Below are 56794 nucleotides of genomic sequence, written 5' to 3'. Positions count from 1 at the left end.
GCTCACCGACGGCAGCGGCCTCAACCGCAAGGACAAGGTCACGGCGGGCCTGCTGACCTCGCTGCTGACACGCGACGGCGACCCGGACCACCCGGAGCTGCGCCCCGTCCTGACCGGGCTGCCCGTCGCGGGGTTCACCGGCACGCTCGTCGACCGCTACACCGGCCCGGGGCAGGCCCCGGCCGAGGGCCTGATCCGTGCCAAGACGGGCACCCTGACGGGCGTCAACACGCTGGCGGGCACGGTGGTCGACGCCAACGGCAGGCTGCTCGCCTTTGCCTTCATGGCCGACGCGACCGCCTCGCCCACCGAGGCGGAGCAGGCCCTCGACCAGGCGTCGGCCGCGCTCCTCCCGTGAGGGCGGGCGCGGCGGTACCGGCCCCCTACGGGAGGGCCCCGACGGCGCGGCCCGCGCTCCCCGGGGCGGATGCCAGGGACGAATCCGGGCACCCGAACCCCGCCGCACGCGGCCGTCACCCCGTACGGTTGACGACATGACGAGCATCGGTGGTGCCGAGATGGTCGACTGGAATCTCGCGGTGGCGACCGCGAACCGGCTCATGCGCCCGGGTCCCGAGGTCACCAGGGACGAGGCGCGGGAGATCGTCGCCGAGCTGCGCCGGCACGCGAAGGCGGCCGAGGAGCACGTGCGCGGCTACACGCGGATGGTCCAGGACGGGCACGAGCCCGCGGACACGCCCGTGCTCGTGGTGGACAGGCCCGGCTGGGTGAAGGCCAATGTGGAGGGCTTCCGCGAGCTGCTGAAGCCCCTCTTCGAGAAGGTGCGCGAGCGCAGGTCGGGCACGCCGGGCGGCGCCGTGTTCGGCGCGGTGGGCGGCAAGGTCACGGGCGTCGAGCTGGGCATGCTGCTGTCCTTCATGGCCTCCCGCGTCCTCGGCCAGTACGAGACGTTCGCGACGGCCGGGCGCGAGCTGCCCGCGGGCGAGGACGGCGGCGGCCGGCTGCTGCTCGTCGCGCCCAACATCGTGCACGTCGAGCGCGAACTCGACGTCGAGCCGCACGACTTCAGGCTCTGGGTGACGCTCCACGAGGAGACCCACCGCACCCAGTTCACCGGCGTACCGTGGCTGAAGGACCATCTGAAGGGCGAGATCCAGTCCTTCCTCGGCGAGACCGACGTCGACCCCGCGACGATGCTGGAGCGGCTCACCAAGGCGGCCCAGTCCGTGGTGGGCAACCGCCAGGAGGAGACCGAAGGAGCCGAGGAGGAGGCGCCCAGCATCGTGGAGCTGGTGCAGACGCCGCGCCAGCGCGAGGTGCTCGGCCGCCTCACGGCCGTGATGTCGCTGCTCGAAGGCCACGCCGACTATGTGATGGACGGCGTGGGTCCGCAGGTCGTGCCGAGCGTCGCCGAGATCAGGGAGAAGTTCCAGCAGCGCAGGGCGCGCGGCGCGAGCCGCCTCGACCAGGCGCTGCGCAGGCTCCTCGGCCTCGACGCGAAGCTGCGGCAGTACCGCGACGGCGAGCGGTTCGTGCGCGCCGTGGTGGACGAGGTCGGCATGGACGGCTTCAACCGCGTCTGGACCTCGCCGAACACGCTGCCCACCAAGGCCGAGATCGCCGCACCCGCCGAGTGGGTCGCGCGGGTGCACAGGGCGCAGTAGGGCGCGCCCCGCCCGGGGGGAGGCCGGGCCCTCGCGGCCGTCGGCCCGGCAGCGGCGGGGGCGCGTGCGGGCGCACGCGTGGCAGATGCACGCCTCGGGTATCACCCGTCCGAGGGAGCGTAAGCACTGGCTGGGCGTGCGATGCTCGGGTATTGCCTCGGTTCTGTCACCATCGACGCACTCTCAGTGACGAACCCGCCCCGGCCCCGCCGGGGACACGACCGAGTCACCCCCCCCGTAGACACATTTCATCACGACCGAGTCACCCCCCCGTAGACACATTTCATGAAGGGCACCGGACATGGGTCCCCATCCTGCGGTCGCGGCGATACGCCTGGCGGTCCGCCGCGTTCTCCACGACATCCTCACCGAACATCCCGCGCACTCCGCACGCGCCGCGCACGCCGCGCACTCCGGGGGTGCCGTGCCCGCCGCCTCCCGCAGGACCGGCCCCGGCGACCGTCGCGCCCCCCTCGTGCTGGTCGCCTGCTCGGGCGGCGCCGACTCCATGGGCCTCGCCTCCGCCCTCGCCTTCGAAGCGCCCAAGCTCGGCGTCAGGGCCGGCGGCGTCACCGTCGACCACGGCCTCCAGGCCGGTTCCGACATCCGCGCGGCCGAGGTCGTCGCCCGCCTCACCGCCCTCGGCCTCGACCCCGTCGAGTCCGTCGCCGTCTCCGTCGGCCGCGACGGCGGCCCCGAGGCCGCCGCCCGCGACGCGCGCTACGGCGCCCTCGACTCCGCGGCCGAGCGCCATGGCGCCGCCGCCGTCCTCCTCGCCCACACCCGCGACGACCAGGCCGAGACCGTCCTGCTCGGCCTCGCGCGCGGCTCCGGCATCCGCTCCCTTTCGGGCATGGCCGCCGTCTCAGGCGCCGGGCGCCGCTACCGCCGCCCCTTCCTCCAGCTCGACCGCCAGACCGTCCGTACGGCCTGCCTCGCCCAGTCCATCCCCGTCTGGGACGACCCGCACAACGCGGACCCCGCCTACACCCGTTCGCGGCTGCGCCAGGAGGGCCTGCCGGCCCTGGAGAAGGCCCTCGGCAAGGGGGTCGTCGAAGCCCTCGCCCGTACGGCGCAGCTCTCCAGGGACGACGCCGACGCGCTGGACGCGTGGGCGGCCGACGCGGAGTCCACCGTCCGCGACGACGCGGGGCAGTTGGAGGTCGAGAAGCTGTTCGCGCTGCCGCCCGCCGTGCGCCGCAGGGTGCTGCGCAAGGCGGCCATCACCGCGGGCGCGCCCGCGGGTTCGCTGTTCGCGCGGCACATCGAGGAGGTGGACCGCCTGATCACGGGCTGGCGCGGGCAGTCGGGCATCAACCTCCCCGGGCGCGTCGAGGCGCTGAGGCAGGGTGGCAGACTGGTCATCCGGCAGGGCTGATCAGGCCGGCCAGCGGACGCCGGACGACGAAAGTGATTGTGGTGGATCAGACGGACCTGGGCACCGACCTCCAGTCGGTGCTCATCACCAAGGAAGAGATCGACGCGAAGCTCGCCGAGCTGGCCGCGAAGATCGACGCGGAGTACGCGGGCAAGGACCTTCTCCTGGTCGGAGTGCTCAAGGGCGCCGTGATGGTGATGGCGGACCTGGCCCGCGCGCTGTCCACCCCGGTCACGATGGACTGGATGGCCGTCTCCTCCTACGGCGCGGGCACCCAGTCCTCGGGTGTGGTGCGCATCCTCAAGGACCTGGACACCGACATCAAGGGCAAGCACGTCCTGATCGTCGAGGACATCATCGACTCGGGCCTGACCCTGTCCTGGCTGCTGTCGAACCTCGGCTCGCGCGAGCCCGCCTCGCTTGAGGTCTGCACCCTGCTGCGTAAGCCGGATGCCGCAAAGGTCGCCATCGACGTGAAGTGGATCGGGTTCGACATTCCGAACGCCTTCGTCGTCGGATACGGGCTCGACTACGCTGAGAAGTACCGCAACATGCCCTTCGTGGGGACGCTCGCGCCGCATGTCTACGGCGGCTGACCAGGGGCGGAGCATTCCGTCCCGGTCGCGTCGGCTCCCCGGGGGCAGTGATGCGGACACATCATTGTTGAGCCGGGAACCACTCCAGCCGTCCCCGCGTTGGAGCAGGGGAGGACGGGTTCGCCACCAGCACCGTGCGGCCGCTGGCGCCGACGCTGGGGTACCGTCCGAAGAACAGTCTTTTCTCACAGCAGCATTTACCTACGGGCAGGAGGGACGGGGCGTCACCGCCTCGTATGGATGGACGTGAAGCGATACTTCCGTGGGCCGGTCATGTGGATCGTGCTGGCCGTCCTCGCCGTGGTCGTGTTGATGAATGTCGTCTCCACGGGAGGCGGCTACAAGACGGTGGACACCGGCCAGGTCGTCCAGGCGATCGACAAGAACCAGGCCGATCAGGTCAAGCTGACCACTGGCGACGATCAAGTCATCAAGGTCGATCTCAAGAACGGCCAGAAGGTCGCGGGCAGCGACAAGATCCAGGCCAGCTACATCGGGAGCCAGGGCTCCACGCTGGCCAAGGAGCTCCAGCAGAAGTTCAACGCCGGCCAGATCGACAAGGGGTACACGGTCTCGCCGTCGAAGCAGAGCCCGTTCCTCTCGGTGGTGCTCTCGCTGCTGCCGTTCGTGCTGCTGGTCGTGGTGTTCCTCTTCCTGATGAACCAGATGCAGGGCGGCGGCTCGCGCGTCATGCAGTTCGGGAAGTCCAAGGCGAAGCTCATCACCAAGGACACCCCGAAGACGACGTTCTCCGACGTCGCCGGTTCCGACGAGGCCGTCGAGGAGCTCCAGGAGATCAAGGAGTTCCTCCAGGAGCCGTCGAAGTTCCAGGCCGTGGGCGCCAAGATCCCCAAGGGCGTGCTGCTGTACGGCCCGCCGGGCACGGGCAAGACGCTCCTCGCGCGCGCCGTCGCGGGCGAGGCGGGCGTGCCGTTCTACTCGATCTCGGGCTCCGACTTCGTGGAGATGTTCGTCGGTGTCGGTGCCTCCCGGGTGCGCGACCTGTTCGAGCAGGCCAAGGCGAACGCCCCGGCGATCGTCTTCGTCGACGAGATCGACGCCGTGGGCCGCCACCGCGGCGCGGGCCTCGGCGGCGGGCACGACGAGCGCGAGCAGACGCTGAACCAGCTGCTCGTGGAGATGGACGGCTTCGACGTGAAGGGCGGCGTCATCCTGATCGCCGCCACCAACAGGCCCGACATCCTCGACCCCGCGCTGCTGCGCCCCGGCCGCTTCGACCGGCAGATCGCCGTCGACCGGCCCGACATGCAGGGCCGTCTGGAGATCCTCAAGGTCCACCAGAAGGGCAAGCCGGTCACGCCCGACGTCGACCTCGGCGCCGTCGCCCGCCGCACGCCCGGCTTCACCGGCGCCGACCTGGCGAACGTGCTGAACGAGGCGGCGCTGCTGACGGCGCGCTCGGACAAGAAGCTGATCGACAACCACTTCCTGGACGAGGCGATCGACCGCGTCGTGGCGGGCCCGCAGAAGCGGACCCGGATCATGTCCGAGAAGGAGAAGAAGATCACCGCGTACCACGAGGGCGGACACGCCCTGGTCGCGGCGGCCTCCCCGAACTCCGACCCGGTCCACAAGATCACGATCCTCTCCAGAGGCCGGGCTCTCGGCTACACGATGGTCCTGCCCGACGAGGACAAGTACTCCACCACGCGCAACGAGATGCTCGACCAGCTCGCGTACATGCTGGGCGGGCGCGCCGCGGAGGAGCTGGTCTTCCACGACCCGACCACCGGCGCGGCCAACGACATCGAGAAGGCCACCTCCACGGCCAAGGCGATGGTCACGCAGTACGGCATGACGGAGCGGCTCGGCGCCATCAAGTTCGGCGGCGACAACAGCGAGCCCTTCCTCGGCCGTGAGATGGGTCACCAGCGCGACTACTCGGAAGAGGTCGCGGCGCTCGTCGACGAAGAGGTCAAGAAGCTCATCGAGACGGCGCACAACGAGGCGTGGGAGATCCTGGTGGAGAACCGGGACGTCCTCGACAACCTCGTGCTCGCGCTGCTGGAGAAGGAGACCCTCGGCAAGGAGGAGATCGCGCAGATCTTCTCCACCGTCGTCAAGCGGCCCATGCGGCCCGCGTGGACGGGCTCGGCGCGGCGCACGCCGTCGACGAGGCCGCCGGTGCTCTCGCCGAAGGAGCTCGCGCTCACCAACGGCGCCTCGGGCGCCAACGGCAACGGGGCCGCCTCGCTGACAAAGGGCACCGACGCCCCGGCGGAGCAGGTCCCCGAGGAGCGCCCCGACAACGGGTGACGCCCGCAGGCGGGTGAGGGATGTGGGACCGGACACGTCCGGTCCGGAATGTCTGCCGCGCCCCCCAGGTTTCAGGTCATGCGGCCTAGCCTGAGGGGCGCGGCATTCTTCATGTGCGGAAAACCCAGAAGCGCGCATGTGAACCACGTGAACCACGTGCAAGAGGATCGAGGCAACACATGACGGACCCGGTGACGCTGGACGGCGAGGGCCCGGTCGGCGAGTTCGACGAGAAGCGCGCCGAGAACGCGGTGCGGGAGCTGCTCGTCGCGATAGGCGAGGACCCGGACCGCGAGGGGCTGCGGGCCACGCCGGGACGGGTCGCGCGCGCGTACAAGGAGATCCTCGCGGGCCTGTGGCAGGAGCCCGAGGATGTCCTGACGACGACGTTCGACCTCGGCCACGACGAGATGGTGCTGGTCAAGGACATCGAGATCGTCTCGCTGTGCGAGCACCACCTGCTGCCGTTCCACGGCGTCGCGCACGTCGGCTACATCCCCGCGGTCAGCGGCAAGATCACGGGCCTGTCGAAGCTGGCCCGTCTCGTGGACGTCTACGCCCGCCGGCCGCAGGTCCAGGAGCGCCTCACCACGCAGGTCGCGGACTCCCTGGTGCGCATCCTGGAGGCGCGCGGCGCGATCGTGGTGATCGAGGCCGAGCACATGTGCATGTCGGTGCGCGGCATCCGCAAGCCCGGCTCGAAGACCATCACGTCGGCCGTGCGCGGCCAGCTGCGGGACGCCACGACGCGGGCCGAGGCCATGAGCCTGATCCTGTCGCACTGAGCCCGCAGCGCCACCGTACGGAACCGCGCCGCCGTGCGTACGGGCCCCCGGGGGCGCGCCCCCGGCGCGCCGGGTCAGGCGCGGCTGCCGGTGGAGCGGTCGCCGTCGCCGCCGGTGCCTTCGGGGTCGTCAGGCAGCTTGCAGACCCGTTCGAGGAAGACGGCGGCGGCGATGACCCCGATGCCCGCAAGCAGCGAGAAGCCGGCGTAGATCGCCTGGTCGCGCCGGGCGGGGATGGACAGCTGGGTCAGCAGGAAGACGCCCGTGCCCCCGTACATCCCCGCGACCAGCGCGGCGACCAGCGCCGCCGCCTGGCCGAAGACGACCGCGCGGGCGGCGACCAGCGGGTCGACGCCCTTCGCCTCGGGGCGCCGCTCACGCTGGGCGCGCAGCCGCGCCCTGATCGACAGGGCGGTCGCCAGCAGGATCACCGCGATCGCCGCCAGCACGATGGGCGCGCCCGCGGGGACGCTCGGCAGCGTGCCGAACGAGTCCCACAGGCGCGCCCCGCCCCACGCGAGTACGCCGACCGCCACCAGGAGCCCGGCGAGGACGCCGATCCGCAACTGCCTCACCCGGAGAGCCGCCCTTCAGAAATGTGCCGCCAGGTCCCTGCCGAGCCTAACGACTATTCCGGCAGACGGAGTTCCAGGTCGACACGGGCCATGACGCCGTCCTGCCCGACGCCCGTCAGCAGCTCCGTCACGGCGCCCTGCCCCGGCACGACGGCCTCCGGGTCCACGTCGCGCCACGGCGCGAGGACGAAGGCCCGCTGGTGGGCCCGCGGGTGCGGCAGCGTCAGCACCGGGTCGTCCGAGACGACGTCCCCGTACGAGAGGATGTCGACGTCGATCGTGCGCGGCCCCCAGCGCTCCTCGCGCACCCGGTCGAAGGCCTCCTCGATGGCCTGGCCGCGCTCCAGCAGCGACGCCGGCGGCAGGGTGGTCTTCACCACCACCACCGCGTTGAAGTACGAGGGCTGGGTGCCGGGCTCCACGCCCCACGGCTCTGTCTCGTAGACGGGGGAGACCGCCTTGACCCGGACGCCGGGGGTGTCCTCGAGGGCGTCCACCGCGCCTTGCAGGGTCTCCAGGCGGTTGCCCAGGTTGGAGCCGAGCGCGATCACCGCGCGCTTCGGGTTGGAGAGGGTCATGTCGGCCGCGTCGACCTGCGCGATGACCGCGGCGGGCACCGGCTGCACGGTCGGGTCGCTGGCCGCAGGACCCGTGCCCTGCGTGTCGTGCGTGCTCATACTCGGCTCCGGGTGATGGTGATGGTCACGTCGTCGAAGGGCACGGTGATGGGCGCGTCCGGCTTGTGGACCGTCACCTCCACCTCGTGCACGCCGTCGTGCTTCAGGCACTGCTGCGCGATGCGCTCGGCCAGCGTCTCGACGAGGTCGACCGGGTCGCCCGTGACGACGGCGACGACCTCCTCGGCGACGATGCCGTAGTGCACGGTCTTCGCCAGATCGTCCTCCGCCGCGGCAGGGCGGGTGTCGAGACCGAGCACCACGTCCACGATGAAGGTCTGGCCCTCCTCCCGCTCACGGGGGAAGACACCGTGGTGCCCGCGGGCCCTGAGGCCGCGCAGCGCGACACGATCCACGCGAATCACTCCTGCTGTCGTCGGTCGGCGGGGACCGGCCGCGTGCGGGCGGGCCGGGCACCCACGTTCGAATCTACCGTCGGGCACGGACAGCTCCCGCTCGCGGGGCCCGCGGTAGCCGGGGGTAGCGGCGCCCCTACCCCGTGCTCAGTGCGGCCAATCCCTTTGGGGCGGCCGCCCACTCAGGAGGATGGTTCCTCCTCGGGCCCCTCGTCGTCCTCGTCGCTCTCCGCCAGGACGGGTGACGCGTGGTGCGACCACAGCTTCCAGCCGCCGTCCGCGCGGCGGAACACATTGGTCGCGACGACCAGCTGGCCCACCAGCGGGCCGAGCTCCGAGCCCTCCTCCGCGGGGGCGCCGCTGAGGATGTTCTCCGTGCACGTGACCAGGGCCGTACGGCCCGCCACCGCGATCGTGACGTCGGTCAGGAAGAACTGGATGTACTCGGTGTTCGCCATGATCAGCGCGTACGAGCGGAGCACCTCGCCGCGGCCGGTCAGCAGCGGCCAGCCCGGGTGGACGCAGGACGGCGTCACGTCCTCTGCGCCGTCGGCCCCGTCGTCGCCCTCGCCGAGCCACAGCGCGGACAGCGCCTCCAGGTCGCCGCGCTCCATCGCCTCGTAGAAGTCGGTGTTGGCGCGCTCCACCTGCTCGCGGTCGGTGGGCGGCGCCCCGCGGCCCTCGCTCACCTGGTGCCTCTCGCCGTGGTGCGCGCGGGGGGCGGGCCCGCGCCCTCGATGGCGCGGGCGACCCGCACGGCGTCGGCCGTGGCCCGTACGGCGTGCACCCGGACCGCCCAGGCGCCGCGTGCCGCGGCGATCGCGGAGACCGCGGCGGTGGCCGCGTCGCGCTCGCGCGCGGGCGGCGGCGCGCCCTCGTCGCCGGCGAGCACCCGGCCGAGGAACCGCTTGCGGGACGCGGCGACCAGCAGCGGCCTGCCGAGCGCCCGCAGCTCGTCCTGGCGGGCCATGAGTTCGAGGTCGTGCTCGGCGCGCTTGGCGAAGCCGAGCCCGGGGTCGACGACGAGGAGCTCGGGGCTGATCCCCCCCTCGACCACCGCGTCCATCCGCCGGCGCAGCTCGGCGACGACCTCCGCTGCCACGTCCCCGTACACGGCGCGTGCGTTCATGTCGGCGCTGAAGCCCCGCCAGTGCATGACGACGAACGGGACGGCGGCCGCCGCGACCACGGGCACCATCGCCGGGTCGGCGAGGCCGCCGCTCACGTCGTTGACGAGGACGGCCCCCGCCTCCACGGCGCGCTCGGCGACGCCCGCCCGCATGGTGTCGACGGAGACGACGACGCCCTCGGAGACCAGGCCCCGCACGACGGGCAGCACCCGCCGCAGCTCCTCGTCCTCGTCCACCCTGCTGGCGCCGGGACGGGTCGACTCGCCGCCGACATCCACCAGGTCGGCGCCCTGCGCGACCAGGTCGAGCCCGTGCTTGACGGCGGCGGTGGTGTCGAAGAACCGCCCGCCGTCCGAGAAGGAGTCGGGCGTCACGTTGACGACACCCATGACCGCGCACCGGTCCCATTCGGGCAGCCCCCGGACCGTGCCACGTCCCCGCGTCGTCGTGGTGCTCATGAACCCACCCTAGGGCCTCTCGTCCGGGTCACGCCGGGCTCGCGCGCCCCGGCACCGCGCAGCTCCCGCGGGCGGGTGCGGCTCAGGGGCGGGGGGCGCCGCCGGTGCGGGCGGGCGTCCGGGGGGCCGGGGGCCGCGGGGTGTCGTCGTCGGGCGGGGCCGGATGGGCGCACGGCCCGGCTGCCGCGGCGCGCAGCGGCAGGGTGAGGAAGCCCTCGGCCTGCATCGCGGCGAAGCCGATCCTCGGCAGGTCGCGGCCGCGGCGGAAGATCAGGAAGCGCGGCTCCCAGCGCGGCTGGAACTTCGCGTTGAAGCGGTACAGCGACTCGATCTGGAACCACCGGGACAGGAACACCAGGGTGGCGCGCCAGCCGCGCAGCACCGGGCCCGCGCCGAGCCGCTCGCCCCGGGCGAGCACGGACCTGAACATCGCGAAGTTCAGCGAGGCGCGCCGCACCCCGAGCGCCTCCGCCGCGCCGAGGGTCGCCACGATCAGCAGCTCGTTGAGGCCCGGGTCCGCGGCCCGGTCGCGGCGCATCAGGTCGAGGGAGATCCCGTCCGCACCCCACGGGACGAAGTGCAGGACGCCCTTGAGGTCGCCGTGCGGGCCGTCGGCTCCACCGTCCGGGCGACCCGGCTCGGCCCGGTGCGCGGTGGCGAGCACCGCCTCGCCGTCCGCCGGGTCGCCGATCCGGCCGAGCGCCATGGAGAAGCCGCGCTCGGTGCCGCCGCCGCGCCAGTCGGCGGCCGCGCGCCTGATCCGTTCGAGCTCGGCCTCCGGCACGTCCCGTACGCGGCGCACCCGGGTCTCGTACCCGGCGCGCTCCACGCGCTTGACCATCTGCCGTACGTTGCGCATCGCGCGCCCGCCCAGGGAGAAGCCGGCCACCTCGACCACGGCCTCGTCGCCGAGCTCCAGCGCGTCGAGGCCGGTCTCGCGGGTCCACACCTCGCCGCCTGTCTCGCTGCACCCCATCACGGCGGGGATCCACGAGTGCGCCTCCGCGGTCTCCATGAACCGCTCGATCGCGCCGGGCCACGCCTCCACGTCCCCGATCGGGTCGCCGCTCGCGAGCATCACGGCGGAGACGACGCGGTAGCAGACGGCGGCCTTGCCGCTGGGCGAGAAGACGACGCCCTTGTCCCGCCTGAGCGCGAAGTGGCCGAGCGAGTCGCGCCCGCCGTGCCGGGCGAGCAGCTCCCGCAGCCGCCGCTCGTCCTCCTGGTCGAGCCGCGCCGCGGGCCGCTCGGGCCGCAGCGCCAGATAGACCGTGCTCAGGGCGGTGACGAGGCCGAGCGAGCCGAGGGTGTACGCGACGACACTGTCGGCCGGGCCGCGGTAGGCGACCGGGCCCTCGACGCCGACCAGGCCGGACAGCACGTGGGCGAGGCGGGCGGTGAAGCCGGGGCTGCCGACCGTGCGGTGCGGGTGCGCGCTGACCACGATCAGCCCGATGCCGACCGAGGCCGCGCCCATCAGCAGGAAGTTGGTCAGGGGCGTCCATCTGCCGCGCGGGTCGGGCAGCGCGGCGAACTGCGCGCGGTGCGCGATCAGCGGCGCGAGCAGCAGCAGCGAGAGCAGCGCGCCGAGCGGGGAGTGCCGGTAGACCAGCTCGCCCGCGGCGCCCGCGGGCAGCAGCACCACGGCGGCGCGCCAGGCCCGCCGCTTGCGCCGCTTGAGGCCGTGCGCCAGGAAGAGGAGCAGCACACCGACGCTGACCGCGAGCGCCGCGGCGAATGGCCCGAGCGCGCCGGGCAGGACCTCGGCGAGCGCGTGCATCCGGCTGTGCCGGAACCGGGGGAAGACCCCGGACGCGATGTTGACCAGCGCGATCAGGGTGCAGGCCGTGCCGATGAGCGACGGCACCGTACGGGGCGCGGGCCACGGCGCCCAGCGGTGCGTGGCTCCGCCGCCCGAGGCCCGCAGAGCGGTGCCTGCGCGGCCGGCCGGCCCGGCGGCGTCGGCCGCCTTCCGTGGAACCGATCCTGATGTGTCCCCATCTACCGGCACAGCCATCGCTTCCCAAGGTTCGTCCGGTGGTCGTGCTGCTCGGTCCTGGGCCGCAAAGCGGCGGACGGACCGGCCTGCGCTTCCTATGACGGGGCTTTGAGCGGGCGGGTTCAGTCGCCGGGGAAGTTCACCGAGGAGGAGAGCCGAGACCATGGGTCTGACCAGCCACAAAGTTCTGGCCGTCGCGGTCGCCGCGGCCGCCGCCCTGTTCGTGCTCACGGTGTGGCGCTGGCCGCGCCTCGCGCGCCCCGGCGTGCGCCAGGTCGCGGGGCGTGCGGGGCTGCTCCTCGCCACGCAGGTCGCGGTGTTCGCCGCCGTCGCCCTCGTCGTGAACCGGTCCTTCCTGTTCTACGCGTCGTGGGACGACCTGCTCGGGCGCGAGACCGGGACGGGCACCGTGCTGGTGCACGACACCGACCCCACGGGCGCCGTCACCGACTCGCAGCGGCCCGTCGACGCCGGGCTGCCGCACGGCTCGGACGCGGCGCGCGTCGGCCTGGTGCGGCAGACCGCGATCGCGGGGCCGCGCAGCCACCTCGTCAGCTCCGCGTACGTGTACCTGCCGCCGCAGTACTTCCAGCCGGCGTACCGGCACCGGCTGTTCCCCGCCGCGATCGTGCTGACGGGCTACCCGGGCGCGGCGCAGGCGCTGGTCTCCCGGCTCGACTACCCGGCGATCGCCAGGGCCCAGGCAGCGGCGCACCGCATGGAGCCGATGGTGCTGGTGATGCTGCGGCCGACCGTGGCGCCGCCGCGCGACACCGAGTGCGTCGACGTGCCGCGCGGGCCGCGCACCGAGACGTATCTCGCGAAGGACGTCCCCGACGTCGTCACGCACTCCTACCGGGTGGGTCCAGGGCTGACGCACTGGGGGATCATCGGGGACTCCACCGGCGGCTACTGCGCGCTGAAGATCGCGATGCACCACCCGGAGGACTTCGGCGCCGCCGTCGGGCTCGCCGCGTACTACCGCGCGGCCGAGGACCCCACCACGGGCGACCTGTTCCACGGCGACGAGGCGCTGCGCCACGACGCCGACCTGATGTGGCTGCTGCGCCACCGCACACCGCCCGCCACCTCGATGCTGGTGACGAGCACCCTGCACGGCGAGACGAACCTCCCCGCGACCCGGGAGTTCATCAGGGCGGTGAAGGCGCCTGCGCGGGTGTCCTCGATCGTCCTGCCGAGCGGCGGCCACAACTACCACACCTGGAAGCGGGAGATCCCGCCCGCCCTGGTGTGGCTGGGGCAGCGGATCGGCTGAGTGCGCGGGCGCGGGTACGGGCCTGGGTACGGGCCCCGCGCGGCGCGCGCGCCCGTACGGGTTCGACAGGGCCCCGGTGAAGGTCCCGAAAACGCCGGGGCAAACTTGCCGTCCGTGCCACCCGTTCGGCCCATCGGCGCGGTAAATTTCGCGCCATGCCGCATGGACGCCACCGCCACTCCCCGCCCCTCCACAAACTCCTGCCGCCTGCCGCCGTCGCCGTGCTCGCCGTCGCGTGCGCGGGCGGCGTCTGGGCCGTCGCCGATCCGCTCGTGCTGCGGGGCGTCACCGCACTCGCCGGCGCGGCCGCCGTCACCGCGGCCTGCATGATGCGGAGTTGGGACCGGGAGGCGGGCCGCAGGGTCGCCGGTCTGACGCGGGCGCGCGAGAGCGACCAGTGGAAGACCGATGAGCGCGTCGCCGAGCTGGAGTCCGACGTCGACGAGGCGCGGGAGATCCGCAGCCGCCTGGAGAACAAGCTGCGCTCCAAGCGGGTCGAACTGGCCAGGCTGCGCGGCGAGCACGCGGCCCTGCTGCGGCGGTACGCGACGGCGGAGACGGAGCGCGCCAGCGCGCTCGAAGGGCGCCGCAGGCTGGCGATCGGGGCGTCGGCCGAGCCGAGGGCGCTCGCCGCGGGCGGCGCGCCGAGCCCCTCGGCGTATCTGATGGCGAGCAAGGCCCTGGACGAACTGGCCGCCAACGGCGCCCGGCAGGCCGCGCTGCCCGCGCCCCGCGCGCGGCGCGCGGTGGAGGCGGCCCCGCGCCCCGCGGACGACGGCGCCCGGCAGGAGGCGCCGCGTGGCGCGTCCGAGGGGCCCGCCGGCCCGGGTGAGCAGCCGGCGGCGGCAGCGGCGACACGGGAGCCGGCGCAGGACATGCAGCCGCAGGACGCCCAGCCGCAGGACGCGGCCGGTGGGCCGCGCCCCGCGCTGCCCGCGCGCAGGGCGGCGACGCCGTCGGCGATCGTGCCGTACGCGCGGCGCACCGGGCACCGGCCGGAACAGCGACCTGGCGGCAGCGGATTCGACTTCTTCGGCACCCAGCACGGCGGCAGGACCGCCGAGGCCGACCGGGACGGCGGCCGCGACCACCCGGGGTCGGCGGAGGCGGGCTCGCGCGACGGCGGCCGTGCGGCGCGCGGCGCCGATGCCGCGGAGGGCGCCGACGGCGCCGACGGCGGGCCCGCGGACCCGGCGGACGGCAGCGAGGTCATCGACCTGACCGAGCACGACGACACCGAGCAGCTCGAAATGGGCGGCCTGCGCAGCGCGCTGGGATCCTGACCGCCCCCGCCCCCGCTCTGCCAGGCCCTCTTGCGGCCTTGCGCGGTCCTACTTGTCGATGTCTCCGACCACGAAGAAGAGGGACCCCAGGATCGCCACCATGTCGGCGACCTGGGTGCCGGGCAGCAGCTCGGTGAGCGCCTGGATGTTGTTGAAGGACGCCGAGCGCAGCTTCAGCCGGTAGGGCGTCTTCTCGCCCTTGGACACCAGGTAGTAGCCGTTGACGCCGAGCGGGTTCTCCGTCCAGGCGTACGTGTGGCCCTCTGGCGCCTTGAGCACCTTCGGAAGCCGCTGGTTGACGGGCCCCTGCGGCAGGTCGTCGAGCCGGTCGAGGCAGGCGTCGGCGAGGGCGAGCGCGTTGTGGGTCTGTTCGAGCAGGCACTCGAAGCGGGCGAGACAGTCGCCCTCCTGCCGGGTCACCACCCTGAGCACGTCGGCGAGTTCGCCGTACGCGAGGTACGGCTCGTCGCGGCGCAGGTCGAAGTCGACGCCGGAGGCGCGGGCGATGGGCCCGGTGACGCCGTAGGCGTGCACGGTGTCCTGCGTGAGGACGCCGACGCCCCGGGTGCGGCCGCGGAAGATCTCGTTGCCGAGCACGAGCCGGTCGAAGACGTCCATCCGCGACCGCACGGCCCCGACCGCGTGCCGCGCCCGGCGCGTCCACCCCGCGGGCAGGTCCTCCTTGAGGCCGCCGACGCGGTTGAACATGTAGTGCATGCGGCCGCCCGAGACCTCCTCCATCACGTTCTGGAGCTCCTCGCGCTCCCTGAAGGCGTGGAAGACGGGCGTGATGCCGCCGAGCTCCAGCGGATAGGAGCCGAGGAACATCAGGTGGTTGAGCACCCTGTTCAGCTCCGCGAGCAGGGTGCGCGCCCACACCGCGCGCTCGGGCACCTCCATGCCGAGCATCCGCTCGACCGCTGCCACGACGCCGAGCTCGTTGGAGAAGGCGGACAGCCAGTCGTGCCGGTTGGCGAGCATCACGATCTGCCGGTAGTCGCGCGCCTCGAAGAGTTTCTCCGCGCCGCGGTGCATGTAGCCGATGACCGGCTCAGCCGCCCTGATCACCTCGCCGTCGAGGACGAGCCGCAGCCGCAGCACCCCGTGCGTGGAGGGGTGCTGGGGCCCGATGTTGAGCACCATGTCGGTGCTCTCGGCCGCCCCGCCGATCCCGACGGTCGTCGTGGTGGCGCCGGTGCTTTCCGTCATGGGCCCAGTCTCGCAGAGGCGCCGGGCGGCCCCGGCGGCCCCCGGGCCCCGGGCAGCCGGGCTCAGCCCCGCCCGGTCAGGCCGGGCACCAGCGCGTCGAGCGCGGCGAGGTCGAGGCCGACGGGCTGGAGCACCCAGGTGAAGCCGCCGAGGCCGCCGTCCGCCGTCAGCTCGGCCGCCTCGCCCGCGCGCGCCAGCGCCCGTACGTACCCGGCCGGGTCGGTGCCCGCGAGGGCGAGCGGCGGCCGGGCGCCGGTGACGCCGAGCGCGCGCAGCGCGGTCCGCTGCGGCACGCGGACCGCGCGGGGCGCGAGCGAGTCGAGCGCGACGTGCGCGGTCAGGTCGCAGCTCCCGTCGGGTACGGGGCGCACCTCGCGGCCCTCCCTGAAGCCGGTCAGGGTGCCGAAGGGCGGGCGGGCCGCCCGCGTGTGCCCGTAGTCGACGGCGACCGCGAGGCCGCGGGCGAGCGAGCCGGCCGCCTCCCGCCAGGCCGCGTCCCTCGGCCCGCCGATCTCCGCGCGGGTGCCGGGCTCCGCGCCCGCGAGCGGCCACCACCTGGCGAGCCAGGCGGCGTCCTCGCCCGTGACCGGGTCGCCGGGCTCCTCGGCGCCGTCCTGGCGCACCCGCACGTACCGCGGCACGCCGTCCTCGCCGACCTCCGCCACGTCCACGGGCACGTTGTCCAGCCACTCGTTGGCGAACAGCAGCCCCGTCGCGCCTGACGGCGGCCGCGGGCACCAGGCGACCCGCGGATCGAGTCCCGGCGGCGGGGCCGCGCGCTCCACGGCGTACGCCCGCACGGCGGGACCCGTCTCCCCGCACGCCCCCGCGACGGCGGCCGCCAGCTCCCCGCGCCCGGCCGCCATGTCCACGAAGTCCACCGCGCCGGCGCCGAGCGCCTCGGCCGTCGCGGCGAGCAGCCGCGCCACCGCGCCCGCGAACAGCGGCGAGGCGTGCACCGAGGTGCGGAAGTGCGCGGCGGGCCGTGAGCGCAGGTAGAAGCCGTCCCTGCCGTACAGCGCGGATTCCGCTGCGGCCCGCCAGCCCCGCGCTTCGCCGCCCGCCGTCTCGTTCGCCACGGGCCAAGTGTCCACCTTGGGGAGTACGCTTCCGCCGACCGGATCGCCCCTCCGGTTGACCCCCTCGCCTTGTCCGCCTCCCTACGCTGGGTCACGTGCAGCGCCTCTACGACTTCCTCCGCAGACACCCCACGGGCGTCGACAGCTTCTGGGCTGCCGCGCTCCTCGGGGTCTCGCTGCTGTGGGCGGTCGAAGTGGGGCACGGGGTGGCGGGGCGGCTCGTCGCGATCGCGCTCTCCGTGCTGTTCGGTGTGGTGGTCGCGCTGCGCAGGGTCGTTCCCGACGCGATGCTGGTGCTCGCCGCCGTGCTCGGCCTCTCCCAGACGGCCCTCGACGTGCGGCCGAGCGTCCCGGACTTCGCGCTGCTCGTCGCGATCTACACGGTGGCCGCGCAGGGCGGCAGGCGCTGGGCCTCCGTGCTCGCGCTCGTCGGCGGGGTGCTGGCCGCGCCCGTCGCGCAGGTGCGCTGGCCGATGGCGGACGTCAGCACGGCGGGCCGGTTCTTCTTCACACTGGTGCTGACCGTGCCGTTCGTGCTCGCCTGGGTGCTCGGCGACTCGATACGCACCCGCCGCGCCTACTTCGACCAGCTCGTCGAGCGCGCGACCCGGCTGGAGAAGGAGCGGGAGGCGCAGGCGAAGGTCGCCGTGGCGGCCGAGCGCGCCAGGATCGCGCGGGAGCTGCACGACGTCGTCGCACACAACGTCTCCGTGATGGTGGTCCAGGCGGACGGCGCGGCCTACGTCCTCGACGGGGCCCCGGACCAGGCCAAGCAGGCGCTGGAGACCATCTCGGGCACGGGCAGGCAGGCGCTCGCCGAGATGCGCCGCCTGCTGGGTGTGCTGCGCACCGGCGACGGCCAGGAGAACAGCGAATACGTGCCGCAGCCCGACGTCGAGCAGATCGAGGTGCTGGTCGAGCAGGTCAGGAAGGCCGGCATCGCCGTGGACTTCACGGTCGAGGGAACACCGCGCCCGCTGCCGAGCGGCGTCGAGCTCACCGCGTACCGGATCGTGCAGGAGGCGCTGACCAACAGCCGCAAGCACGGCGGGCCCGACGTCGGCGCCAGCGTGCGGCTCGTCTACTTCGACGACGGGCTCGGGCTGCTCGTCGAGGACGACGGCAAGGGCGCCCCCGCCGAGCTCCAGGAGGACAGGGGCGCGGACGGGCACGGGCAGGGCCTGATCGGCATGCGCGAGCGCGTCGGCATGGTCGGCGGCACCCTGGACGCCGGTCCGCGCCCGGGCGGCGGGTTCCGCATCAGCGCCCTGCTGCCGCTGAGACCGGCGGGCTGACCGGTGCGGCACGTACCGGCAGGGACCGCAGAACGCACCGACCGCACCGACCGCACCGAGAAGATGGGGACACCGCAGATGCCGAACGCACCGATCCGCGTGATGCTCGTGGACGACCAGGCGCTGCTGCGCACGGGCTTCCGCATGGTGCTCGCGGCGCAGCCCGACATGGAGGTCGTCGCGGAGGCGGGGGACGGCGCGGAGGCGCTCGAACTCCTGCGCACCACCGAGGCGGACGTGGTGCTGATGGACGTGCGCATGCCGCGGCTCGACGGCGTGGAGGCCACCCGCCGCATCCGCGCCGGAGGGCCCGAGGCGCCGAAGGTGCTGATCCTCACCACCTTCGACCTGGACGAGTACGCGTTCTCCGGGCTCAAGGCGGGCGCGAGCGGCTTCATGCTGAAGGACGTGCCGCCCGCCGAGCTGCTGAGCGCGATCAGGTCCGTGCACAGCGGCGACGCGGTCGTGGCGCCCTCCACCACGCGCCGGCTGCTCGACCGGTTCTCGCCGATGCTGCCGAGCGGCGCCCCCGAGCCCCGGCACAAGGACCTGGAGCGGCTCACGGAGCGGGAGCGCGAGGTGCTGCTGCTGGTCGCGCAGGGCCTGTCGAACGGCGAGATCGCGGGCCGCCTCTTCGTCTCCGAGGCGACGGTCAAGACCCACGTGGGCCGCATCCTCACCAAGCTCGGCCTGCGCGACCGCGTCCAGGTCGTCGTCCTCGCGTACGAGACGGGCCTGGTGCGCGCGGGCGGCGGCGCGGCCTGACCTGGCCCGGTCCGTGGGGCCGGGAGACCGCGCGGCCTGACCTACGCGCCCGCCGCCAGTGCGACCGCCCTGCGGGCGAACTCCGCGGCGGCCTCGCGCACCTCGTCCGCCGACCAGGCGAGGGCGGGCTCGCCGAGGGAGACCTCCGTGCACGCGAGGCCGGGCACGGCCCCGGCCTGCCACGACTGGGTGAACAGCACCGCCCCGGTCTCCTCGGCCTGCGCGACCGCGGCCTCGGCGAGCACCTCGGGCGCGAACGGCAGCCACACCTGGAACTCCTGGGTGTGCGGCGGGTCGGGGTGCACCCGGAAGAAGGGGAAGCCGGGCGCCGCAGCGAACGCCTCGGCCACCGCTGCGGCCACCACGCGCGCGTGCGCGACGTGCAGCGGCAGCCGCGGCAGCACGTCCGCGAGGCCGGCCAGCGCGGACAGGGCGGCGGGGAACTGCTCGTAGAGGTTGCCGCCGTAGCGGTGCCGCCAGGAGACCGCCTCGGCGATCAGGTCGTCGGGGCCGGCGAGCGCCGCGCCCGAGAGCCCGCCGAGTGACTTGTAGAACGACACGTAGACGCTGTCCGCGAGGCCCGCGACCTCGGCGAGCGGCCTGCCCATGCGGGTGGTGGCCTCCCACAGGCGCGCGCCGTCGAAGTGCACCACGGCGTCCCGCTCGCGCGCCGCGGCGACGACGGCCGTCAGCTCGTCCCAGGTCGGCAGTACGAACCCGGCTTCGCGCAGCGGGAGTTCCAGCATCAGCGTGCCGAAGGGCTCCCCGAGGTCCCGCACCTCGTCCGCGGTCGGCAGCCGGGGCTCGCGCGTCGGGTGCGCGGTCCGCAGCCCGCTCACCGCGCCGAGCGCGCCCTCCTCGTGCATTTCAGGGTGGGCGAGCGGGTGCAGCGCCACGACGGGGTTGCCGGTGCGCTCGGCCCAGCAGCGCAGCGCGACCTGCTGCGCCATGGTGCCGGTGGGGAAGAACGCGGCGGCGGGGAAGCCGAGCAGGTCGGCGACGCGCCGTTCGAGCGCGGCCACGACGCCGTTCCCGTAGCGGTCGACCGGCTCGTCGAGGTCGTGGACGGCGGCCGCGTCGGCCGCGAGCCGCCCGAGGCGGTCGCGCAGCGTCGCGCCGTGCCCGTCGCGCAGCGTACGCCCGGCACCGCGGAAGGCGGCGCGCCTGCGCGCTGCGAACGCCTCCCCGTCACCGGGACCTGCCGGTCCCGCCTGCTCGTTCGCGTGTTCCATGGGGCGCATCATCGCCCGGCTGCCGTGACCCGGCCAAGGGTTTTCCACAGGCAGGGGGCGGCGGGGCGCGCTGGCGTAGCATGGCGGAAAACGTCCGGTACCCACCGAGGACTGGAACGGAAGGCCCCGCCGCGTGAATCCCACACCACCCAAGGAACCCCTCGATCCCAGGGACCGGCCTGCCCGGCTGACGGTCGGTGTCGTCGGCGCAGGGCGGGTGGGCCCCGCGCTCGCCGCGTCCCTCGCCCTCGCGGGACACCGCCCGGTCGCCGTGTCCGGGGTCTCCGACGCCTCGCGGCGGCGCGCAGCCGAGCTGCTGCCCGGCGTGCCGCTCGTCACCCCGGACGAGGTCCTGGCCCGCGCCGAGCTGGTCCTGCTGACGGTGCCGGACGACGCGCTGCCGCGCCTCGTCGAGGGCCTCGCCGAGACCGGGGCCGTGCGGCCGGGGCAGCTGCTCGTGCACACCTCGGGGCGGTACGGGGCCCGGGTGCTCGACCCGGCGCTGCGCGCGGGCGCGCTGCCGCTCGCGCTGCATCCGGCGATGACGTTCACCGGCACGTCGGTGGACGTGCAGCGGCTCGCGGGCTGCTCGTTCGGCGTGACGGCGCCCGAGGAGCTGCGGCTCGCGGCCCAGGCGCTCGTCATCGAGATGGGCGCCGAGCCCGAGTGGATCGCGGAAGAGGCCAGGCCGCTGTACCACGCGGCGCTCGCCATCGGCTCGAACTACCTGGTCACACTGGTCGCCCAGTCGATGGACCTGCTGCGCACCGCGGGCGTCGCCGCGCCCGACAAGATGCTGGGTCCGCTGCTCGGCGCCGCCCTCGACAACGCCCTGCGCTCCGGTGACGCCGCGCTGACAGGACCGGTCGCCCGCGGCGACGCGGGCACGGTCGCCGCGCACGTCGCGCAGCTGCGGGAGCACGCGCCCGGCGCGGTCGCCGGCTATCTGGCCCTGGCCCGTACGACGGCGGACCGCGCCCTCGCCAACGGCCTGCTCAAGGCCGAGCTGGCCGAGGACCTGCTCGGCGTCCTCTCCGGCAGCGGCGGGAGCGGCACGGGCGGCGGCGGCACGGGCAACGGCGGCACGGGCGGCGGCGGTACGGGCAACGGCGGTACGGGCGGCGGCAGTGGCACCGGGGACGGGGGCGCGTCGTGAGCGGCGAGGGGACGGCGCGCGGCGCCTCCGGCGGGATACCCGGGACGGCCGGTACACCCGGGACGCCCAGGACGCCAGGAACATCCGGGACGCCAGGGGCATCCGCGACATCCGCGACGCCGCAAGCGGGCGACGGCGCCTTCGAGCCCGCGTTCAGCGGCGACGACCTCGACCGGCTGCTGAAGCGCCGCGGCCCGGGGGCCCGCGTCGCGGCCGTCATGACGATGGGCGCCCTGCACGAGGGGCACGCGAGCCTGATCCGCGCGGCCCGCGCCCATGTGGGGCGGGCCGGCTTCGTGGTGGCGACGGTCTTCGTCAACCCGCTCCAGTTCGGCGCGGGCGAGGACCTCGACCGCTATCCGCGCACCCTCGAAGCCGACCTGCGCACGGCGCGCGACGCGGGCGCCGACACGGTGTTCGCGCCCGCGGTCGACGAGGTGTACCCGGGCGGCGACCCGCAGGTCACCATCGCGGCGGGCCCCATGGGCGGCCGCCTCGAAGGCGCAAGCCGCCCCGGCCACTTCGACGGGATGCTCACCGTCGTCGCCAAGCTGCTCCACCTGACCGCGCCCGACGCCGCGTTCTTCGGCCAGAAGGACGCCCAGCAGCTCGCGCTGATCCGCCGCATGGTCCGCGACCTGAACTTCCCCGTCGAGATCGTCGGCGTGCCGACCGTACGGGAGGACGACGGCCTCGCGCTCTCCAGCCGCAACCGCTACCTCACCCCGGCCGACCGGCGCACCGCGCTGCTGCTGTCCAGGGCGCTGTTCGCGGCGCGCGACCGGCTCGCGGCGCAGCACGCGCTGCGGGCGCGCGCCGCGTCCGCGCCCGGCTCGGACGCCCGCGCCGCCGGGCTCTCCGCGCTCGGCGAGGCGCGCCTCGCGGCGGACGCGCACGCCGTCGCCCGCGCCGCGGGGTCCGGCGGGGCCGCCGCCTCCACCGGTGCCGACGCCGTACGGGCCGCCGCGCTCGCCGTGCTCGACGTGGGCGAGCGCGCCGACCCGCCGCTGTACCTCGACTACCTGGCGCTGGTCGACCCCGCCGACTTCACCGAGGTGCCCGACGACTTCACGGGCGAGGCGGTGCTCGCCGTCGCGGCGCGGGTCGGCTCGACCCGGCTGATCGACAACATCCCCCTGACCTTCGGAGCGACCGGCAGATGAACACCGCATCCGGAGGGCTCGGACTCGCTGCCCCCGCGCCCGGCTGGTCGATCGGCGCCGACGTCGTCGTGGTGGGTTCCGGCGTCGCCGGTCTCACGGCCGCGCTGCGCTGCACCGCAGCCGGGCTGCGCACGGTCGTCGTGACGAAGGCGCGCCTCGACGACGGCTCCACGCGCTGGGCGCAGGGCGGCATCGCCGCCGCGCTCGGCGAGGGCGACACCCCGGGGCAGCACCTCGACGACACGCTCGTCGCGGGCGCGGGACTGTGCGACGAGGAGGCCGTGCGGGCGCTGGTCACCGAGGGTGCGCCGGCCGTGCGGCGGCTGATCGAGGCGGGCGCCGAGTTCGACAGGACGGCGGACGGCGCGCTCCAGCTCACCCGCGAGGGCGGCCACCACAGGCGCCGTATCGCGCACGCGGGCGGTGACGCGACGGGCGTGGAGGTGGCCCGCGCGCTCGGCGCAGCGGTGCGGGAGGCCGCGGTGCGCACGGTCGAGAACGCGCTCGTGCTCGACCTCCTCAAGGACGCCGCGGGCCGCACCGCAGGCGTCACCCTGCACGTCATGGGCGAGGGCCTGCACGACGGGGTGGGCGCGGTCCTCGCGCCCGCCGTCGTCCTGGCGACCGGCGGCATGGGCCAGGTGTTCGCCGCGACGACCAACCCGGCCGTGTCGACGGGTGACGGCGTCGCGCTCGCGCTGCGTGCGGGCGCCGAGGTGTCCGACATCGAGTTCGTCCAGTTCCACCCGACGGTGCTGTTCCTCGGCGCCGGCGCCGAGGGTCGCCAGCCGCTGGTCTCCGAGGCGGTACGGGGCGAGGGCGCGCACCTCGTCGACGCCGCGGGCGTCCGCTTCATGCTGGGGCAGCACGAGCTGGCCGAGCTGGCGCCGCGCGACATCGTCGCCAAGGCGATCATGCGCAGGATGCGGGAGCGGGGCGCCGAGCACATGTACCTGGACGCGCGCCACTTCGGCCGCGCCATGTGGGAGACCCGCTTCCCGACGATCCTCGCGGCCTGCCGGGCGCACGGCATCGACCCGGTGTCCGAGCCGGTCCCGGTGGCGCCCGCCGCGCACTACGCCTCCGGCGGCGTACGCACCGACCTGCGCGGGCGCACCGGCGTCCCCGGCCTGTACGCGTGCGGCGAGGTCGCCTGCACGGGCGTGCACGGCGCGAACCGCCTCGCGTCGAACTCGCTGCTCGAAGGGCTGGTCTTCGCCGAGCGGATCGCCGACGACGTGGCGGCCGCGCACCGCGCAGGGGCCGCGCCCGCCCACGCCCCGCAGGGCGAGGGCTCCGCCGCTGTGGTCCCGCTCGTCGACCCCGCGGCCCGTGTCCGCATCCAGCGGATCATGTCGGCGGGCGCAGGGGTCCTCAGGTCCGCCGAGGGCCTGCGCGGGGCGGCCGAGGCGCTCGACGCGGTGCAGCCGGGCCCCGTACGGCCGGATCCCGTACGGCCCGACGCGGTACGGCCCGACCTCGTACGGCCCGACGCGGCGCGGCCCGCGAAGGCGGCGGAGCCTGGGGTGGAGGCGTGGGAGACCACCAACCTCCTCGCCGTCGCCCGCGCGCTGGTCGCCGCCGCGCGGCTGCGCGAGGAGACGCGCGGCTGCCACTGGCGGGAGGACTTCCCCGACCGCGACGACGACCGCTGGCGCCGCCACCTCGTTCTCGGCCTCGGCCCTGACGCGTCGCTCACGGTCGCCGCCACCGACACCGAGGCCCTCGACCGGGGGCCCGGCAGCACACCACGCCCCGAGCAGGACCGTTCCCAGGGAGCAGCCACGTGAGCACGCCAGAAGACACCCCGCGTCCCGAGCCGGTGGCCGTGCCGCTGATCCACATCGGGGCGCCCGCGGCCGACAGCTGCGGCCCCGACGGCTGCGCCTGCGCGGAGCCCGAGGACCTGGAGTGCGGGCTCGACCCCGCGCTCGCCGCGCTCCTCGCCGACCTGGGGCTCGACCCCGTACAGGTCGAGGACGTGGCGCACGTCGCGGTCCAGGAGGACCTGGACGGCGGGGTCGACGTGACAACGGTCGCGACCGTGCCGGAGAAGGCCGTGGCCACCGGCGACTTCACCGCACGCGAGGACGGCGTGGTGGCGGGCCTGCACGTGGCCGAGGCCGTGCTCTGCGTGGTCTGCGCCGACGACTTCGAGGTCGAGCGGCATGTGGCGGACGGCGACCGGGTGGCGGCCGGGCAGAAGCTGCTCAGCGTCACCGGCCGCGCCCGCGACCTGCTGACCGCCGAGCGCAGCGCGCTCAACATCCTGTGCAGGCTCTCCGGCATCGCGACCGCGACCCGCCGCTGGGCCGACGCGCTCGAAGGCACCGGGGCGAAGGTCCGCGACACCCGCAAGACCACGCCGGGGCTGCGGGCGCTGGAGAAGTACGCGGTGCGCTGCGGCGGCGGCGTCAACCACCGCATGTCCCTCTCGGACGCGGCGCTGGTCAAGGACAACCACGTGGTGGCGGCCGGCGGGGTGGCGGAGGCGTTCGCCGCCGTGCGGGGGCAGTTCCCCGACCTCGCCATCGAGGTGGAGGTCGACACGCTGCACCAGCTGCGCGACGTGCTCGACGCGGGCGCCGACCTGATCCTGCTCGACAATTTCACCCCCGAGGAGACCTCGGAGGCCGTCGGCATCGTGGGCGGCCGCGCGCTCCTGGAGTCGTCGGGCCGCCTCGCCCTCGACAACGCGCGGGCGTACGCGGAGACCGGCGTCGACTTCCTCGCGGTGGGCGCGCTCACGCACTCCTCGCGCATCCTCGACATCGGCCTCGACCTGCGCGAGGCCGACGAGACCGGCGAGGCCGACGAGACCGGCGCGACCGACCACGCCGACGCGGCCGACCACGCCGACGAGAAAGAGACGGGCGCCTGATGCTGCTGACCATCGACGTCGGCAACACCCACACGGTGCTCGGCCTCTTCGACGGCGAGGAGATCGTCGAGCACTGGCGTATCTCCACGGACGCGCGCCGCACGGCGGACGAGCTCGCGGTGCTGCTCCAGGGCCTGATGGGCATGCACCCGCTGCTCGGCGTCGAGCTGGGGGAGGGCATCGAGGGCATCGCGATCTGCTCGACGGTGCCCTCGGTCCTGCACGAGTTGCGCGAGGTGACGCGCCGCTACTACGGGGACGTGCCCGCGGTGCTGGTCGAGCCCGGCATCAAGACGGGCGTGCCGATCCTGATGGACAACCCCAAGGAGGTCGGCGCCGACCGCATCATCAACGCGGTCGCCGCCGTCGACCTCTACGGCGGCCCGGCGATCGTGGTCGACTTCGGCACGGCGACGACGTTCGACGCGGTCAGCGCGCGCGGCGAGTACGCGGGCGGGGTGATCGCGCCCGGCATCGAGATCTCGGTCGAGGCGCTGGGCGTCAAGGGCGCGCAGCTGCGCAAGATCGAGCTGGCGAGGCCGCGCAGCGTGATCGGCAAGAACACCGTGGAGGCCATGCAGGCGGGCATCGTCTACGGCTTCGCGGGCCAGGTCGACGGCGTCGTCGCCCGCATGGCGCGCGAGCTGGCGGAGGACCCGGACGACGTCACGGTCATCGCCACCGGCGGCCTCGCCCCGATGGTCCTCGGCGAAGCCGCCGCCATCGACGAGCACGAGCCCTGGCTCACCCTGATCGGCCTGCGCCTCGTCTACGAGCGCAACGTCTCCCGCAGGTAGCTCCCGCAGGTGGCTCCGGCCGGGCCGCGCCCCGGGACGCCATTCCCGACGCGTGGCTATTTCGCGTGATTTGTCCGGCTTGGCGCGTAAGGTCGGTCCATGCCCACGCCATACGGACCCCGAGGCGGCATGGCGTTCGGTGCGGACGAGCTGCGAGTGCTCCGAAGCGCCCTGGCCGCCGTCCTGCACCCCGCCCAGATCTCGGACGAGGACGTCCGGGCCTGCCTCTCGCTGGCCGAGTCCGTGGACGAGGCCGCCAGGGAGGCAGGCCGGCTGCGCGCGTTCCTCCTCGCCGACCTGGCCCGCTACCGGGCCGCGCTGCCCGGCTCGGCCGCCGGCTACCTGGAGCTCCTCCAGGACGCCCTCGCGGCCGCCTACGTGCCCGTCCCCGACGACCTCGCGGCGCTGCGCGCCCTGCGCGGCAACGCCGTCGCCGCCGCGCTGCTCGAACGCTGCGGGCGGGTCGCCGAGCGCTCCGTACGGGAGCGGCTCGCCGGCCGCCCCGCCGCTGCCGCCGCGCCCCCCGCGCAGCGCACCCGCCTGCTGACGCTGGTCGGCGCGGCGCCGGGCGACGGCAAGGACAAGCCGGGCCCGCGCAAGCCCGCGCCCGCCAAGTCGCCCGGCGGGCGGCCGGTGCCGAAGCCCTCCGAGGTCTTCCCGCCGCGCAGGAAGCCGGCGCCGTCCACCCCGCCGCCCCCGCCGAGGGAGCGCGCCGCCGGGTAGCTAGTCTGGACGGCATGGACTACGTATCCGCGCTCGTGCCCCCCGTGGTGATGGCGGCCTTCTTCGTCTTCCTCGTACGGCTGATCATCAAGACCCAGGGCGGGCCGAACAAGGGCAAGGAGGACGCGGCCGTCGACGCCGCCATCGCGCGCGCCGAGGCCGCTGCCGCCGCCCGCGCCGCCGACCCGGAGGCGCGCGGCGCCTGACGCGCCGCTGCCGCGCCCGGCGGCCCAGGCCGCCGCACCCCGCGTCGAAGGGCGCACGGCACCCGTGGCCGTGCGCCCTTTTCGCTGCCCAAATATGCGACCTTTCGGGCATTGCGGACTAGGGTAGGGCGCGTGCCCCGTCAATTGGGAGACCTCGAAGACGCCGTGATGACGCGCGTCTGGCAATGGAACCGCCCGGTCACCGTCAGGGAAGTACTCGAAGACCTCCAGCGTGAACGCTCCATCGCGTACACGACCGTGATGACGGTAATGGACAATCTCCATCAGAAGGGCTGGGTGCGCAGGGAAGTCGAGGGCCGCGCCTATCGATATAGGGCGGTGTCGACGCGCGCCGCCTACGCGGCGGCCCTCATGAACGAAGCGTGGTCCAAGAGCGACAACCGGGCCGCGGCGCTCGTCGCCTTCTTCGGCATGATGTCGCCCGAGCAACGGCAGTCGCTCGAAGACGCCGTCCGTATCGTTCAGGGCGGCGGGGACGAGTCGGCGCGGAACGCCGAAGGGGCCGCGGGCGCTCCCGGAGAACCGCCGCCTTCCGCACCGCCTTCCGCGCGGTCTTCCGCACCGGCTTCCGCGCCGCCGCGCTCCGACGACTGACGGGGTGCCGGTGCCGCTTAGGGGCAGGGGCGATAGCGTCCCGTTCATGTCTTCCCCGCGGCACCTCCTCCAGGACGATCCCGACCCCGATCCCGAGAGCCGTAATGGCGTCACCGTGCGGCGCGCCAGGACGCGCGACGTCGCGGCGCTGCGCCGTCTCGTGGGCCGTTACGCGGGCGCCGGCATCCTCCTCGACAAAGCCCCTGTGACGCTTTACGAGGACATCCAGGAGTTCTGGGTCGCACAACGCGCGGCCGACGGCGAGGTCATCGGCTGCGGCGCCCTCCACCCCCTGTGGGAAGACCTCGCGGAAGTGCGCACTCTCGCCGTGGACCCTTCGGCGAAGGGCGCGGGAGTAGGGCACACCTTGCTGGCGAAGCTGCTGGAAGCGGCGCGCGAGCTCGGCGTCAGCCGGGTTTTCTGCCTGACCTTCGAAGTCGACTTCTTCACCAGGCACGGGTTCGTGGAGATCGATGGGACACCTGTCGACGGAGATGTGTACAGAGAGCTGCTGCGTTCCTATGACGAGGGCGTGGCCGAGTTCCTCGGTCTCGAACGGGTGAAGCCGAACACCCTGGGCAACAGCCGCATGCTTCTGCACCTGTGACGCACCGGAAGGCACCCGCGAAGATGTCCGGCGGAGCGTGGGAAGATGTCCGAATCGCGTGCGTTTCCCGTTTGCCGGGCCACTGAACCTCTCCCGGGGGTTTGTGTTTTCCAGAGAAAAGGGGTTTCCTTTCCGCGTACCGCATTTTCGAGGAAAGGAAAACCGGTGGCACAGAAGGTTCAGGTCCTTCTTGTCGACGACCTCGACGGGGGCGAGGCGGACGAGACCGTCACGTTCGCGCTCGACGGCAAGACGTACGAGATCGACCTCACGACCGCCAATGCCGAGAAGCTGCGCGGCCTCCTCGACCCGTACACCAAGAGCGGGCGCCGCACCGGCGGCCGCGGCGCGGCGGGACGCGGCAAGGGGCGCGCCGTCACCGGCGGCAACAAGGACACCGCGGAAATCCGCAAGTGGGCCAAGGACAACGGCTACAGCGTGAACGACAGGGGCCGCGTTCCCGCGGAGATCCGCGAGGCCTACGAGAAGGCCAACGGCTGACGATTCGCACCCGCGCCCGCGGCAATTCCGCGTGCGAGTCCGCGAGCGAGACGGACCCGGTGGCACTCCGCTGCCGCCGCGTCCAGGAGCCGTACGAGATCGGGGGCATCCCCACCGCTGCCCCCGGTGCCGGTCTCCACTGCGCCGGTGCCACCGCACAACCGCAGCGTCGGCAGTCCGGACGGCGTACACCGCGCCGGTCCTGGGGGCCGCAGCCACACGGCGGCCCCCTGCGCGGCGCGTACGGGCCACCGCGGAGGCAGGGGCGCGGGAAGGCTCCGCCCCGCACCGAGGGCGTCGAGATCCAGGTCGATACCGCCCCACTCCAGCCAGTCGAGCAGCCCCGGCACCTCGTCCGCGCTGCCGGGCGCGAGCAGCAGCCACATCCTGGCCCGGTCGGCGCTGATCGCCACCGGTCCCGACACGGGGCGCGCAGGGGCGTCGGACCCCGGGCCGCGCAGCCGGTCCAGCCGGTCGACCACCGTGCGCCCCGCCTGCGCCGGCAGTTCGAGCGCGTCGAACGCGACGCCCGTCGCCAGCGCCACCCCGCCTCGGTGCCCGCCGCGCACCACGGGCCAGCCGAGCACCTCCGCGTAGTACGCGGCGATCCGCTCGGGGGTGGCGGCCGCGTCCGCCCCAGGACCCCGCGCCGGGTCCTGGGCGCGCCCCTGCGCGGGGCCGTGGGGGAGGGGGCCGCGGGGGCCGGGCAGGATGGTCGCCATGAACGGCCAACGGCCGGGCAGTCGTACCGGTTACGGCGGGTTCGCCCGCACTCACCCTGTGTGGCACGGCGTTCGAGCGCCGGCCGCGCCGGTGTTCGCCCGTAGCTGAGGGGAGGGGGCTCTCCGGCATGGACTGTCGGTACGGGCGGGTAAGACTTCCCTTGTGGGGAGGGGCGCCACGCGGGCCCGGCATCTCCCGTTCGCCATGGGCGTACTGATGGCGGCGGTATCTGCTTGGCCTGGGGGAACATCGTCTCGCACCATCGGGTTGGAGCGTTCGTCAGTCGTTCATGAGGAACGCTGGTCCCCGCGGATGCGGGGATGGACCCGAGCGGTCCCCGCTTGCGGGACTAAGCTGCGGAAGGACAGAGAGGGGACCGACCCCTTTTACTGCCTGACCGCTCTGAGGAGCGATAACGATGTTCGAGAGGTTCACCGACCGCGCGCGGCGGGTTGTCGTCCTGGCACAGGAAGAAGCCCGGATGCTCAACCACAACTACATCGGCACCGAGCACATCCTCCTGGGCCTGATCCACGAGGGTGAGGGTGTCGCCGCTAAGGCCCTGGAGAGCCTCGGGATTTCGCTCGAGGCGGTCCGCCAGCAGGTCGAGGAGATCATCGGCCAGGGCCAGCAGGCCCCGTCCGGCCACATCCCCTTCACCCCCCGTGCGAAGAAGGTCCTGGAGCTCTCGCTCCGCGAGGCCCTTCAGCTGGGCCACAACTACATCGGCACCGAGCACATCCTGCTCGGCCTGATCCGCGAGGGCGAGGGCGTCGCCGCCCAGGTCCTCGTGAAGCTGGGCGCCGATCTCAACCGGGTGCGGCAGCAGGTCATCCAGCTGCTCTCCGGCTACCAGACGAAGGAGTCCGCCACCGCAGGCGGCCCGCAGGAGGGCACGCCCTCCACGTCGCTCGTCCTCGACCAGTTCGGCCGCAACCTCACCCAGGCGGCCCGCGAGTCCAAGCTCGACCCGGTCATCGGGCGCGAGAAGGAGATCGAGCGGGTCATGCAGGTGCTGTCCCGCCGCACCAAGAACAACCCGGTGCTCATCGGCGAGCCCGGCGTCGGCAAGACCGCCGTCGTCGAGGGCCTCGCGCAGGCCATCGTCAAGGGCGAGGTGCCCGAGACCCTCAAGGACAAGCACCTCTACACCCTGGACCTCGGCGCGCTGGTCGCGGGCTCCCGCTACCGCGGTGACTTCGAGGAGCGCCTGAAGAAGGTCCTCAAGGAGATCCGCACCCGCGGCGACATCATCCTGTTCATCGACGAGCTCCACACCCTGGTGGGTGCGGGCGCCGCCGAGGGCGCGATCGACGCCGCCAGCATCCTCAAGCCGATGCTGGCCCGCGGTGAGCTCCAGACCATCGGCGCGACGACGCTTGAGGAGTACCGGAAGTACCTGGAGAAGGACGCGGCCCTGGAGCGCCGCTTCCAGCCCATCCAGGTCGCCGAGCCCTCGCTGCCGCACACCATCGAGATCCTCAAGGGTCTGCGCGACCGGTACGAGGCGCACCACCGCGTCTCCATCACCGACTCGGCGCTGGTCGCCGCCGCCACCCTGGCCGACCGCTACATCTCGGACCGCTTCCTGCCGGACAAGGCGATCGACCTGATCGACGAGGCCGGCTCCCGGATGCGCATCCGCCGGATGACCGCGCCGCCGGACCTGCGCGAGTTCGACGAGAAGATCGCCGGCGTGCGCAGGGAGAAGGAGTCGGCGATCGACTCCCAGGACTTCGAGAAGGCGGCTTCGCTCCGTGACAAGGAGAAGCAGCTGCTCGCGGCGAAGACCAAGCGGGAGAAGGAGTGGAAGGCCGGCGACATGGACGTCGTCGCCGAGGTCGACGAGGACCTGATCGCCGAGGTCCTGGCCACCGCCACGGGCATCCCGGTCTTCAAGCTGACCGAGGAGGAGTCCTCGCGGCTGCTGCGCATGGAGGACGAGCTGCACAAGCGCGTCATCGGCCAGGTGGACGCCGTCAAGGCGCTCTCCCGGGCGATCCGGCGCACGCGGGCCGGCCTGAAGGACCCGAAGCGCCCCGGCGGCTCGTTCATCTTCGCGGGCCCGTCCGGTGTCGGTAAGACCGAGCTGTCCAAGGCGCTCGCCGAGTTCCTCTTCGGCGACGAGGACGCGCTCATCTCGCTCGACATGTCGGAGTTCAGCGAGAAGCACACGGTCTCCCGCCTCTTCGGCTCGCCCCCCGGATACGTCGGCTACGAGGAGGGCGGCCAGCTCACCGAGAAGGTGCGCAGGAAGCCGTTCTCCGTGGTCCTCTTCGACGAGGTCGAGAAGGCCCACCCGGACATCTTCAACTCCCTGTTGCAGATCCTGGAGGACGGTCGCCTGACCGACTCCCAGGGCCGGGTCGTGGACTTCAAGAACACGGTCATCATCATGACGACCAACCTCGGCACGCGGGACATCTCGAAGGGCTTCAACCTGGGCTTCGCGGCGCAGGGCGACACGAAGACGAACTACGAGCGGATGAAGGCGAAGGTCAGCGAGGAGCTGAAGCAGCACTTCCGCCCCGAGTTCCTCAACCGTGTCGACGAGGTCATCGTCTTCCCGCAGCTCACCCAGGAGGACATCCTGGAGATCGTGGACCTCAGGGTCCGCGAGATGGACGAGCGGCTCAAGGACCGGGACATGGGCATCGAGCTCAGCCAGGCCGCCAAGCAGCTGCTCGCCGACAAGGGCTACGACCCCGTGATGGGTGCACGGCCGCTGCGCAGGACCATCCAGCGCGAGGTCGAGGACGCCCTGTCGGAGAAGATCCTCTTCGGCGAGCTGCGCCCCGGCCACATCGTGGTCGTGGACACGGAGGGCGAGGGCGACGACCGGAAGTTCACCTTCCGTGGTGAGGAGAAGTCGGCGCTGCCGGACGCTCCCCCCATCGAGCAGGCGGCGGGCGGCGGCCCGAACCTGACGAAGGAAGCGTGAGCGTTCGCGCGTAGCCGCGCACGCACCCCTGGGGCCGGGCCCCGGACCACACGGTCCGGGGCCCGGCCCTTTTCCCTGCCCGCCTGCCCCGGGGGCTGGGTGGCCCGTGAGCGCCCCTCGGCGCACGGGCGCCGCCCGGGCCCGCGCGCGGTCCCGGGCGGGCGTGAGCCGTGCGGACGGCCCCAGCGCGTCGTACGGGGGCGTACGGGCCCCGCTGCGGCCGACCCCCTCGCCCGGGGGCCCGGGGCCAGTGGCCCCGTCGGCTCTGGGCGGCTCCTCGCCCCGCGGGCCCTCAGCGGGCGGCACCCGCGCCCGCGGGCGCCCAGAGGCCCTCGCGGGGCGGGCGCGGGGCAGGGCGCGCGGGGGGCTTCAAAGGGCCCTTGGGGGGAGGGCGTTGGTCCTGAAACGGACGGGCGTCCGGCCCGGTGGGCGTGACAAGCCGCACAGGCCGTTCGCGGCCTACTACGCCGCCTCGTCGGAATACCGGGTAGGTGACAATTCAATTGACCGTTTTGCTGCGATAAGTACCGAGGAAAGCGGCTTGTCCGCTGCCGTCAAGGGACTTTCGACCCCACCCCGCCTACGAGTCGATGTCGTAGATGAGGCATTTGGGGCGGGATGGCCGGCCGGGTTACCAAGGTGTGGCAAGCCCGGTGCAGGAGCGCCGGGTCCGTTCATGCCCGGAGGTTTTCCGTATGTCGCAGCGCTCGAAGTCCCGCACCCCGCTCACCGCCGTCCGTCGTGGTCGCGTCGCCGTCGTGGCCGCAGGACTCGGGGTGTCGATGGTGGCAGGGGCCGGGGCCGCGTTCGCCGCGACCGGCGACGCGGGCGCCCAGGCTCCCGCAGGCACCCACCAGACCGCCGCGGTGGCGGCCGCCGCCGTCCACCACCAGGCCGACGCCCAGGCGAAGGCCGCACACGCCGAGCAGGCCAAGGCCGCGAAGGCGAAGGCCGTGAAGGTCGCCGCGGCGAAGAAGGCCGCGTCCTGGATCGACCCCGTCACGCACTACAAGCTGACCGCGGGCTTCGACGACTCCGGCAGCCACTGGGTCCACAAGCACTCGGGCCAGGACTACGCCGTACCGATCGGCACCGCCGTCCACGCCGTGCACACCGGCACGGTCGTCAAGGCGGGCCCGCACGGCGCCGGCGACGGCGACGCGTACGGCAACGCCATCGTGATCCGGCACTCCGACGGCAAGTACTCGCAGTACGCGCACCTCTCCAGGGTCGAGGTGCACGTCGGCGAGAACGTGAAGACCGGCGAGGAGATCGCGAAGTCCGGCAACACCGGCAACACCACCGGGCCGCACCTGCACTTCGAGATCCGCAACACGCCGGACTACGGCTCCGCCATCAACCCCGTCACGTTCCTGCGCGGCCTCGGCGTCACGGTCTGACCCGGCGGGACGAGCCACCCGGTCCGACCCCACCGGCCCCCTCCCCCCGGGCCGTGCGGACCGGGAAGCCGCCGCGCCGCCCCGGCAGCCCCCGCCGGGCGGCGGTCAGGCGCCCTGGCCCCGGCCTCCTTCGTGGGCCGCGGCCAGCAGGTCGAAGGAGACTTCGAGGAGAGCGTCGTACTTCTCCTCGTCGTCTCCTTCGACGTCTTTCAGCGCGAACATCCCCGCGTGCAGCGAGAGCAGTGCCGTCGTGATGCGCACCCGGTCCGCGAGCGAGGGGTCCGGGGTGAGCAGCAGGCCCACCGTCGCCTCGACCCGCGAGCGGAACGTCTCGCCCACGCGCAGGTCCCGCAGCTCGGCCTGGTTCTCCTGGACGAAGCGGAACAGCCGCGACGAGTCCTTGAGCTGCTCCACGTAGCGCCGCAGGAACTCCTTCTTCGTCTCCAGCGCGTTCGGCTGGGCCTCGCCCCACGCGATCAGCGCGTCGAGCGGCTCCGCACGGTCGGCGAACAGGCCGACGAGGATGTCTTCCTTGGTCTTGAAGTGGTAGTACAGGGCCGCCTTGGTGACATCGAGCCGCTCGGCGATCTCCCGCAGGGACGTCTTCTCGTAGCCGCGCTCGACGAACAGGTCGAGGGCGACGTCCTGGATCCGCTGCCGGGTGTCTCCCCGGCGCTGGGTGCCCGTGCTGGCCATGGCGCGCTCTCGTCTCTCGCTCGTGCGGACGGCGCAAGGCCGGCCCGCTGTCGTCCGCACCCATTGTACGTACTAGCCGGGCGGCAAGTAAGGGCGTCGGGAAGTACTACGGGACGCGGGCCACGCCGGCGAGGCTGTCGGCCGTCCCGTCCTCGGGCGGCGGCGTGTTCTTGTACCAGAGCGGCGCGGCGACGAGCCCGGGTGCCACCAGTTCGAGCCCGGCGAAGAAGCGGCCGGTCTCCGCGCGGGCGCGGCCGTACGGGATGACGTGGCGCCGGTACGAGGCGGCCGCGCGCGCCGCCTCCGCGCCGTCCGCCGCCTTGGGCGCGGCGGGCGGGGTGCCGTGCGAGAGGGCGACATAGCTGCCCGACGGCAGGGCGCCCACCAGGGCGCGCACGAGGCCGTGGGGGTCGTCCTGGTCCGGCAGGAAATGCAGCAGGGCGATGAGCGAGAGCGCGAGGGGCCGCCCGAAGTCCAGCAGCTCGCGTGCGCGTGCCAGCAGCGCCGCCGGGTCGCGCAGGTCGGCCCTGAGGTAGTCCGTCGCGCCCTGCGGGGCGCTGATCAGGTGGGCCGCCGCGTGCCACAGGACGAGCGGGTCCCGGTCGGTGTAGACGACGCGGCAGGCCGGATTGACGCGCTGGACGATCTGGTGGAGGTTCGGCTCGGTCGGTATGCCGCTGCCGACGTCGAGGTACTGGTCGATGCCGATGCTCGCCAGCCATCCCACCGCGCGGTGCATGAAGGCCCGGTCCTGCCTGGCCGCCCTCGCCGCCCGCGCGGGAAGCTCTCCCGCTGCCCTGCGGTCGGCCAGGTAGTTGTCGCGGCCGCCCAGCAGGAAGTCGTGGACACGCGCAGGGTGGGGTCTGCTGACGTCGACCGGAGGCTTGGAATATGCCATTGGCCCAGTCTGGCACAGGGGGGCCAAGTCACCTACAGGCGCAGTGAGTTGACGTTCAGTCAGGCGCGCGCCGACCCGCGCGCCCCGGTGCGGCCGCCCGCGCTCAGGACCGCTCGGGGAGGGTGACCACGGGGAAGCTGCCCGTGGCCGTCGGGGCGTGCTCGGGCAGCCACAGCACGGCCACCGCGCCCTCGGTCCCGTCCGCCCCCGCGTTCCTGAAGGTGAGGCGAGCGCCCAGGACACGGGCCTGGCCCGCCGCGATCGTCAGGCCCAGGCCGTGCCCCTGGCCCGCACGGTCGGACGCGCCCGTACGGAAGCGGCTCGGCCCCTCCCGCAGCAGCGCCTCGGGGAAGCCGGGGCCGTGGTCCCGCACCCGTACCACCCGCTCCTCCACGCTCACCTCCACCGGCGAGCCGCCGTGCTTCCTCGCGTTCGCCAGCAGATTGCCGAGGATGCGTTCGAGCCTGCGCGGGTCCGTGCTCACCCACGACTCGCGCAGGACGGCCACCTCGGCCTCGGGGTCGACCGCACGCACCCGCCGCTCCACGAACTCGCCGAGCGCGATCTCCTGGAGCTCGGCGCGCTCGGACGCGCTGTCGAGGCGCGCCACCTCCAGCACGTCCTCCACCAGCGTGCGCATCGCCTGCGCCCGGTCGCGCACCAGCTCGCTCGGGCGCCCGGGCGGCAGCAGCTCGGCCGCCGTGAGCAGGCCGGTGACGGGCGTGCGCAGCTCGTGCGCGATGTCCGCCGTGACCCGGCGCTCCGCCTCGATGCGCTCGCCGAGCGCGTCGGTGAGCGCGTCGACGGCCCGCGCGAGCTCGTCGGTCTCGTCCCGTACGACCCCGCCTATGGCGGTGCGCACCCGCACGTCCGTGTTGCCCTGCGCGACCCGGCCCGCAGCCGCCGCGGCCTTGCGCAGCCTGCGGGATATCTGCCCGCCGATCAGCACCCCGAGCGCCGAGCCGCCGACGACCACGGCGGCCGAGCCCACCAGCAGGGCGCGGTCCAGGTCCTCGATGATGGTGGTGGAGCGCTCGGCGAGGCGGCTGTGGCTGGAGAGGACCGTGCCGTTGCCGAGCGGCACCGCGGCCCAGATGTCCGGCACGCCGCCGCCCTCGACCAGGGTGGCCCTGCGCCCCTCCTTGGTCTTCTCGCGCAGCTGCGCGGGCAGCCCCGGGTCGTTGATCTTCGTGCCGAACTTGGCCTCCTTGGTGGTGTCGTACATCCGCTCGGCGAACAGCGTCTGCGAGAGCTGCACCTCGCGGGCGTTGTCGAGCATCGAGACCCGGGCGGCGTTGTGCACGACAAGGCTCAGCGCCACCGCGATCAGGGCGCCGACCGCGGCGATCGCGATGCTGATCTTCCACCGGATGCCGGTGCGCAGAGCGAGCCGCCTCATGGGGCCGGCCTGCACCCGGCGCGTGCGCGGCGGGCGGGGCGGGGGGCGCGTGCGCGGCTCTTCGTCACGGGCATGGCCGTCCTCGTACCCTCACGCCCGCAGCTTGTAGCCGAAGCCGCGCACCGTCTCGATGCGGTCCTGGCCGATCTTGGCGCGCAGCCGCTGGACGTGCACGTCCACCACCCGGGTGTCGCCGCCCCAGTCGTACTCCCAGACGCGTTCGAGCAGCCGGTCGCGGGAGAGCACCGTGCCGGGCGAGGAGGAGAACTCAAGCAGCAGCCGCATCTCGGTCGGCGTCAGCGCGACCGGGGCGCCCGCCCTGCGCACCTCCATGCCCTCCGTGTCGACCGCGAGATCGCCGAAGGCCAGCACCCCGGGGCGGCCGCCGCCGCGCTCGCCCGCAGGCTCGCCCGCCGCCCCGCGCCCCGCGCCCGCCGCGTGGCCGAAGCGGCGCAGCACCGCCCGGATGCGGGCGACGAGCACCGCGCCGTCGAACGGCTTGGTGACGTAGTCGTCGGCGCCCGCTTCGAGGCCGAGGACCACGTCGATGGAGTCGGCGCGCGCCGAGAGCATGATCACCGGGACGGTGGACTCGTCGCGGATGCGGCGGCACAGGCTGACCCCGTCGAGGCCGGGCACCATCACGTCGAGCAGCGCGATGTCGGGCCGGTCGGCGCGGAACGCCGCAAGGCCCGAGAGCCCGTCGGGCACCGCGGTCACCGCGAAGCCGTCGCGTTCGAGCGCCAGCTGGGTGGCCTCGCGGATGACGTCGTCGTCCTCGACGAACAGCACATGGGTGTCGGCCATCCCCTTGCTCTCAGCCTCTCTGCGGTGGTGCGGGCGGTGCGGGCGGTGCCTCTCGGGCGGGCGGTGCGGCTATTCGGAGGCGGACGCGGTGGCGTCCGGCGCGGGCGCGCTCAGGTCGTCGTCGCCGTCCGTGGACTTGCTGTACGTGTTGCGTACCCGGTAGCGCACGGCGAACTTCGACTTCGACCAGTCGTACGTCACGACGTCCTCGCCGGACGGGCTGGAGACCGAGTCACCCTTCGCGTAGACCTGCTGCGTCACGACCAGTTCGCCCCTGTCTATGGTCGCGTAGACGGAGGGCTCCTCGGCGGTGAAGACGTTCTCGTACCGTCCGGGGAGCGGCTCGGCCTGCCGGGGCGGGGTGTCCGCGGGGAAGCCGCCGTCCGCCGCCGAGGGGGTGGCCGCGGGCGGCGTGCCGTCCGCGGCCGTGGCCGCCAGGCCGGAGGAGGCAGGGGCGCCGTCCGTCGCGCGGTAGACGTACGTGCCGATGCCGATGGAGTCCGCGCAGGTCGTCACGTTGATCACGATGTCGGGCCGGGAGCCGCCCGTGAGGTTCCCGTACGACGTGTTGACCGGGTACGAGTCCGAGCCGCACGGCTTGAGCGTCTGCTTGACCCGCTCGCTGACCTGCGGATCGGCCCGCAGCAGCGCCACCGGGTCGACATCGGCGCGCCGCTGCTTCGGCGTCTCGGTCGGGGTGGGCATGGTGCGCTCGACCGGCGCGGGCACCGCGGGGCCCTCGTCGCGCATGCCGGTGCCGCCCGAGGAGCAGCCCCCGGCGAGCAGCCCGATGGTGGCGAGGCCCGCGAGACCGGCCGCCGTGGAGCCGCCGGCCGCGAGCACCCGGGCGGCGCGGCGGCGCGCACGGCCCGGCCGGGGGGCCGGCCCCGCGACCGCCGCGGATCTGCCCCTGCCGTCGCCGTCGCCGCCGTCCCCGTCCAGGGACGGCCTGTGGGACCTCAGGCCACGCACCTCTGCCGCCCCCGCTCCTCGTCAGGATCCTCGCACCGGCCCGTACGCCGGCTCTCCGCACGCTCCCAGGACCTGGCGTCGGCCTCCCGGCTCTCCAGTTCCTCCCGGAGCCTGGCCAGGGCACGGTGCAGTGTGCTTTTCACGGTACCCGGGGACATGCCGAGCGCGGCAGCGGTCTCCTCGGTGCTCATCTGCTCCCAGTGCCGCAGCACGACCACGCTGCGCTGCTTCGGCGCGAGCACCGACAGCACGTCCATCAGCAGCGCACGGTCGGCGCGCTGCTCCGCGCCGTCCTCGACGCTCGCCTCGGGCAGCTCCTCGGTGGGCACCTCTTCGAGCTTGCGCGCCCGCCACCACTCGGTCCGTGTGTTGATCATGACGCGGCGCAGGTACGCGTCGGCGAGCGACTTGTCGGCGATGCCGTCCCAGCGGCGGTACGTGCGGGCCAGCGCGGTCTGGAGCAGGTCCTGCGCGTCGACGGGGTCGGGCACAAGACGCCGGGCGCTGCGCAGCAGGGCGTCCTGCCGGGTCCGCACGTACTCCTCGAACTCGAGCACCTCACCGACGTACGCCATGCCTGACCGCCTCCGACCCCGTGTTGCCCCGCGCGCTGTGCGCGTTCGCCACAGAACCTATGAAGCCCGTGTCACGGGGCTGTCCGCGTCGCCCGTAGGCGGACGCACGGCTGTCCATCGGTTGTGTAACGGGACGACATATCGGGCGCGTCGGCGGGCGGCAGGGCCCGCGGTGCGTGCCGGGGCGTCAGCCGAGGGGGAGGCGGTAGCGGCCCCCTTCGAGGGGTTCGACCAGGCCGTCGGCGACCAGCCCGTCCAGAGCGCGGGCGCGCTGCACGGGCTCGTGCCACGCGGTGTCGAGGTGCTGCTGGGGGACCGGGTCCGTGGCCTCGCGCAGCAGCGCGAGCAGCCTGCCGCGCACCTGGCGGTCGGTGCCCGCATAGGTCTGGCCGCGGCGGGCGGGCCCGTCGTGCGCGGGCTTGCCGGCGAGGCGCCAGGCGCAGGAGACGGCGAGCGGGCACGCCCCACACGTCTCGTTCTTGGCGGTGCACACCAGCGCGCCGAGCTCCATGGAGGCGGCGGCCCAGCGTGCGGCCGTGGCCTCGTCGTCGGGCAGCAGCACCCGGGCGAGCCTGCGCTCCGCCGCCGTGGTCGCGTTGGGCGGGTACTGCACACCGGTCACGGCGCGGGCGAGCACCCGGCGCACGTTGGTGTCGAGGACCGCGTGCCGCTGCCCGTACGCGAACGACGCGACGGCCGCTGCCGTGTACTCCCCGACGCCCGGCAGCGCGAGCAGCTGCGCGTGGTCGCGCGGCACCTCGCCGCCGTAGCGCTCCGCCATGGCGCGGGCCGCCGCGTGCAGGCGCAGCGCGCGGCGCGGGTAGCCCAGCCTGCCCCAGGCGCGCACCGCCTCGCCCGGCGCCTCGGCGGCCAGGTCGGCGGGGCGCGGCCAGCGCGCCAGCCACTGCTCGTACACGGGCAGGACACGGCTCACGGGGGTCTGCTGGAGCATGAACTCGCTGACCATGACCCCCCAGGCGCCGGCCTCCCGGCGGCGCCATGGCAGGTCGCGGGCGTGGGTGTCGAACCAGGAGATGACCGGGGCGTGCAGCGCCGCGGGGTTCTGTTCTGTGGCAGTCATGACAGCACCGATGGTCGCATGCCGCGCCGTGCGGACGTGCGGCAACGCCACCGTGATGATCATCCGTAAAACTTGCGGGAGGAGCGGCATGTGGGGCCTGAGTTGGCCCTGATCTCTCGTAGAGTTTGGCGCGTGGGTTCTCTGCGCAATCCTGTCGGGCCGCTTCCCTCCTCGATCTACTGGCGACGGAGGTCCGTGGCCGCCGCCCTGATCGTGCTGGTCGCCGTGCTGGTCGCCTGGATCGTCACCGCAGGCGGCGGGGGCGCCAAGAAGCACGACGACCGCGGCGGCGGACCCGCGCCCGCGACGTCGATCACACCGGGCCCGAGCGGCTCGGGGCCCGCGATCAGCCAGGAGCCCGGCGGACGCGACAGCTCGGGCGGCGGTGGTTCTGACGGTGCGTCGGGCGGCTCCGGTTCCTCCTCCGCGGGCTCGGGCTCTGCGGGGTCTTCGGGCTCATCGGGGTCTGCGGGCTCCTCGGGCTCGGGCGACGACGCCGGGAAGAACGGGGACGGCGGCGGCGCCGCGGGCTCCGGCGGGACCGGCGGCTCCGCGGGCGGCGCGGCGGCGGGCGGCGCGGCGGCCCGCCAGGTGCCGGTGGGCTCAGCGCTGCCGACCTGCTCGCGCAGTGCGCTGAAGGTCGCGCTCGACAGCACCGAGGCGGCGTACGAGCCGGACGAGAAGCCGCAGTTCAAGCTGGTGGTGACGAACGGCTCCGGCACCGACTGCAAGGCCGACCTGGGCCCGAAGGCCGTGGTCCTGACGATCACCGACACCGACGACGACCAGATCTGGACGTCCAAGGACTGCCCGAAGACGGCGCACGCGTACTTCGAGATCCCCGCGCACGCCACCGTCACGCGCACCCTGACCTGGGACCGCAGGCACTCCACCACCAAGTGCTCGGCCGCCGCACCGCCCGCGGCGGGCGCCGGCACCTACCTGGCGCAGATCACCTCGGGCGTCGCCACCGTCCCGCGGGCCCAGTCCCAGAAGTCGGTGCGGCTGGAACAGGACTGACGGGCCTGACGCACCGTCAGTTCCAGGTGCGCTCGCGCTCCGGGAGCGCCCGCCCGGCGCGCCGGACGTACCGCTCCCTCAGACGTACCGCTCCAGGATGGACGACTCCGCGAGGCGCGACAGGCCCTCGCGGACGCTGCGGGCGCGCGCCTCGCCGACGCCGTCGACCGTCTGGAGGTCGTCGACGCTCGCGGCCAGCAGCTTCTGCAGCCCGCCGAAGTGCTCCACGAGACGCTCGATGATGGCGCCCGGCAGCCGCGGCACCTTCGCCAGCAGGCGGTAGCCGCGCGGCGAGACCGCCGAGTCGAGGGTCTCGGGCGAGCCGCTGTAGCCGAGCGCCCGCGCCACCACGGGCAGTTCGAGCAGCTCGGTGTGGGTGAGCGTGTTCAGCTCGTCCAGCGCCTCGCGCACCGTGCGGGAGCGCTTCGCCGTGGGCTCCGGCACGTAGTCGCGCACGACGAGCTCGCGCTCGGGCTCGACGCCCGCGATCAGCTCGTCCAGCTGGAGCGCGAGCAGCCGGCCGTCCGTGCCGAGCTCCACCACGTACTCGGCGATCTCGGTGGCGATCCTGCGCACCATTTCGAGGCGCTGCGCGACCGCCGTGACGTCCCTGACCGTCACCAGATCCTCGATCTCCAGCGCCGACAGCGTGCCGGCGACCTCGTCGAGCCTGAGCTTGTAGCGCTCCAGGGTGGCCAGCGCCTGGTTGGCGCGGGACAGGATCGCCGCGGACTCCTCAAGCACGCGACGCTCGCCGTTCACGTACAGGGCGATCAGCCGCATCGACTGCGAGACGGAGACCACGGGGAAGCCGCACTGCTTCGAGACCCGGTCCGCCGTGCGGTGGCGGGTACCGGTCTCCTCCGTCGGGATGGACGCGTCGGGCACCAGCTGCACGCCCGCCCGCAGGATCTTGGTGATGTCCTTGTCGAGGATGAGCGCGCCGTCGAGCTTGCACAGCTCGCGCAGGCGCGTGGAGGTGAACTCCACGTCCAGCACGAAACCGCCCGTGCACATCGCCTCGACCGTCCTGTCCATGCCGAGCACGATCAGACCGCCGGTGTTGCCGCGCAGGATGCGCTCAAGGCCGTCCCGCAGCGCCGTGCCCGGCGCGACCGCGCTCAGGGAGGAGCGCATGAGCGATTCAGCGCCGGGAACGCCGGAGCCCGCACCGGACTTTCCGGGTGCCGACCCCCGGTCGCCTGCTGCCATTGCGATCCTCCGGCTCGTACGGATGGGCGAGACCAGGGCAAAGTCTACCGGCGCACATCTTCGTCCCGGGGTGCCTGGGCGCGCGCCCGGCGCGGCAGGACACGCAGCGCGTCGCCCATGTCGGCGACTTCCGTGACCTTCATACCGGCCGGGACCTTGCCGGGGTCGCCCGGCACGAGGGCGTGCGTGAAACCCAGCCGGTGGGCCTCCGCGAGCCTGCGCTGCACGCCCGTCACCCGCCTGACCTCGCCGGCGAGCCCCACCTCGCCGATCGCCACCAGGTTCTTCGGCAGCGGGGTGTCGCTCGCGGCCGACGCCAGCGCGAGCGCCACCGCGAGGTCGGCAGCGGGCTCGGTGAGCCGGACCCCGCCGACCGTCGCGCTGTAGATGTCCCGCTTGCCGAGCGCGGAGATGCGGCCGCGCTGCTCCAGGACCGCGAGCATCATCGACACCCGGGACGTCTCGAGGCCGGAGGTCGTACGGCGCGGCGAGGGGATCTGCGAGTCGACCGTCAGCGCCTGCACCTCCGCGACCAGCGGGCGGCGGCCTTCGAGCGTCACCGTCAGGCACGTGCCGGGCACGGGCTCGTCGCGCCGCGTCAGGAACAGGCCCGACGGGTCGGCGAGGCCCGTGATGCCCTCGTCGTGCAGCTCGAAGCAGCCGACCTCGTCCGTCGTCCCGTACCTGTTCTTCACGCCGCGCACCAGCCGCAGCCTGGCGTGCCGGTCGCCCTCGAACTGCAGCACCACGTCCACCAGGTGTTCGAGCAGGCGCGGTCCCGCGATCGCGCCGTCCTTCGTGACATGGCCGACGAGCAGCGTCGCCATCCCGCGCTCCTTGGACGCGCGGATCAGCGCGCCCGCGACCTCCCGCACCTGCGCCATGCCGCCGGGCGCGCCGTCGATCTCCGGGGACGCCACCGTCTGCACCGAGTCGAGGACCAGCAGGGACGGCTTCACCGCGTCGAGATGGCCGAGCACCGCCGACAGGTCGGTCTCCGCTGCGAGGTACAGGTCGTCGTGGAGCGCGCCGATCCGGTCGGCCCGCAGCCGCACCTGGCTCGCCGACTCCTCGCCCGTCACATAGAGGGTGCGGTGCGCGGGGCTCGCCGCCTTCGCCGCGACGTCGAGCAGCAGCGTCGACTTGCCGACACCCGGCTCGCCGGCGAGCAGCACCACGGCGCCCGGCACGAGGCCGCCGCCGAGCACCCGGTCGAGCTCGGGCACGCCCGTGGGCCGCGCCGTCGCCTGCCGGCCGTCGACCTCGCCGATCGGCACGGCGGCCGCGGTGACCCGCCCGGCCGCCGTCGTGCGCACGGCGGGCGCACCGTACTCCTCGACGGTGCCCCACGCCTGGCACTCGGGACACCGTCCGAGCCACTTCGCGGTCGTCCAGCCGCACTCCGTGCAGCGATAGGTCGGCCTGTCCTTGGCGGTCTTCGTACGGGTGGCCATGCGGCTCACCGTATAGCGCCCCACCGACAACCCCGCCCGGCGGTGGTGCGGCGGCCGGCGCGGAACGGCCCGGCCATCTCCGGCCGCCCGACGCGGAGCCCGGCGTCCCGCACGCCGCGCTCCTGGCGCACGGGCGGCGCGTGGAGGGACGAGGGACGCGCGCGGGGCGCTTTCGGGGGTGGGACACGTGGGGTGGGGCGGGGGTCGGCGTAAGTGAAGTGACGATTCTTGTCCCCTTTCGGTGGGTTCCTTCACCCGTACGGATTAAATGCGCTGAAGAGGCCGGAAGGGCGTCCTTTCCTCTGTCTACCGTCGCCAGGTGACGAGCAGCAGCCCCGAGACCTCCCTGCACACCGACGGCGCGCGTCGTGCGCCCCACCGTGCGCCCCGGGTGGCGGCGCCGAGGCCGCCCGCGCGCTACGAGCCCTATCTGGACGGCCTGTTCACCTACTGCCTCTCCGTGCTCTGCGACCACGAGGCGGCGACGGCGGTGCTCGGTGAGGTGCTGGCCATCTCAGAGCGGCAGTACGGGCGTTCGCCGACCGGTGAGCCCGAGCGCAAGGCGTGGCTCTACGCGCTCGCCCGCTGGGCGTGCCTGCGCGCCCTCACCGAGCAGCGCGCACAACGGCGCGACGACCGGCGCCGCGGCCGCGCCGGGGCGCACGCCCAGGCCGCGGCGGCCGAGCGGCCGGGCGGCGCCCCCGCCGTCCCCGCCGACCACGCAGCCGACGAGCGCAGGCGCCGCGAACTGGCCCTGCTCGCCTGGCCCGAGGCCGCGGGCACCACCCCGGAGCAGCGCGAGGTGCTCGAACTCGCGGTGCGCCACCAGCTCGGTCCGCGCGGCGTCGCCTCGGTCCTCTCGATGGAGCCTGCGGCGGCGCGGAGCCTGCTGTCACGGGCCGCCGTCGAGGTCGAGCGGACCCGCACGGCGCTCGCCGTGGTCGAGACGGGCGCCTGCCCCTCCGTGGCACGGCTCGCCGCCGACAGCCGGGTACTGCTCTCGGCCGCGCTGCGCCAGGAGCTCGTACGGCACGTCGACGACTGCCCGCGCTGCCGCCGCACCGCGGAGCGCGTGGAGGCGCAGGGCCCCTGGCCCGGCGCCACCCCGCGCCCGGCCCGCAGGTCGCCCGCCGTCCTGCCGCTCGTCGAGGCCGACCGGGCAGCGGCCTACGCGGCGATGCTGCACGCGCCACGGGCCAGGGGCGCGGCGCCCCGCTTCGGCCGAGACGGCTTCCCCCTCGACGCCAAGGACCGCGCGGCTCGCCGCGACCGGCTGCGGGCCCGCGCGGTGACGACGACCGTCGTCGCCACGGTGATCGCGGCACCGGTGTTCGCGCTGTGGGCCGCGTACCGCAACGCGCCGGAGACCGGCGAGGGCCACGGCGGCCCCTCCGTCAGTGCGGGCGAGCCCGGCGGGCCCTCCTCGCACGACGGCAGCGGCTACGAGCGGTACGAGAACGCGGGCAACGCCAGCGACGGGCCCGGCGCGGACGGCGGCCGCGGCGCCGAGGGCTCGGACGTCTCCGTCAAGGTCCTCGGCCACGGCACGGCGACGTCCGGCGCAGGCGCCGCGGGCGCGGGGGCACTCGACGTCACGGCCCGCACGTCGGCGGGCCGCTCCACGATCACCCTCACCGCCGCGGGCGCCCCCGTCAGCTGGTCGGCGAGCGTCGGCGCGAGCTGGCTGAGCCTCAGCAGGAGCTCGGGCACCCTCGCCGCGGGCCAGTCGGTGACGCTGTACGTCACGGTCGACCACGCGCGGGAGCCCGCGGGCCCCTGGCGCGCCAGGATCGCGCTCCACCCGACCGGCGCCGTGGTGCTCGTGGACGGCTACGGCTACCCGCACACCCCGCAGGGCGGCGGCTCCCCGCGGCCCGGGACCTCGGGCCGCCACGGCGGCCACGGAAGCGGCGGCCACCACGGTGGCGGCCCGGGAAAGCCGGGCGGCTCCGGCAGCCCCGGCACGACCACGGGCCCGAGCGACCCGGGCGGCTCCGGCGGCCCGAGCAGCCCCGGCGGGAGCCCCACCGACCCGGGCTCGCCCTCCGGCTCCGACGGCAGCGGCGACGGCTCGGGCGGCTCGGGCAGCCCGGGCACCGGCGACCCCACGGCCCCCGCGTCCGACGGGTCGAGCCCCGACCCGCCCTCCTCGCCCCCCGCCACCGGCGACGACCCGAGCGGCTCCGCGCCGTCCGCGAGCTGACCCGCGGCCCGGCGGGCCCCGGCCGACGCCGGGCCGGGCCGCCCCGGCTCAGCTGCGCGCGGGGTCCGCCGGGTGCGGCGCCATCAGGGGCAGCTCGCTCGCCAGGCGGCGCTCGCACAGCTCCGTCAGGACGTCGTACGCCGCCTTGCCCATCAGCTCCGTCAGCTCGGGGCGGTACGACACGTACACCGGGTCGCCCGCGCCGTGCGCCGAGGCCGCCGACGTGCACCACCAGTGCAGGTCGTGCCCGCCAGGGCCCCAGCCCCGCCGGTCGTACTCGCCGATCGAGATCTGCAGGACGCGGGTGTCGTCGGGGCGGTCGATCCAGTCGTACGTCCTGCGCACCGGCAGCTGCCAGCACACGTCCGGCTTGGTCTCCAGCGGCTCCTTGCCCTCCTTCAGGGCGAGGATGTGCAGGGCGCAGCCCGCGCCGCCCGCGAAGCCCGGCCGGTTCTGGAAGATGCAGGAGCCCTGGAAGACGCGGGTCTGGCGGTGCGGGTCGTCGTCGTCCGCGTCGTCGGCGGCTTCGGCCTCGTCGAGGTCGTCGTCGTCCGCGTCGGCGTCCTCGAACCCATCGACGGCGTCATCGTCATCGCCATCGTCGTCCGTCGCCTGCGTCCAGCCGTTCCGTGTGCCCTCGTCGTGGAACTGCCAGATCTCCGGCGTCAGCCGGGCCACATGGCCGGCGACCCGCCGCTCGTCGTCCGCGTCGGAGAAGTGCGCGCCCAGCGTGCAGCAGCCGTCGGCGGCGCGGCCCGCCTGGATGCCCTGGCAGCCGCTGCCGAAGATGCACGTCCACCGGGACGTCAGCCAGGTCAGGTCGCAGCGGAAGACCTGCTCGGCGTCGGCCGGGTCGGGGAACTCCACCCAGGCGCGCGCGAAGTCGACGCCGTGCTCGTCCTCCTCGGGCAGCACAGCGAGCGCGGCCGCACCGGCCCGCTGCTTCTTCGGCTTCTTCCGGTCCTTCGCCTGCTCGGCTTTGCCCGGCTTCGTCTTGTTCGTCTTAGGCACGGGCCCAAGGGTAAGTCCGCGGCCGCGGGTACGGTTCCGCCCATGAGACTCGGAGTCCTCGATGTCGGTTCGAACACCGTGCATCTGCTCGCGGTCGACGCCCACCGGGGCGCCAGGCCGCTGCCCGCCTATTCCCACAAGGCGGAGCTGCGCCTCGCCGAACTCCTCCAGGACGACGGGGCGATAGGCCCCGAGGGGGTGGACCGGCTCGTCGCCACCGTCGCCGACGCGGTGCGGGCTGCCGAGGAGAAGGGCTGCGAGGACGTCCTCGCCTTCGCGACCTCCGCCGTGCGGGAGGCCACCAACGCCGACCACGTGCTCGCCCGGGTCCGCGCGGAGACCGGCACCGACCTCCAGGTACTCACCGGCGCGGAGGAGGCGAGACTCACCTTCCTCGCCGCCCGCCGCTGGTTCGGCTGGTCCGCGGGCCGCCTCCTCGTCCTCGACATCGGCGGCGGCTCGCTGGAGATCGCGTACGGCGTGGACGAGGCCCCCGACGCGGCCGTCTCGCTGCCGCTCGGCGCGGGCCGCCTCACCGCGGGCCGGCTGCCCGGCGACCCGCCCGACGCCCTGGACGTGCGGGTGCTGCGCCGCGACGTGCGCGCCGAGATCGCCCGTACGGTCGGCGAGTTCAGCCGCCTCGGCAGGCCCGACCACACCGTCGCCACCTCCAAGACCTTCCGCCAGCTCGCCCGCATCGGCGGTGCGGCACGCTCCGCCGAGGGTGTGTACGTGCAGCGGCAGCTGAGCCGCGCCGCCCTGGAGGAGTGGGTGCCGAAGCTCGCGGAGATGACCGTGGAGCAGCGCGCGGGACTGCCGGGCGTCTCCCTCGGCCGGGCCCCGCAGCTGCTCGCCGGCGCGCTGGTCGCGGAGGCGGCGATGGACCTGTTCGACGTGGACGTGCTGGAGATCTGCCCGTGGGCGCTGCGCGAGGGCGTCATCCTGCGCCGCCTCGACCGGATGCCCGCGACCTGACGGGCGGGCCCGCACAGGCCGGGCCGCCGGGCCCCCGCAGGCGGGCGGGGGAGCGCGGGCGGCCCCGTACCCTGTTTGGGTGGCTAATCCAGCGGCAGATCAAGCGATGCGCGTTCCGGCTGCGAAGGTCGCCCTGTCCACGGCCTCGGTCTATCCGGAGACCACGGCGACCGCCTTCGAGATCGCGGGGCGCCTCGGCTACGACGGCGTCGAGGTCATGGTCTGGACGGACCCCGTGAGCCAGGACATCGACGCGCTGCGCGGGCTCTCGGACTTCCACGAGGTGCCGATCCTCGCGGTCCACGCGCCGTGTCTCCTGATCACCCAGCGGGTGTGGTCCTCCGACCCGTGGACCAAGCTCCAGCGGGCGCGGGCGGCGGCAGAGAAGCTCGGCGCCTCCACCGTCGTCGTGCACCCGCCGTTCCGCTGGCAGCGCCAGTACGCGCGCGACTTCGTGTCCGGAATCTGGCGGATGGCCGAGGAGACGGACGTCAGGTTCGCGGTCGAGAACATGTACCCGTGGCGCTACCGCGACCGCGAGATGCTCGCGTACGCGCCCGACTGGGACGTCACCAAGGACGACTACCGGCACTTCACCGTCGACCTCTCGCACACCGCCACCGCGCGCACGGACACCCTCGCGATGGTCGACCGCATGGGCGAGCGGCTCGGGCACGTCCACCTCGCCGACGGCAAGGGCTCGGCGAAGGACGAGCACCTGGTGCCGGGGCGCGGCGACCAGCCCTGCGCCGAGCTGCTGCGCGGCCTGCGCGGCAGCGGCTTCGACGGCCATGTGGTGGTCGAGGTCAACACGCGCCGCGCGATGTCGGTCGCGGAGCGCGAGGCCGACCTCGCGGAGGCGCTGGCCTTCGCCAGGCACCACCTCGCGCCGCCCGGCACCGTGCCGGCTCCCGCGGCGGCGCCCCCCGCCCGGGCGCAGGAGCCGGCGCAGGCGCGGCGCATCCGCAGGCCGGGGCGCGGCGGGCGCCCAGGACGGGCGGGGGGCGCCGCGTGAAGGAGTCCGGCGCGGCGCCGGGCCCGGGCGCCCCCGCACGGCGGGGCCGTGGCCGTCCCGCGCGGGCCGTGGCCGACGCGGGGCCCGGCGCGCGGGAACGCATCCTCGACGCGGCGCGCGGCGAGTTCGCGGCCCACGGCTACGACAGGACGTCCGTGCGCGGCATCGCCAGGGCCGCGGGCGTCGACCCGGCCCTCGTGCACCACTACTTCGGCACGAAGGAAGAGGTCTTCGGCGCGGCCATCGAGGTCTCCTTCGAGCCCGCGGCCGGCGTGCGCGGCATCCTCGCGGGCGACCGGGACACCATCGGGGAGCGGCTGGCGCGCTACTTCGTCGGCGTGTGGGAGGACGAGGGCAGCAGGGCGCCGCTGCTCGCCGTGGTCCGCTCGGCGCTCACGCACGAGACCGCCGCGGGCGTGCTGCGCACCTTCGTGCTCGGCCGGCTGCTCGAACCGATCGCGCAGGCACTCGACGTACCCGACCCGCGGCTCGCCGCCGAACTCGCGGCGTCGCAGATGGTCGGCATCGCGCTGCTGCGGTACGTGCTGCGGCTCGAACCGCTGGCGGGGGCGGACGCCGAGGAGCTGGTACGCCGGGTGGCGCCGGCCCTCCAGCACCACCTGACGGGCGGCTGAGCGACGGGAGCCGCACGACCGGCGGGAGTCCGTAGGACCGACAGGAACCCGCACGACCGGCGGGAGCCCGTACGACCCCCGGCCCGCGTCCGGTCCTCGAACGCGCGTCCCGCATTCCGGACAACGTGTCCGGATCTTGGAGGCGGAGCGTAGGCTCGACTCAGCCATTCGTGCTGTACGCATCTGCTGAAGGAGCGAGCGACGATGCCCGAGCTGAGGTCCCGCACAGTCACCCACGGCCGCAACATGGCGGGCGCGCGCGCCCTTATGCGGGCGTCGGGCGTAGCGAGCGAGGACATCGGCAAGCCGATCGTGGCCATCGCCAACTCGTTCACCGAGTTCGTGCCCGGGCACACGCACCTGGCGCCGGTGGGCCGGATCGTCTCGGAAGCGGTGCAGGCCGCGGGCGCTGTGCCCCGCGAGTTCAACACGATCGCGGTCGACGACGGCATCGCGATGGGCCACGGCGGCATGCTGTACTCGCTGCCCTCGCGCGACCTGATCGCGGACTCCGTCGAGTACATGGTCGAGGCGCACTGCGCGGACGCCCTCGTCTGCATCTCCAACTGCGACAAGATCACGCCGGGCATGCTGATGGCCGCGATGCGGCTGAACATCCCCACGATCTTCGTCTCGGGCGGTCCCATGGAGGCCGGCCGCGCGACGCTCGTCGACGGCACGGTCCGCAAGCTCGACCTGATCAACGCCATGTCGGACGCGGTGAACGAGTCGGTGTCCGACGCCGACATGCTCCGCATCGAGGAGAACGCCTGCCCGACCTGCGGCTCCTGTTCCGGCATGTTCACCGCCAACTCGATGAACTGCCTGACCGAGGCGATCGGCCTCGCCCTCCCGGGCAACGGCTCCGTCCTCGCCACCCACACCGCGCGCCGCGCCCTGTACGAGCGCGCGGGGGCCACCGTCGTCGAGCTGGCCAAGCGCTACTACGAGCAGGACGACGCCTCGGTGCTGCCGCGCAGCGTCGCCACGCACGCCGCGTTCGAGAACGCGATGGCGCTCGACATCGCCATGGGCGGTTCGACCAACACGATCCTGCACCTGCTCGCCGCCGCGCAGGAGGCGGGCGTCGAGTACGACCTCGGCGACATCGACGCCGTCTCGCGCCGCGTGCCCTGCCTGGCCAAGGTCGCGCCGAACGTCGCCCCCGGCGGCACGTACTACATGGAGGACGTGCACAGGGCGGGCGGCATCCCCGCGATCCTCGGCGAGCTCTACCGCGGCGGCCTGCTCAACGAGGACGTGCACACGGTCCACTCGCCCGGCGTCAAGGAGTGGCTCGAGACCTGGGACGTGCGCAGCGGCTCGCCCTCAGAAGAGGCTGTCGAGCTGTGGCACGCCGCGCCCGGCTGCGCGCGCTCGGCGAGCGCCTTCTCGCAGTCCGAGCGGTGGGAGTCGCTCGACGTGGACGCGGCCGGCGGCTGCATCCGCGACGTGGCGCACGCGTACAGCAAGGACGGCGGCCTCGGCGTGCTGCGCGGCAACATCGCCGTCGACGGCTGCGTGGTGAAGACCGCGGGCGTGGACGAGTCGATCTGGACGTTCGAGGGCCCCGCGGTGGTCTGCGAGTCGCAGGAGGAGGCCGTAGAGAAGATCCTCCGCAAGGAGATCACCGAGGGCGACGTCGTCGTCATCCGCTACGAGGGCCCCAAGGGCGGCCCCGGCATGCAGGAGATGCTCTACCCGACCTCGTACCTGAAGGGCCGCGGCCTGGGCAAGAGCTGCGCGCTGATCACCGACGGCCGCTTCTCCGGCGGCACTTCGGGCCTGTCCATCGGGCACGTCTCGCCCGAGGCGGCAGCGGGCGGCGCGATCGCGCTGGTGCACGACGGCGACCGCATCCGCATCGACATCCCGGCGCGCTCCATCGAACTGCTCGTCGGCGACGAGGAGCTGGCCGCGCGCCGGGAGGCGCTCGGCGGCGTGTACGCGCCGCGCGACCGCGACCGCAAGGTGTCGGCGGCGCTGCGCGCCTACGCGGCGATGGCGACGAGCGCGGACCGCGGCGCCGTCCGCGACGTGTCCCGCCTGGGCTGACCGGTCGCGCCGGGCCGGGGCCCGGAGGCCCCTCGCCGTGCGGGGCCCGGCCGCTCCCGGTCGCCGGGCCCGCCGGGGGATAATCGACCCGTGAGCGAGCAGCGGAGCCCCGAGGGGCAGGAAACCCAGGAGCGGCAGGCCGACGGGCGGGAGCGCGGCAGCGGCGCGGCCACCCGCGGCGGCCGGCCCGCGCAGGGCGCGCCCGGCGGCCCGGAGCCGGAGGCCCTGCGGTTCTTCGGCACCACCTGGCTCGCCCACGACGGCGGCTACGGCCTGCGCCGCGCAGCCGTCGCCGCCGGCGCGCTGCTGGCGGCCGCCGCGTCCTGCGCCGTCCTGCGGTTCGCCTACGACGGCCTCGCGCTCGCCGACGTCGGCCCCTTCGTGGGCGTGCTCGTCGTGGCGATGTTCGCGGTGTGCAGCTTCGTCGCGTTCCGCAGGACCTGGGACGGCTTCTCCGCCAGGCCCGCCGACCCCGCCCGCGAGGAGTCCCTGCGCAGCCTGAAGGCGATCGGCTTCATCGGCTCGCTCCTCGCCTACTTCGTGCGCTCGCTCACCGAGGCGCCCGGCGAGGGGCTGCGCCGCCGCGAGTACGAGGCCGCAGTCGCCGCGTACGAGAAGCGCCGCGCGGCCCGCAGCGGCAGGCCCGGCACGGCGGCCCGCCGCCCCAAGCAGCCCGGGACCAAGCGCCGCTGAGCCCCGCACACAACGGCCCCCGCCGGGTCGACCTGGTGGTCACCAGGCGCCCCGCGTGAGCCCCGCCGCCCGGAGCAGCGTCAGGAGGCGCCCTCGGCGGCCGGCGCGCAGGCGGCCCCCCGCGCCACGGCCGACGGCGGCGCGGACGCCAGCGGGACACCGGCCTCCTCGATCGCCCGCACCAGCGGCGCGAGCGCCGGATTGCGCGCGGCCTCGGCCAGCGCGTCCCGCAGCGCGGCGTCGTTGGTCGGGCGGGCCCGCTCCAGCAGGGCGAGGCCCTCGGCCGTGACGTCCGTGTAGATGCCCCTGCGGTCCGTGGGACACAGGTAACGCGACAGCAGCCCCCGGTCCTCCAACCTGCTGACCAGCCGCGTCGTCGCGCTCTGGCTCAGCACCACCGCGTCGGCGACCTGCTTCATCTGGAGGTGGCCGCCGTCGCCGTCGTGCTGCCTGCTGAGGGTGTTGAGCAGGGAGTACTCGCGCACGCTCAGCCCGTGCCCCGCCTGCAGCAGCCGCTCGATGTGCGACTCGATCTGGCCGTGGAGCAGCGACAGCGCGGACCAGCCCTGGGCGAGAGCGGTGAGCGCCGGGTCGGTCGCGGTCATGGGGACCTCCGTGTCCTGCGCGCGTGGCCGCGCGTTCTCGTGCAGTCTCTTCCCTCCTCCCAGGGTAGTCCACGAGCGAAATATTCGGCGCATGCAAGTAAAATCGGCGATGGCCGTTCCGACCTGGGGTGATAAGGGCCACCACTGGTCACGAGTCGTCCGAGGACTTGGACGCGCGGCCCGAAGAACGAAAAGCTGGTGGCGTCGGACACACCAGCGTGCCGACGACGGAAGACCCGGGAGCCGAGCAGTGGCCGAGCCAGCGGTATTCGAGCGGGAGCGCGAGCGCCTGTGGAGCATCGCCTACCGCATCACCGGATCCGTCGCCGACGCCGACGACGCCGTGCAGGACGCCTGGCTGCGCTGGCAGCGCCTGCCGGACGGCGAGGCGCACACGCCCCGCGCGTACCTCACCACCGTCGTCAGCCGGATCTGCTACGACCAGCTCACCTCGGCCCGCGCCCGCCGCGAGGCGTACGTCGGCACCTGGCTCCCCGAGCCCCTCGTCACCGAGCCGGGCCCCGAGGAGCGCGCCGCCCTCGACGAGTCCGTCGGCACGGCCATGCTGTTCGTGCTCGAACGCCTCACCCCCGCAGAGCGCACCGCCTTCATCCTCCACGACGTGTTCTCCGTGCCCTTCGCAGAGATCGCCGAGGCCGTCGGCCGCAGCGCCGACTCCGTACGGCAGCTCGCTTCACGCGGCCGCCGCCGCGTCCGCGACGAGGCGCCCCGCACCACCGTGGACCGCGACGAGAGCCGCCGGGCCGTCGACGCCTTCCTCACGGCGGCCATGGCGGGCGACTTCGACGCCCTCCTCGAAGTCCTCGACCCCGAGGCGGTCCTGCGCTCCGACGGCGGCGGCAAGGTCATCGCCGCCCGTCTTCCGGTGATCGGCGGCGAGAAGGTCGCCACGTTCATGACCCGCGTCCTGCGCGGCTACGAACCCGACCGCATGCGCCTCGTCCCCCGCGACGTCAACGGCGCACCCGGAGCCCTCCTCTACGACCTCACCGCCGGCCCCCTCGCCGTCTACTCCTTCACCGTGGGCGAGGGCCGCATCAGGACCATCCACGGCGTCCTCAACCCCGACAAGCTCCGCCACATCCCCACCCCTCGCACCCCCGAACCCGCCTACGCCCTCACCGCCCCCCGCCGTCCCTGACCCCCCGCCGCTCGTGCGCAGGGAAAAACGGGCCGCCGGCGGATGCGCCAGGATGGCCCGGTACGCACCCGTACACGACCGCACGAAGACCCATGCACCACCGCACGGCGAGGTGACCGAAGTGACCGGTACGAACCAGACCCGCCCCAGCAGGACCGTCGCGGTCCTCGGCACGGGCAAGATCGGCGAGGCGCTGCTCAGCGGCATGCTGCGCGCGGGCTGGCGCCCCGAGCACCTCCTCGTCACCACCCGCAGGGCCGAGCGCGCCGCTGAACTGCACGACCGTTACGGCGTCGAGCACGTCACCAACGCCCAGGCGGCCAAGCGCGCCGACACCCTCATCCTCGCCGTGAAGCCGCAGGACATGGGCACGCTCCTCGGCGAACTCGCCCCCCACACCACCGCGGACCGCCTGGTGATCAGCGCCGCGGCCGGCATCACCACCGCCTTCATCGAGGAGCGCCTCGCGGCGGGCGTCGCCGTCGTGCGCGTCATGCCCAACACCCCCGTCGTCGTGGACGAGGGCATGTCCGTCATCTCGGCGGGCAGCCACGCCGTCGCCGAAGACCTCGCCCACGCCGAGGAGATCTTCGGCGGCGTCGGCAAGACCCTCCGCGTCCCCGAGTCCCAGCAGGACGCCGCCACCGCCCTCTCGGGCTCGGGACCCGCCTACTTCTACTTCCTCGTCGAGGCCATGACGGACGCAGGCATCCTCCTCGGCGTCCCTCGCGCCCAGGCCCACGACCTGATCGTGCAGTCCGCGATCGGTGCCGCCGTGATGCTCCGCGACAGCGGCGAACACCCCGTGAAGCTCCGCGAGGCCGTCACCTCGCCCGCGGGCACCACGATCAACGCCATCCGCGAACTGGAGGACCACGGCGTGCGGTCCGCCCTCATCGCCGCGCTCGAAGCGGCCAGAGACCGCAGCCGCGCGCTCGCCACCGGCAACGGCTGACCCGTGCGCGCCGGGGGCAACCGGGGGGAACCGGGGGAAAGGAGGAGGCCGTGTCCCCCTCCCCCCCCGGCCCACGGGCCCGGCGGACTCACCGCGCGGGCAGCAGCCCCACCGCCGCGTACGCCGCGTCCACCACGGGCCGCGCCACCGCGCGCGCCCGGCCGGCGCCCGCCCGCAGCACCGCTTCCACGGCGCCCGGATCGGCAGCGAGCCGCGCGTACCGCTCCTGGAGCGGACGCAGCACCCCGACCACCGCATCCGCCACGTCCCGCTTGAGCGCCCCGTACGAGTCGTACGACGCGGCCAGCGCGGCCGGATCGCTCCCGCCGCCCCCGCCGCCGGCCCCCGCGCCCGCCGCCAGGTCGGCGCGGCACGCGGCCAGGATGTCCAGCAGGTTCGCCACCCCCGGCCGCGCCGCCCTGTCGTACACGACGTCGCGCCCGCTGTCGGTCACCGCCCGCATGACCTTCCTGCGCACGGTGTCGAGATCGTCGAGCAGATAGACGATCCCCGCCCCGTCCGCATGCGACTTGCCCATCTTGCCCGTGGGGTCCTGGAGGTCCATGACCCGCGCGGCCACCGGGGGCGCGGTGGCCCGCGGCACCGTGAACGTCTCCCCGTACCGCTGGTTGAACCGCACCGCCAGATCGCGGGTCAGCTCCACGTGCTGCCGCTGGTCCTCGCCGACCGGCACCTCGTCGGTCCGGTACGCCAGGATGTCCGCCGCCATCAGCGCCGGATACGACAGCAGCGAGAACCGCACGCCCTCACCGGACTCCCTCGCCCGCGCACTCTTCTCCCGGTACTGGATCATGCGCCGCAGCTCCCCGTCCGTGGCCACGCACTCCAGCAGGTACGACAGCCGGGTGTGCTCGTCCACGTGGCTCTGCACGAACAGCGCGCAGACCTGGGGGTCGAGCCCCGCCGCCAGCAGCAGCGTCGCGGTCCGGCGGCTGAGCCTGCGGATCCTGGCCGGCTCGTGCTCGACGGTGAGGGCGTGCAGATCCACAACGGAGAAGAAGGCGTCCGCCCGGTGCTGGTCGACGCGGACCCACCGCGAGATCGCCCCCAGGTAGTTGCCGAGCGTCAGGTCCCCGGTGGGTTTGATCCCGCTGAAGATCGTGGTCATGTGCCGTCTCCTGTTCTCCGTACGAGGGCCCGCCGCCCGACCGGCCGGGCCGCGCCCCCGGGGGTCCCGGGGGAGGAGAAACAGAAACGGCCGCCGGAGGCGGCGGCCGTGGGGTGTGTGTACCGGCCGCCGTCAGGCGGCCCACCACTGGCAGGTGCGAGGGGTACGTACACACGAGGTCATGGGCCCAGGGTACGCGCGCTACCCCGGAGTTGACAGTCTCAACCCCGATCCGTAACGTACTCCGGGCTGTTCGACGTGAGCGCCGATCCAGGTCGGACCCGGACAGCCACTCCGCAGGAACCTCTCAGACCAAGACGGCACGCTGCCGTCCTGTTCGGCATGTGCGTTCCCACGGAGCGGGAAAGCAGGAATCCAGTTCGAAAGAACGGGAAGCCCCGATTAGCGTCGGAGCCCCTGAATCCGCTAAAGTCTCACTCGTCGGAACGGCCGAGCGAAAGGGCCGGAAAGACGGAGCAGGGCCCCACCTTCCGGCGGGGAATCAGACGGGGAAACACGGGAAACAGCGTCTGA

At 73.9% G+C, this 56794-nt stretch carries 53 protein-coding genes (1 of these 53 cut by a window edge); 31 read left to right on the top strand and 22 right to left on the bottom strand.

What is annotated here, in order from left to right:
• The 6 genes from dacB to folE all read left to right on the top strand — a co-directional run.
• Positions 1-358, top strand: partial view of a D-alanyl-D-alanine carboxypeptidase/D-alanyl-D-alanine-endopeptidase gene (dacB, locus tag AB0910_RS28625; protein WP_366747552.1) — the final stretch only. It extends 1175 nt beyond the left edge of the window; only the last 358 of its 1533 coding nucleotides appear in the window; its start codon lies beyond the left edge, outside the window; the stop codon is at positions 356-358.
• Between the two features lie 136 nt (positions 359-494).
• Entirely contained in the window at positions 495-1625 is a 1131-nt protein-coding gene (locus tag AB0910_RS28620; RefSeq protein WP_366747551.1) for a zinc-dependent metalloprotease, read from the top strand.
• Positions 1626-1926: 301 nt separating this feature from the next.
• On the top strand, positions 1927-3003 hold the full coding sequence (gene tilS, locus AB0910_RS28615) for a tRNA lysidine(34) synthetase TilS (RefSeq protein WP_366747550.1): 1077 nt from the start codon (positions 1927-1929) through the stop codon (positions 3001-3003).
• A 41-nt stretch (positions 3004-3044) separates the two neighbouring features.
• On the top strand, positions 3045-3599 hold the full coding sequence (gene hpt, locus AB0910_RS28610; protein WP_345649630.1) for a hypoxanthine phosphoribosyltransferase: 555 nt from the start codon (positions 3045-3047) through the stop codon (positions 3597-3599).
• Positions 3600-3839: 240 nt separating this feature from the next.
• Positions 3840-5876 (top strand): ATP-dependent zinc metalloprotease FtsH, encoded by a 2037-nt coding sequence (gene ftsH, locus AB0910_RS28605; protein WP_366747549.1) that lies wholly within the window; start codon positions 3840-3842, stop codon positions 5874-5876.
• Between the two features lie 179 nt (positions 5877-6055).
• Positions 6056-6661: a GTP cyclohydrolase I FolE gene (gene folE, locus AB0910_RS28600; RefSeq protein WP_366747548.1), complete on the top strand. Its 606-nt coding sequence runs from the start codon at positions 6056-6058 to the stop codon at positions 6659-6661.
• Between the two features lie 74 nt (positions 6662-6735).
• Here folE and AB0910_RS28595 read toward each other — a convergent pair whose 3' ends face one another.
• The 6 genes from AB0910_RS28595 to AB0910_RS28570 form a co-directional block, all read right to left on the bottom strand.
• Positions 6736-7236, bottom strand: coding sequence for a DUF3180 domain-containing protein (locus AB0910_RS28595; RefSeq protein WP_366747547.1), 501 nt, complete (start codon positions 7234-7236; stop codon positions 6736-6738).
• A 53-nt stretch (positions 7237-7289) separates the two neighbouring features.
• On the bottom strand, positions 7290-7913 hold the full coding sequence (gene folK, locus AB0910_RS28590; RefSeq protein ID WP_366747546.1) for a 2-amino-4-hydroxy-6-hydroxymethyldihydropteridine diphosphokinase: 624 nt from the start codon (positions 7911-7913) through the stop codon (positions 7290-7292).
• Entirely contained in the window at positions 7910-8269 is a 360-nt protein-coding gene (gene folB, locus AB0910_RS28585) for a dihydroneopterin aldolase (RefSeq protein WP_366747545.1), read from the bottom strand. Before folB ends, folK begins: the two co-directional genes overlap by 4 nt.
• 182 nt (positions 8270-8451) lie before the next feature.
• Positions 8452-8958, bottom strand: a complete 507-nt coding sequence (locus AB0910_RS28580; protein ID WP_366747544.1) for a nuclear transport factor 2 family protein — start codon at positions 8956-8958, stop codon at positions 8452-8454.
• Positions 8955-9857, bottom strand: coding sequence for a dihydropteroate synthase (gene folP / locus AB0910_RS28575; protein ID WP_366747543.1), 903 nt, complete (start codon positions 9855-9857; stop codon positions 8955-8957). Before folP ends, AB0910_RS28580 begins: the two co-directional genes overlap by 4 nt.
• Before the next feature lie 82 nt (positions 9858-9939).
• Positions 9940-11724 (bottom strand): phosphatidylglycerol lysyltransferase domain-containing protein, encoded by a 1785-nt coding sequence (locus tag AB0910_RS28570; RefSeq protein WP_366747542.1) that lies wholly within the window; start codon positions 11722-11724, stop codon positions 9940-9942.
• Between the two features lie 295 nt (positions 11725-12019).
• Here AB0910_RS28570 and AB0910_RS28565 point away from each other — a divergent pair, with 295 nt between their 5' ends.
• The gene (locus tag AB0910_RS28565; RefSeq protein WP_366747541.1) at positions 12020-13132 is read left to right on the top strand and encodes an alpha/beta hydrolase-fold protein; all 1113 of its coding nucleotides are present in this window, start codon (positions 12020-12022) and stop codon (positions 13130-13132) included.
• 155 nt (positions 13133-13287) lie between these two features.
• Entirely contained in the window at positions 13288-14415 is a 1128-nt protein-coding gene (locus AB0910_RS28560) for a hypothetical protein (protein WP_366747540.1), read from the top strand.
• A 48-nt stretch (positions 14416-14463) separates the two neighbouring features.
• On the opposite strand, the gene AB0910_RS28555 is transcribed toward AB0910_RS28560, so the two are convergent.
• Positions 14464-15624: an NADH-quinone oxidoreductase subunit D gene (locus tag AB0910_RS28555; protein WP_366747539.1), complete on the bottom strand. Its 1161-nt coding sequence runs from the start codon at positions 15622-15624 to the stop codon at positions 14464-14466.
• A gap of 62 nt (positions 15625-15686) precedes the next feature.
• On the bottom strand, positions 15687-16703 hold the full coding sequence (locus tag AB0910_RS28550; protein WP_366747538.1) for an SAM-dependent methyltransferase: 1017 nt from the start codon (positions 16701-16703) through the stop codon (positions 15687-15689).
• Positions 16704-16798: 95 nt separating this feature from the next.
• On the opposite strand from AB0910_RS28550, the gene AB0910_RS28545 reads away from it, so the two are divergent.
• Together AB0910_RS28545 and AB0910_RS28540 are read left to right on the top strand one after the other, a co-directional pair.
• Positions 16799-17998 carry a sensor histidine kinase gene (locus AB0910_RS28545; RefSeq protein ID WP_366747537.1) on the top strand — a complete coding sequence of 400 codons (1200 nt, stop codon included), beginning with the start codon at positions 16799-16801 and terminating at the stop codon, positions 17996-17998.
• A 78-nt stretch (positions 17999-18076) separates the two neighbouring features.
• Positions 18077-18763 carry a response regulator transcription factor gene (locus AB0910_RS28540; RefSeq protein ID WP_366747536.1) on the top strand — a complete coding sequence of 229 codons (687 nt, stop codon included), beginning with the start codon at positions 18077-18079 and terminating at the stop codon, positions 18761-18763.
• Positions 18764-18804: 41 nt separating this feature from the next.
• Here the strand turns inward: AB0910_RS28540 and AB0910_RS28535 are convergent, their stop codons facing one another.
• Complete coding sequence (locus AB0910_RS28535; protein WP_366747535.1) at positions 18805-19995, bottom strand: beta-eliminating lyase-related protein; 1191 nt, start codon at positions 19993-19995, stop codon at positions 18805-18807.
• A gap of 133 nt (positions 19996-20128) precedes the next feature.
• On the opposite strand from AB0910_RS28535, the gene AB0910_RS28530 reads away from it, so the two are divergent.
• The 10 genes from AB0910_RS28530 (at position 20129) to AB0910_RS28485 (ending at position 28644) form a co-directional block, all read left to right on the top strand.
• Positions 20129-21151, top strand: a complete 1023-nt coding sequence (locus AB0910_RS28530) for a DUF2520 domain-containing protein (RefSeq protein ID WP_366747534.1) — start codon at positions 20129-20131, stop codon at positions 21149-21151.
• Between the two features lie 176 nt (positions 21152-21327).
• Positions 21328-22314, top strand: a complete 987-nt coding sequence (gene panC, locus AB0910_RS28525) for a pantoate--beta-alanine ligase (RefSeq protein WP_366747556.1) — start codon at positions 21328-21330, stop codon at positions 22312-22314.
• Positions 22311-24104, top strand: coding sequence for an L-aspartate oxidase (locus tag AB0910_RS28520; RefSeq protein WP_366747533.1), 1794 nt, complete (start codon positions 22311-22313; stop codon positions 24102-24104). The genes panC and AB0910_RS28520 overlap by 4 nt, the downstream gene beginning before the upstream one ends.
• On the top strand, positions 24101-25195 hold the full coding sequence (nadC, locus tag AB0910_RS28515) for a carboxylating nicotinate-nucleotide diphosphorylase (protein WP_366747532.1): 1095 nt from the start codon (positions 24101-24103) through the stop codon (positions 25193-25195). Before AB0910_RS28520 ends, nadC begins: the two co-directional genes overlap by 4 nt.
• Complete coding sequence (locus AB0910_RS28510) at positions 25195-25992, top strand: type III pantothenate kinase (protein ID WP_366747531.1); 798 nt, start codon at positions 25195-25197, stop codon at positions 25990-25992. The genes nadC and AB0910_RS28510 overlap by 1 nt, the downstream gene beginning before the upstream one ends.
• A gap of 129 nt (positions 25993-26121) precedes the next feature.
• The gene (locus tag AB0910_RS28505; RefSeq protein ID WP_366747555.1) at positions 26122-26715 is read left to right on the top strand and encodes a hypothetical protein; all 594 of its coding nucleotides are present in this window, start codon (positions 26122-26124) and stop codon (positions 26713-26715) included.
• 14 nt (positions 26716-26729) lie between these two features.
• Positions 26730-26921: a hypothetical protein gene (locus tag AB0910_RS28500; protein ID WP_366747530.1), complete on the top strand. Its 192-nt coding sequence runs from the start codon at positions 26730-26732 to the stop codon at positions 26919-26921.
• Positions 26922-27053: 132 nt separating this feature from the next.
• On the top strand, positions 27054-27536 hold the full coding sequence (locus tag AB0910_RS28495) for a BlaI/MecI/CopY family transcriptional regulator (protein WP_366747529.1): 483 nt from the start codon (positions 27054-27056) through the stop codon (positions 27534-27536).
• Between the two features lie 46 nt (positions 27537-27582).
• Positions 27583-28143: an amino-acid N-acetyltransferase gene (locus AB0910_RS28490; protein WP_366747528.1), complete on the top strand. Its 561-nt coding sequence runs from the start codon at positions 27583-27585 to the stop codon at positions 28141-28143.
• Positions 28144-28308: 165 nt separating this feature from the next.
• On the top strand, positions 28309-28644 hold the full coding sequence (locus AB0910_RS28485; RefSeq protein ID WP_345649694.1) for an Lsr2 family protein: 336 nt from the start codon (positions 28309-28311) through the stop codon (positions 28642-28644).
• Here the strand turns inward: AB0910_RS28485 and AB0910_RS28480 are convergent.
• Positions 28623-29366: an SCO3374 family protein gene (locus AB0910_RS28480; protein ID WP_366747527.1), complete on the bottom strand. Its 744-nt coding sequence runs from the start codon at positions 29364-29366 to the stop codon at positions 28623-28625. The genes AB0910_RS28485 and AB0910_RS28480 overlap by 22 nt on opposite strands.
• A 419-nt stretch (positions 29367-29785) precedes the next feature.
• Between AB0910_RS28480 and AB0910_RS28475 the strand changes: the two genes are divergently transcribed.
• Together AB0910_RS28475 and AB0910_RS28470 are read left to right on the top strand one after the other, a co-directional pair.
• Positions 29786-32308, top strand: coding sequence for an ATP-dependent Clp protease ATP-binding subunit (locus AB0910_RS28475; protein WP_345649700.1), 2523 nt, complete (start codon positions 29786-29788; stop codon positions 32306-32308).
• A gap of 695 nt (positions 32309-33003) precedes the next feature.
• Positions 33004-33708 (top strand): M23 family metallopeptidase, encoded by a 705-nt coding sequence (locus tag AB0910_RS28470; protein ID WP_366747526.1) that lies wholly within the window; start codon positions 33004-33006, stop codon positions 33706-33708.
• Between the two features lie 105 nt (positions 33709-33813).
• Here the strand turns inward: AB0910_RS28470 and AB0910_RS28465 are convergent, their stop codons facing one another.
• The 7 genes from AB0910_RS28465 to AB0910_RS28435 all read right to left on the bottom strand — a co-directional run bounded on the left by AB0910_RS28465 (position 33814) and on the right by AB0910_RS28435 (position 40136).
• The gene (locus AB0910_RS28465) at positions 33814-34404 is read right to left on the bottom strand and encodes a TetR/AcrR family transcriptional regulator (RefSeq protein WP_366747525.1); all 591 of its coding nucleotides are present in this window, start codon (positions 34402-34404) and stop codon (positions 33814-33816) included.
• A gap of 106 nt (positions 34405-34510) precedes the next feature.
• Positions 34511-35302: an SAM-dependent methyltransferase gene (locus tag AB0910_RS28460; protein WP_366747524.1), complete on the bottom strand. Its 792-nt coding sequence runs from the start codon at positions 35300-35302 to the stop codon at positions 34511-34513.
• A gap of 103 nt (positions 35303-35405) precedes the next feature.
• On the bottom strand, positions 35406-36701 hold the full coding sequence (gene cseC / locus AB0910_RS28455) for a two-component system sensor histidine kinase CseC (RefSeq protein ID WP_366747523.1): 1296 nt from the start codon (positions 36699-36701) through the stop codon (positions 35406-35408).
• A 90-nt stretch (positions 36702-36791) separates the two neighbouring features.
• Positions 36792-37508 carry a two-component system response regulator CseB gene (cseB, locus tag AB0910_RS28450; RefSeq protein ID WP_366747522.1) on the bottom strand — a complete coding sequence of 239 codons (717 nt, stop codon included), beginning with the start codon at positions 37506-37508 and terminating at the stop codon, positions 36792-36794.
• 69 nt (positions 37509-37577) lie between these two features.
• Entirely contained in the window at positions 37578-38480 is a 903-nt protein-coding gene (locus tag AB0910_RS28445) for a hypothetical protein (protein ID WP_366747521.1), read from the bottom strand.
• On the bottom strand, positions 38468-39055 hold the full coding sequence (locus tag AB0910_RS28440; RefSeq protein WP_366747520.1) for a SigE family RNA polymerase sigma factor: 588 nt from the start codon (positions 39053-39055) through the stop codon (positions 38468-38470). Before AB0910_RS28440 ends, AB0910_RS28445 begins: the two co-directional genes overlap by 13 nt.
• Positions 39056-39242: 187 nt before the next feature.
• Positions 39243-40136: an A/G-specific adenine glycosylase gene (locus tag AB0910_RS28435; protein WP_366747519.1), complete on the bottom strand. Its 894-nt coding sequence runs from the start codon at positions 40134-40136 to the stop codon at positions 39243-39245.
• Positions 40137-40268: 132 nt separating this feature from the next.
• Here AB0910_RS28435 and AB0910_RS28430 point away from each other — a divergent pair, with 132 nt between their 5' ends.
• The gene (locus AB0910_RS28430) at positions 40269-41156 is read left to right on the top strand and encodes a hypothetical protein (protein ID WP_366747518.1); all 888 of its coding nucleotides are present in this window, start codon (positions 40269-40271) and stop codon (positions 41154-41156) included.
• A gap of 78 nt (positions 41157-41234) precedes the next feature.
• On the opposite strand, the gene disA is transcribed toward AB0910_RS28430, so the two are convergent.
• Together disA and radA are read right to left on the bottom strand one after the other, a co-directional pair.
• A complete protein-coding gene (gene disA / locus AB0910_RS28425; RefSeq protein WP_345649729.1) occupies positions 41235-42368 on the bottom strand; it encodes a DNA integrity scanning diadenylate cyclase DisA in 1134 nt (377 codons plus the stop codon).
• A gap of 44 nt (positions 42369-42412) precedes the next feature.
• Positions 42413-43822, bottom strand: coding sequence for a DNA repair protein RadA (radA, locus tag AB0910_RS28420; protein ID WP_366747517.1), 1410 nt, complete (start codon positions 43820-43822; stop codon positions 42413-42415).
• Positions 43823-44141: 319 nt separating this feature from the next.
• Between radA and AB0910_RS28415 the strand changes: the two genes are divergently transcribed.
• Positions 44142-46025, top strand: a complete 1884-nt coding sequence (locus AB0910_RS28415) for a hypothetical protein (RefSeq protein ID WP_366747516.1) — start codon at positions 44142-44144, stop codon at positions 46023-46025.
• Between the two features lie 48 nt (positions 46026-46073).
• Here AB0910_RS28415 and AB0910_RS28410 read toward each other — a convergent pair whose 3' ends face one another.
• Positions 46074-47036, bottom strand: coding sequence for a hypothetical protein (locus tag AB0910_RS28410; protein ID WP_366747515.1), 963 nt, complete (start codon positions 47034-47036; stop codon positions 46074-46076).
• Between the two features lie 42 nt (positions 47037-47078).
• On the opposite strand from AB0910_RS28410, the gene AB0910_RS28405 reads away from it, so the two are divergent.
• The 5 genes from AB0910_RS28405 (at position 47079) to AB0910_RS28385 (ending at position 52409) form a co-directional block, all read left to right on the top strand.
• Positions 47079-48011, top strand: a complete 933-nt coding sequence (locus AB0910_RS28405) for a Ppx/GppA phosphatase family protein (protein WP_366747514.1) — start codon at positions 47079-47081, stop codon at positions 48009-48011.
• A gap of 106 nt (positions 48012-48117) precedes the next feature.
• Positions 48118-49026, top strand: coding sequence for a sugar phosphate isomerase/epimerase (locus tag AB0910_RS28400; protein WP_366747513.1), 909 nt, complete (start codon positions 48118-48120; stop codon positions 49024-49026).
• The gene (locus AB0910_RS28395) at positions 49023-49661 is read left to right on the top strand and encodes a TetR family transcriptional regulator (RefSeq protein ID WP_366747512.1); all 639 of its coding nucleotides are present in this window, start codon (positions 49023-49025) and stop codon (positions 49659-49661) included. Before AB0910_RS28400 ends, AB0910_RS28395 begins: the two co-directional genes overlap by 4 nt.
• Before the next feature lie 204 nt (positions 49662-49865).
• Positions 49866-51716 carry a dihydroxy-acid dehydratase gene (gene ilvD, locus AB0910_RS28390; protein ID WP_366747511.1) on the top strand — a complete coding sequence of 617 codons (1851 nt, stop codon included), beginning with the start codon at positions 49866-49868 and terminating at the stop codon, positions 51714-51716.
• Between the two features lie 225 nt (positions 51717-51941).
• Positions 51942-52409, top strand: a complete 468-nt coding sequence (locus AB0910_RS28385; RefSeq protein ID WP_366747554.1) for a hypothetical protein — start codon at positions 51942-51944, stop codon at positions 52407-52409.
• Positions 52410-52489: 80 nt separating this feature from the next.
• Here the strand turns inward: AB0910_RS28385 and AB0910_RS28380 are convergent, their stop codons facing one another.
• On the bottom strand, positions 52490-53014 hold the full coding sequence (locus AB0910_RS28380; protein WP_366747510.1) for a MarR family transcriptional regulator: 525 nt from the start codon (positions 53012-53014) through the stop codon (positions 52490-52492).
• A 250-nt stretch (positions 53015-53264) separates the two neighbouring features.
• On the opposite strand from AB0910_RS28380, the gene sigJ reads away from it, so the two are divergent.
• Both sigJ and proC read left to right on the top strand, forming a co-directional pair.
• The gene (sigJ, locus tag AB0910_RS28375) at positions 53265-54176 is read left to right on the top strand and encodes an RNA polymerase sigma factor SigJ (RefSeq protein WP_366747509.1); all 912 of its coding nucleotides are present in this window, start codon (positions 53265-53267) and stop codon (positions 54174-54176) included.
• A gap of 121 nt (positions 54177-54297) precedes the next feature.
• Complete coding sequence (gene proC, locus AB0910_RS28370) at positions 54298-55131, top strand: pyrroline-5-carboxylate reductase (protein ID WP_366747508.1); 834 nt, start codon at positions 54298-54300, stop codon at positions 55129-55131.
• Positions 55132-55219: 88 nt separating this feature from the next.
• Here the strand turns inward: proC and trpS are convergent, their stop codons facing one another.
• On the bottom strand, positions 55220-56260 hold the full coding sequence (gene trpS, locus AB0910_RS28365) for a tryptophan--tRNA ligase (protein ID WP_366747507.1): 1041 nt from the start codon (positions 56258-56260) through the stop codon (positions 55220-55222).
• Positions 56261-56794: the final 534 nt, after the last annotated feature.

The sequence above is a fragment of the Streptomyces sp. NPDC047002 genome (genome assembly GCF_040704505.1).
Classification (GTDB): domain Bacteria; phylum Actinomycetota; class Actinomycetes; order Streptomycetales; family Streptomycetaceae; genus Streptomyces.
Note: the sequence above shows the minus strand (reverse complement) of the source record. Positions and strands in the feature narration are given on the sequence as shown.

Bases quoted from the DNA above. Each gene is read 5' to 3' on its own strand.
- AB0910_RS28620 (WP_366747551.1), top strand. From the start codon at position 495: ATGACGAGCATCGGTGGTGCCGAGATGGTCGACTGGAATCTCGCGGTG.
- tilS (WP_366747550.1), top strand. From the start codon at position 1,927: ATGGGTCCCCATCCTGCGGTCGCGGCGATACGCCTGGCGGTCCGCCGC.
- ftsH (WP_366747549.1), top strand. From the start codon at position 3,840: ATGGACGTGAAGCGATACTTCCGTGGGCCGGTCATGTGGATCGTGCTG.
- folE (WP_366747548.1), top strand. From the start codon at position 6,056: ATGACGGACCCGGTGACGCTGGACGGCGAGGGCCCGGTCGGCGAGTTC.
- folK (WP_366747546.1), bottom strand. From the start codon at position 7,913: ATGAGCACGCACGACACGCAGGGCACGGGTCCTGCGGCCAGCGACCCG.
- folP (WP_366747543.1), bottom strand. From the start codon at position 9,857: ATGAGCACCACGACGACGCGGGGACGTGGCACGGTCCGGGGGCTGCCC.
- AB0910_RS28565 (WP_366747541.1), top strand. From the start codon at position 12,020: ATGGGTCTGACCAGCCACAAAGTTCTGGCCGTCGCGGTCGCCGCGGCC.
- AB0910_RS28560 (WP_366747540.1), top strand. From the start codon at position 13,288: ATGCCGCATGGACGCCACCGCCACTCCCCGCCCCTCCACAAACTCCTG.
- AB0910_RS28555 (WP_366747539.1), bottom strand. From the start codon at position 15,624: ATGACGGAAAGCACCGGCGCCACCACGACGACCGTCGGGATCGGCGGG.
- AB0910_RS28540 (WP_366747536.1), top strand. From the start codon at position 18,077: ATGCCGAACGCACCGATCCGCGTGATGCTCGTGGACGACCAGGCGCTG.
- AB0910_RS28535 (WP_366747535.1), bottom strand. From the start codon at position 19,995: ATGGAACACGCGAACGAGCAGGCGGGACCGGCAGGTCCCGGTGACGGG.
- AB0910_RS28520 (WP_366747533.1), top strand. From the start codon at position 22,311: ATGAACACCGCATCCGGAGGGCTCGGACTCGCTGCCCCCGCGCCCGGC.
- AB0910_RS28510 (WP_366747531.1), top strand. From the start codon at position 25,195: ATGCTGCTGACCATCGACGTCGGCAACACCCACACGGTGCTCGGCCTC.
- AB0910_RS28505 (WP_366747555.1), top strand. From the start codon at position 26,122: ATGGCGTTCGGTGCGGACGAGCTGCGAGTGCTCCGAAGCGCCCTGGCC.
- AB0910_RS28500 (WP_366747530.1), top strand. From the start codon at position 26,730: ATGGACTACGTATCCGCGCTCGTGCCCCCCGTGGTGATGGCGGCCTTC.
- AB0910_RS28490 (WP_366747528.1), top strand. From the start codon at position 27,583: ATGTCTTCCCCGCGGCACCTCCTCCAGGACGATCCCGACCCCGATCCC.
- AB0910_RS28480 (WP_366747527.1), bottom strand. From the start codon at position 29,366: ATGGCGACCATCCTGCCCGGCCCCCGCGGCCCCCTCCCCCACGGCCCC.
- AB0910_RS28475 (WP_345649700.1), top strand. From the start codon at position 29,786: ATGTTCGAGAGGTTCACCGACCGCGCGCGGCGGGTTGTCGTCCTGGCA.
- AB0910_RS28470 (WP_366747526.1), top strand. From the start codon at position 33,004: ATGTCGCAGCGCTCGAAGTCCCGCACCCCGCTCACCGCCGTCCGTCGT.
- AB0910_RS28465 (WP_366747525.1), bottom strand. From the start codon at position 34,404: ATGGCCAGCACGGGCACCCAGCGCCGGGGAGACACCCGGCAGCGGATC.
- AB0910_RS28460 (WP_366747524.1), bottom strand. From the start codon at position 35,302: ATGGCATATTCCAAGCCTCCGGTCGACGTCAGCAGACCCCACCCTGCG.
- cseC (WP_366747523.1), bottom strand. From the start codon at position 36,701: ATGAGGCGGCTCGCTCTGCGCACCGGCATCCGGTGGAAGATCAGCATC.
- cseB (WP_366747522.1), bottom strand. From the start codon at position 37,508: ATGGCCGACACCCATGTGCTGTTCGTCGAGGACGACGACGTCATCCGC.
- AB0910_RS28440 (WP_366747520.1), bottom strand. From the start codon at position 39,055: ATGGCGTACGTCGGTGAGGTGCTCGAGTTCGAGGAGTACGTGCGGACC.
- AB0910_RS28435 (WP_366747519.1), bottom strand. From the start codon at position 40,136: ATGACTGCCACAGAACAGAACCCCGCGGCGCTGCACGCCCCGGTCATC.
- disA (WP_345649729.1), bottom strand. From the start codon at position 42,368: ATGGCAGCAGGCGACCGGGGGTCGGCACCCGGAAAGTCCGGTGCGGGC.
- radA (WP_366747517.1), bottom strand. From the start codon at position 43,822: ATGGCCACCCGTACGAAGACCGCCAAGGACAGGCCGACCTATCGCTGC.
- AB0910_RS28405 (WP_366747514.1), top strand. From the start codon at position 47,079: ATGAGACTCGGAGTCCTCGATGTCGGTTCGAACACCGTGCATCTGCTC.
- AB0910_RS28400 (WP_366747513.1), top strand. From the start codon at position 48,118: ATGCGCGTTCCGGCTGCGAAGGTCGCCCTGTCCACGGCCTCGGTCTAT.
- ilvD (WP_366747511.1), top strand. From the start codon at position 49,866: ATGCCCGAGCTGAGGTCCCGCACAGTCACCCACGGCCGCAACATGGCG.
- AB0910_RS28380 (WP_366747510.1), bottom strand. From the start codon at position 53,014: ATGACCGCGACCGACCCGGCGCTCACCGCTCTCGCCCAGGGCTGGTCC.
- trpS (WP_366747507.1), bottom strand. From the start codon at position 56,260: ATGACCACGATCTTCAGCGGGATCAAACCCACCGGGGACCTGACGCTC.